Annotated in this window: 56 protein-coding genes, 2 tRNA genes and 5 pseudogenes (1 of these 63 cut by a window edge); 40 read left to right on the forward strand and 23 right to left on the reverse strand. The window is 62.2% G+C overall.

The window, feature by feature from the left end; translation table 11 throughout:
• Both OS889_RS06915 and OS889_RS06920 read left to right on the forward strand, forming a co-directional pair.
• A protein-coding gene (locus OS889_RS06915; RefSeq protein WP_372388482.1) for a Na+/H+ antiporter NhaC family protein crosses the window boundary here: on the forward strand, positions 1-402 show its end. Its footprint begins 1,161 nt before the window's first position; 402 of the gene's 1,563 nt are visible here — the last part of the coding sequence; its start codon lies beyond the left edge, outside the window; its stop codon occupies positions 400-402.
• The gene (locus OS889_RS06920) at positions 399-665 is read left to right on the forward strand and encodes a DUF7513 family protein (RefSeq protein WP_372388484.1); all 267 of its coding nucleotides are present in this window, start codon (positions 399-401) and stop codon (positions 663-665) included. Before OS889_RS06915 ends, OS889_RS06920 begins: the two co-directional genes overlap by 4 nt.
• Positions 666-882: 217 nt before the next feature.
• Here the strand turns inward: OS889_RS06920 and OS889_RS06925 are convergent, their stop codons facing one another.
• Positions 883-1,215, reverse strand: coding sequence for a 30S ribosomal protein S10 (locus OS889_RS06925; RefSeq protein WP_372388486.1), 333 nt, complete (start codon positions 1,213-1,215; stop codon positions 883-885).
• A gap of 223 nt (positions 1,216-1,438) precedes the next feature.
• Between OS889_RS06925 and OS889_RS06930 the strand changes: the two genes are divergently transcribed.
• Both OS889_RS06930 and OS889_RS06935 read left to right on the forward strand, forming a co-directional pair.
• Positions 1,439-1,900, forward strand: a complete 462-nt coding sequence (locus OS889_RS06930) for a bis(5'-nucleosyl)-tetraphosphatase (protein WP_372388488.1) — start codon at positions 1,439-1,441, stop codon at positions 1,898-1,900.
• A 15-nt stretch (positions 1,901-1,915) separates the two neighbouring features.
• Positions 1,916-3,004, forward strand: coding sequence for a DUF5787 family protein (locus OS889_RS06935; RefSeq protein ID WP_372388489.1), 1,089 nt, complete (start codon positions 1,916-1,918; stop codon positions 3,002-3,004).
• 10 nt (positions 3,005-3,014) lie between these two features.
• Here the strand turns inward: OS889_RS06935 and OS889_RS06940 are convergent, their stop codons facing one another.
• Entirely contained in the window at positions 3,015-3,530 is a 516-nt protein-coding gene (locus tag OS889_RS06940; RefSeq protein WP_372388491.1) for a DUF5797 family protein, read from the reverse strand.
• 96 nt (positions 3,531-3,626) lie between these two features.
• Here OS889_RS06940 and OS889_RS06945 point away from each other — a divergent pair, with 96 nt between their 5' ends.
• The 3 genes from OS889_RS06945 (at position 3,627) to OS889_RS06955 (ending at position 4,864) form a co-directional block, all read left to right on the forward strand.
• Positions 3,627-3,950 carry a transcription factor S gene (locus OS889_RS06945; RefSeq protein ID WP_372388493.1) on the forward strand — a complete coding sequence of 108 codons (324 nt, stop codon included), beginning with the start codon at positions 3,627-3,629 and terminating at the stop codon, positions 3,948-3,950.
• Positions 3,951-4,097: 147 nt separating this feature from the next.
• Positions 4,098-4,231 (forward strand) — tRNA-Pro (locus tag OS889_RS06950).
• A gap of 78 nt (positions 4,232-4,309) precedes the next feature.
• Complete coding sequence (locus OS889_RS06955; protein WP_372388494.1) at positions 4,310-4,864, forward strand: DUF6517 family protein; 555 nt, start codon at positions 4,310-4,312, stop codon at positions 4,862-4,864.
• Positions 4,865-4,921: 57 nt separating this feature from the next.
• Here the strand turns inward: OS889_RS06955 and OS889_RS06960 are convergent, their stop codons facing one another.
• From OS889_RS06960 to OS889_RS06970, 3 genes are all read right to left on the reverse strand, one after another.
• Positions 4,922-5,656 carry a methyltransferase domain-containing protein gene (locus OS889_RS06960; protein ID WP_372388495.1) on the reverse strand — a complete coding sequence of 245 codons (735 nt, stop codon included), beginning with the start codon at positions 5,654-5,656 and terminating at the stop codon, positions 4,922-4,924.
• Positions 5,657-5,729: 73 nt separating this feature from the next.
• The gene (locus OS889_RS06965; protein WP_372388496.1) at positions 5,730-6,119 is read right to left on the reverse strand and encodes a nascent polypeptide-associated complex protein; all 390 of its coding nucleotides are present in this window, start codon (positions 6,117-6,119) and stop codon (positions 5,730-5,732) included.
• A gap of 75 nt (positions 6,120-6,194) precedes the next feature.
• Positions 6,195-6,659, reverse strand: a complete 465-nt coding sequence (locus tag OS889_RS06970) for a pyridoxamine 5'-phosphate oxidase family protein (protein ID WP_372388497.1) — start codon at positions 6,657-6,659, stop codon at positions 6,195-6,197.
• A gap of 114 nt (positions 6,660-6,773) precedes the next feature.
• Here OS889_RS06970 and OS889_RS06975 point away from each other — a divergent pair, with 114 nt between their 5' ends.
• From OS889_RS06975 to OS889_RS06995, 5 genes are all read left to right on the forward strand, one after another.
• Entirely contained in the window at positions 6,774-8,450 is a 1,677-nt protein-coding gene (locus OS889_RS06975; RefSeq protein WP_372388498.1) for an acyl-CoA mutase large subunit family protein, read from the forward strand.
• Positions 8,451-8,891 carry a methylmalonyl-CoA epimerase gene (gene mce, locus OS889_RS06980; protein ID WP_372388499.1) on the forward strand — a complete coding sequence of 147 codons (441 nt, stop codon included), beginning with the start codon at positions 8,451-8,453 and terminating at the stop codon, positions 8,889-8,891.
• A gap of 47 nt (positions 8,892-8,938) precedes the next feature.
• Positions 8,939-10,627 carry an o-succinylbenzoate--CoA ligase gene (menE, locus tag OS889_RS06985; protein ID WP_372388500.1) on the forward strand — a complete coding sequence of 563 codons (1,689 nt, stop codon included), beginning with the start codon at positions 8,939-8,941 and terminating at the stop codon, positions 10,625-10,627.
• A gap of 67 nt (positions 10,628-10,694) precedes the next feature.
• Positions 10,695-11,846, forward strand: a complete 1,152-nt coding sequence (locus OS889_RS06990) for an acyl-CoA dehydrogenase family protein (protein WP_372388501.1) — start codon at positions 10,695-10,697, stop codon at positions 11,844-11,846.
• A 117-nt stretch (positions 11,847-11,963) separates the two neighbouring features.
• Positions 11,964-12,164, forward strand: coding sequence for a DUF7835 family putative zinc beta-ribbon protein (locus tag OS889_RS06995; RefSeq protein WP_372388502.1), 201 nt, complete (start codon positions 11,964-11,966; stop codon positions 12,162-12,164).
• Positions 12,165-12,221: 57 nt separating this feature from the next.
• Here the strand turns inward: OS889_RS06995 and qarA are convergent, their stop codons facing one another.
• Positions 12,222-14,108, reverse strand: coding sequence for a QarA family quorum-sensing-associated regulator (gene qarA, locus OS889_RS07000; RefSeq protein WP_372388504.1), 1,887 nt, complete (start codon positions 14,106-14,108; stop codon positions 12,222-12,224).
• A 147-nt stretch (positions 14,109-14,255) separates the two neighbouring features.
• On the opposite strand from qarA, the gene OS889_RS07005 reads away from it, so the two are divergent.
• The 3 genes from OS889_RS07005 (at position 14,256) to OS889_RS07015 (ending at position 16,760) form a co-directional block, all read left to right on the forward strand.
• On the forward strand, positions 14,256-14,423 hold the full coding sequence (locus OS889_RS07005; protein WP_372388505.1) for a DUF7563 family protein: 168 nt from the start codon (positions 14,256-14,258) through the stop codon (positions 14,421-14,423).
• Positions 14,424-14,586: 163 nt separating this feature from the next.
• On the forward strand, positions 14,587-16,341 hold the full coding sequence (locus tag OS889_RS07010) for a DNA mismatch repair protein (RefSeq protein ID WP_372388506.1): 1,755 nt from the start codon (positions 14,587-14,589) through the stop codon (positions 16,339-16,341).
• A 47-nt stretch (positions 16,342-16,388) separates the two neighbouring features.
• Positions 16,389-16,760 carry a hypothetical protein gene (locus OS889_RS07015; protein ID WP_372388508.1) on the forward strand — a complete coding sequence of 124 codons (372 nt, stop codon included), beginning with the start codon at positions 16,389-16,391 and terminating at the stop codon, positions 16,758-16,760.
• A 54-nt stretch (positions 16,761-16,814) separates the two neighbouring features.
• Here the strand turns inward: OS889_RS07015 and OS889_RS07020 are convergent, their stop codons facing one another.
• The 6 genes from OS889_RS07020 to OS889_RS07045 all read right to left on the reverse strand — a co-directional run bounded on the left by OS889_RS07020 (position 16,815) and on the right by OS889_RS07045 (position 23,157).
• Positions 16,815-17,120: a putative quinol monooxygenase gene (locus OS889_RS07020; RefSeq protein ID WP_372388510.1), complete on the reverse strand. Its 306-nt coding sequence runs from the start codon at positions 17,118-17,120 to the stop codon at positions 16,815-16,817.
• Positions 17,121-17,198: 78 nt separating this feature from the next.
• On the reverse strand, positions 17,199-18,083 hold the full coding sequence (locus tag OS889_RS07025; RefSeq protein ID WP_372388512.1) for a CheF family chemotaxis protein: 885 nt from the start codon (positions 18,081-18,083) through the stop codon (positions 17,199-17,201).
• Positions 18,084-18,089: 6 nt separating this feature from the next.
• Positions 18,090-19,076 carry a CheR family methyltransferase gene (locus tag OS889_RS07030; RefSeq protein WP_372388514.1) on the reverse strand — a complete coding sequence of 329 codons (987 nt, stop codon included), beginning with the start codon at positions 19,074-19,076 and terminating at the stop codon, positions 18,090-18,092.
• A complete protein-coding gene (locus OS889_RS07035) occupies positions 19,076-21,646 on the reverse strand; it encodes a chemotaxis protein CheW (protein WP_372388516.1) in 2,571 nt (856 codons plus the stop codon). The genes OS889_RS07030 and OS889_RS07035 overlap by 1 nt, the downstream gene beginning before the upstream one ends.
• 3 nt (positions 21,647-21,649) lie before the next feature.
• The gene (cheB, locus tag OS889_RS07040; protein WP_372388518.1) at positions 21,650-22,999 is read right to left on the reverse strand and encodes a chemotaxis-specific protein-glutamate methyltransferase CheB; all 1,350 of its coding nucleotides are present in this window, start codon (positions 22,997-22,999) and stop codon (positions 21,650-21,652) included.
• Entirely contained in the window at positions 22,996-23,157 is a 162-nt protein-coding gene (locus OS889_RS07045; RefSeq protein WP_372388520.1) for a hypothetical protein, read from the reverse strand. Before OS889_RS07045 ends, cheB begins: the two co-directional genes overlap by 4 nt.
• A gap of 140 nt (positions 23,158-23,297) precedes the next feature.
• Here OS889_RS07045 and OS889_RS07050 point away from each other — a divergent pair, with 140 nt between their 5' ends.
• Positions 23,298-23,786 (forward strand): chemotaxis protein CheW, encoded by a 489-nt coding sequence (locus OS889_RS07050; protein ID WP_372388522.1) that lies wholly within the window; start codon positions 23,298-23,300, stop codon positions 23,784-23,786.
• A 68-nt stretch (positions 23,787-23,854) separates the two neighbouring features.
• On the opposite strand, the gene OS889_RS07055 is transcribed toward OS889_RS07050, so the two are convergent.
• From OS889_RS07055 to OS889_RS07065, 3 genes are all read right to left on the reverse strand, one after another.
• Complete coding sequence (locus OS889_RS07055; protein ID WP_372388524.1) at positions 23,855-25,279, reverse strand: MFS transporter; 1,425 nt, start codon at positions 25,277-25,279, stop codon at positions 23,855-23,857.
• A 61-nt stretch (positions 25,280-25,340) separates the two neighbouring features.
• A complete protein-coding gene (locus tag OS889_RS07060; RefSeq protein WP_372388525.1) occupies positions 25,341-25,649 on the reverse strand; it encodes a hypothetical protein in 309 nt (102 codons plus the stop codon).
• A 43-nt stretch (positions 25,650-25,692) separates the two neighbouring features.
• On the reverse strand, positions 25,693-26,919 hold the full coding sequence (locus OS889_RS07065; RefSeq protein ID WP_372388527.1) for a hypothetical protein: 1,227 nt from the start codon (positions 26,917-26,919) through the stop codon (positions 25,693-25,695).
• Positions 26,920-27,020: 101 nt separating this feature from the next.
• Between OS889_RS07065 and thyA the strand changes: the two genes are divergently transcribed.
• The 8 genes and pseudogenes from thyA to OS889_RS07105 all read left to right on the forward strand — a co-directional run bounded on the left by thyA (position 27,021) and on the right by OS889_RS07105 (position 31,555).
• The gene (gene thyA, locus OS889_RS07070; protein ID WP_372388528.1) at positions 27,021-28,019 is read left to right on the forward strand and encodes a thymidylate synthase; all 999 of its coding nucleotides are present in this window, start codon (positions 27,021-27,023) and stop codon (positions 28,017-28,019) included.
• Positions 28,019-28,588 (forward strand): dihydrofolate reductase, encoded by a 570-nt coding sequence (locus tag OS889_RS07075; RefSeq protein WP_372388530.1) that lies wholly within the window; start codon positions 28,019-28,021, stop codon positions 28,586-28,588. Before thyA ends, OS889_RS07075 begins: the two co-directional genes overlap by 1 nt.
• A 51-nt stretch (positions 28,589-28,639) precedes the next feature.
• The gene (locus OS889_RS07080; RefSeq protein WP_372388531.1) at positions 28,640-28,825 is read left to right on the forward strand and encodes an HVO_2922 family protein; all 186 of its coding nucleotides are present in this window, start codon (positions 28,640-28,642) and stop codon (positions 28,823-28,825) included.
• Between the two features lie 83 nt (positions 28,826-28,908).
• Complete coding sequence (locus tag OS889_RS07085) at positions 28,909-29,661, forward strand: archaeal proteasome endopeptidase complex subunit alpha (RefSeq protein ID WP_372388533.1); 753 nt, start codon at positions 28,909-28,911, stop codon at positions 29,659-29,661.
• Positions 29,662-29,771: 110 nt separating this feature from the next.
• A tRNA-Glu gene (locus OS889_RS07090) sits at positions 29,772-29,846 on the forward strand.
• A 185-nt stretch (positions 29,847-30,031) separates the two neighbouring features.
• A complete protein-coding gene (locus tag OS889_RS07095; protein WP_372388535.1) occupies positions 30,032-30,667 on the forward strand; it encodes an IS6 family transposase in 636 nt (211 codons plus the stop codon).
• A 66-nt stretch (positions 30,668-30,733) separates the two neighbouring features.
• On the forward strand, positions 30,734-30,898 hold the full coding sequence (locus tag OS889_RS07100) for a hypothetical protein (protein WP_372388537.1): 165 nt from the start codon (positions 30,734-30,736) through the stop codon (positions 30,896-30,898).
• A 24-nt stretch (positions 30,899-30,922) separates the two neighbouring features.
• Positions 30,923-31,555, forward strand: a pseudogene (locus tag OS889_RS07105) (IS6 family transposase).
• A 14-nt stretch (positions 31,556-31,569) separates the two neighbouring features.
• Here the strand turns inward: OS889_RS07105 and OS889_RS07110 are convergent.
• A pseudogene (locus OS889_RS07110) lies at positions 31,570-32,358 on the reverse strand (transposase).
• Between the two features lie 212 nt (positions 32,359-32,570).
• On the opposite strand from OS889_RS07110, the gene OS889_RS07115 reads away from it, so the two are divergent.
• Both OS889_RS07115 and aglF read left to right on the forward strand, forming a co-directional pair.
• Positions 32,571-33,470, forward strand: a complete 900-nt coding sequence (locus OS889_RS07115; protein ID WP_372388539.1) for a PGF-CTERM sorting domain-containing protein — start codon at positions 32,571-32,573, stop codon at positions 33,468-33,470.
• Positions 33,471-33,822: 352 nt separating this feature from the next.
• Positions 33,823-34,578, forward strand: a complete 756-nt coding sequence (gene aglF, locus OS889_RS07120; protein ID WP_372388540.1) for a UTP--glucose-1-phosphate uridylyltransferase AglF — start codon at positions 33,823-33,825, stop codon at positions 34,576-34,578.
• An 800-nt stretch (positions 34,579-35,378) separates the two neighbouring features.
• Here aglF and OS889_RS07125 read toward each other — a convergent pair.
• Positions 35,379-36,368 carry a GDP-mannose 4,6-dehydratase gene (locus tag OS889_RS07125; RefSeq protein ID WP_372391580.1) on the reverse strand — a complete coding sequence of 330 codons (990 nt, stop codon included), beginning with the start codon at positions 36,366-36,368 and terminating at the stop codon, positions 35,379-35,381.
• A 253-nt stretch (positions 36,369-36,621) separates the two neighbouring features.
• Here OS889_RS07125 and OS889_RS07130 point away from each other — a divergent pair, with 253 nt between their 5' ends.
• The 4 genes from OS889_RS07130 (at position 36,622) to OS889_RS07145 (ending at position 40,138) form a co-directional block, all read left to right on the forward strand.
• A complete protein-coding gene (locus tag OS889_RS07130; protein ID WP_372388542.1) occupies positions 36,622-37,869 on the forward strand; it encodes a Cdc6/Cdc18 family protein in 1,248 nt (415 codons plus the stop codon).
• Positions 37,870-38,134: 265 nt separating this feature from the next.
• Positions 38,135-39,007, forward strand: coding sequence for a PGF-CTERM sorting domain-containing protein (locus tag OS889_RS07135; protein ID WP_372388544.1), 873 nt, complete (start codon positions 38,135-38,137; stop codon positions 39,005-39,007).
• A gap of 471 nt (positions 39,008-39,478) precedes the next feature.
• Entirely contained in the window at positions 39,479-39,631 is a 153-nt protein-coding gene (locus OS889_RS07140; protein ID WP_372388546.1) for a hypothetical protein, read from the forward strand.
• Between the two features lie 39 nt (positions 39,632-39,670).
• On the forward strand, positions 39,671-40,138 hold the full coding sequence (locus OS889_RS07145) for a hypothetical protein (RefSeq protein WP_372388548.1): 468 nt from the start codon (positions 39,671-39,673) through the stop codon (positions 40,136-40,138).
• On the opposite strand, the gene OS889_RS07150 is transcribed toward OS889_RS07145, so the two are convergent.
• Positions 40,135-40,356, reverse strand: a complete 222-nt coding sequence (locus tag OS889_RS07150; RefSeq protein WP_372388550.1) for a winged helix-turn-helix domain-containing protein — start codon at positions 40,354-40,356, stop codon at positions 40,135-40,137. The genes OS889_RS07145 and OS889_RS07150 overlap by 4 nt on opposite strands.
• A gap of 366 nt (positions 40,357-40,722) precedes the next feature.
• Between OS889_RS07150 and OS889_RS07155 the strand changes: the two genes are divergently transcribed.
• On the forward strand, positions 40,723-41,130 hold the full coding sequence (locus tag OS889_RS07155; RefSeq protein WP_372388552.1) for a DUF8112 family protein: 408 nt from the start codon (positions 40,723-40,725) through the stop codon (positions 41,128-41,130).
• Positions 41,123-41,725 carry a hypothetical protein gene (locus OS889_RS07160; RefSeq protein ID WP_372388553.1) on the forward strand — a complete coding sequence of 201 codons (603 nt, stop codon included), beginning with the start codon at positions 41,123-41,125 and terminating at the stop codon, positions 41,723-41,725. Before OS889_RS07155 ends, OS889_RS07160 begins: the two co-directional genes overlap by 8 nt.
• A gap of 260 nt (positions 41,726-41,985) precedes the next feature.
• Here the strand turns inward: OS889_RS07160 and OS889_RS07165 are convergent, their stop codons facing one another.
• Positions 41,986-43,047 carry a glycosyltransferase family 4 protein gene (locus OS889_RS07165; protein ID WP_372388555.1) on the reverse strand — a complete coding sequence of 354 codons (1,062 nt, stop codon included), beginning with the start codon at positions 43,045-43,047 and terminating at the stop codon, positions 41,986-41,988.
• A 99-nt stretch (positions 43,048-43,146) separates the two neighbouring features.
• Between OS889_RS07165 and OS889_RS07170 the strand changes: the two genes are divergently transcribed.
• The 4 genes from OS889_RS07170 to OS889_RS07185 all read left to right on the forward strand — a co-directional run bounded on the left by OS889_RS07170 (position 43,147) and on the right by OS889_RS07185 (position 47,116).
• Positions 43,147-44,106 (forward strand): glycosyltransferase family 2 protein, encoded by a 960-nt coding sequence (locus OS889_RS07170; protein ID WP_372388557.1) that lies wholly within the window; start codon positions 43,147-43,149, stop codon positions 44,104-44,106.
• 138 nt (positions 44,107-44,244) lie between these two features.
• Entirely contained in the window at positions 44,245-45,078 is an 834-nt protein-coding gene (locus OS889_RS07175; protein WP_372388559.1) for an FkbM family methyltransferase, read from the forward strand.
• Between the two features lie 53 nt (positions 45,079-45,131).
• The gene (locus OS889_RS07180; RefSeq protein ID WP_372388561.1) at positions 45,132-46,217 is read left to right on the forward strand and encodes a glycosyltransferase family 4 protein; all 1,086 of its coding nucleotides are present in this window, start codon (positions 45,132-45,134) and stop codon (positions 46,215-46,217) included.
• Positions 46,218-46,264: 47 nt separating this feature from the next.
• A complete protein-coding gene (locus OS889_RS07185) occupies positions 46,265-47,116 on the forward strand; it encodes a glycosyltransferase family 2 protein (protein WP_372388563.1) in 852 nt (283 codons plus the stop codon).
• A gap of 295 nt (positions 47,117-47,411) precedes the next feature.
• Here the strand turns inward: OS889_RS07185 and OS889_RS07190 are convergent.
• Together OS889_RS07190 and OS889_RS07195 are read right to left on the reverse strand one after the other, a co-directional pair.
• Positions 47,412-47,717: pseudogene (locus OS889_RS07190) on the reverse strand (IS5/IS1182 family transposase); the annotation flags it as partial.
• A 196-nt stretch (positions 47,718-47,913) separates the two neighbouring features.
• Positions 47,914-48,552 carry an IS6 family transposase gene (locus OS889_RS07195; RefSeq protein WP_372388565.1) on the reverse strand — a complete coding sequence of 213 codons (639 nt, stop codon included), beginning with the start codon at positions 48,550-48,552 and terminating at the stop codon, positions 47,914-47,916.
• A gap of 336 nt (positions 48,553-48,888) precedes the next feature.
• Here OS889_RS07195 and OS889_RS07200 point away from each other — a divergent pair, with 336 nt between their 5' ends.
• Positions 48,889-49,848: a glycosyltransferase gene (locus OS889_RS07200; protein WP_372388567.1), complete on the forward strand. Its 960-nt coding sequence runs from the start codon at positions 48,889-48,891 to the stop codon at positions 49,846-49,848.
• Here the strand turns inward: OS889_RS07200 and OS889_RS07205 are convergent, their stop codons facing one another.
• Complete coding sequence (locus OS889_RS07205) at positions 49,849-50,865, reverse strand: glycosyltransferase (RefSeq protein ID WP_372388568.1); 1,017 nt, start codon at positions 50,863-50,865, stop codon at positions 49,849-49,851.
• A gap of 161 nt (positions 50,866-51,026) precedes the next feature.
• On the opposite strand from OS889_RS07205, the pseudogene OS889_RS07210 reads away from it, so the two are divergent.
• From OS889_RS07210 to OS889_RS07220, 3 genes and pseudogenes are all read left to right on the forward strand, one after another.
• Positions 51,027-51,548: pseudogene (locus tag OS889_RS07210) on the forward strand (IS5/IS1182 family transposase); the annotation flags it as partial.
• Between the two features lie 220 nt (positions 51,549-51,768).
• Positions 51,769-52,653, forward strand: a complete 885-nt coding sequence (locus OS889_RS07215) for an IS630 family transposase (RefSeq protein ID WP_372388569.1) — start codon at positions 51,769-51,771, stop codon at positions 52,651-52,653.
• An 85-nt stretch (positions 52,654-52,738) separates the two neighbouring features.
• Positions 52,739-52,994, forward strand: a pseudogene (locus OS889_RS07220) (IS5/IS1182 family transposase); the annotation flags it as partial.
• Between the two features lie 35 nt (positions 52,995-53,029).
• On the opposite strand, the gene OS889_RS07225 reads toward OS889_RS07220, so the two are convergent.
• Positions 53,030-54,817, reverse strand: a complete 1,788-nt coding sequence (locus OS889_RS07225) for an ABC transporter ATP-binding protein (protein WP_372388571.1) — start codon at positions 54,815-54,817, stop codon at positions 53,030-53,032.
• Between the last annotated feature and the right edge of the window lie 416 nt (positions 54,818-55,233).

Below are 55,233 nucleotides of genomic sequence, written 5' to 3' on the forward strand. Positions count from 1 at the left end.
CGGCGCGCCGAGACCACGATGGTCCTCGGGACGGCGCTCGTCAACGCGATGATCACGATCAACACGGCCGCCGAGATCGCCATCGGGCCCTACATCGCGCGGCTCGGCGAGCGCTTCAACATCAACGGCTACCGGCGCGCGAACATCCTCGACGCCAACACCTCGGCGCTCGGCTACATCTTCCCGTGGTCGGGCGGCGTGCTGGTCGGCTATGCGGTCATCCAGGGCCTCCCCAACGAGTACGAGTGGTTCACCCAGTCGATGGTGGTGAACCCCGCCGACGTCGTGCCGTTCGTGTTCCACGGGTGGGTGCTCGTCGCGGTCTTCCTCCTGGCGGCGCTCACCGGCTTCGGGCTCGAATACACCAGCGACCGCGAGGCCGAGGAGGTGGCTCGCGTATGAGCCTCCTGGAGAAGTACACGAAGGGCTGGTCGTTCCGCAGCAACACCCCGTCGTTCGACGAAGGCGACGAGATCTCGGTCTTCGTCACCGGCGTCGAGGACGGCGAGCCGGTCGCCCGCATCGGCGACTCGAAACTCCGCGTGACGGGCGGCTCGCGGAACTTGGTCGACAAGCGCGTGCTCCTCCGCGTGACGGCCTTCGACGACGGCGAGCACGTCGGCGAGGCCGAGTACCTCGAAACCGTCGGCGAGAGCGCGTTCTAGAACCCACCTTTTACTTCCTCGGGTGGCTCGCTTCGCTCGCCACCACTCGTCGTAAAAGCTGGACCAAAACATCCGCGCGAGCGACCGACGGTCGCTCGTCGCTGTCGTCGTTACAGTTTCTTGTTGAGAATACGCGAATCGAGGCTCGTGAGACGTGGCGGGTCTCACGGTGGACCAAAACCCTCGGATTTCTCCTTCTTCGTCGCTCGCCCAGGAATCAATCCCGGAGGTGCCCGAGCGGCTTCTTTTGTTCGACCTCGATCTCGACGTGGAGGCTCTCGGGGAAGTCCATGTGCCCCACCTCGCGGGCGATGTGGTCGTTGCCGTGGATCTCCAGCTTCCGGGAGTAGACGGTGTAGTCCCACGAGGGGAACTCATCGCCCGGCTGGAGCGTCCGGTACTGCGGGACGGCGATCTGTTCCGGCGGGTCGGCGTGGGGGCCCTTACACTCGGCGCCCTTCCGTTCGAGCATCGACTTGAGGTCTTCCACCTGGGATTCCAGTTCGTATCGGTTTCCCGACTGGAATCGGAGTTTCGTGACGAAGGTCATGGCTGGGGTCTCGCTGGGATAGGAGAGACATCGAGGGCGAGCCGTAAAAACACATCCATAGGTGCTGGTGACTCCCGTCTCGTACCGCCGAGCGCCGGCAACGGGGTGAGCGTCCGCGATAAAAAGTGGGAGTCATCATCAAGTGCGGCACGTCGGCGCCTCGGCCCTCGTCTCGGTCGAACGTCCGATAGTCTCTTAACTCCCAACCGGGTTTATGTAGCTAATGACGGTAGAAGCGGTCAGCGCTGGAGCCATCCTCTTCCGCGACACCCGCGGCGAACGGGAGTATTTGCTCCTGAAGAGCCGCCCCGGGGACTGGGAGTTCCCCAAAGGCGGGGTCGAAGGCGAAGAGGAGCTCCAGCAGACGGCGATCAGAGAAGTGAAAGAGGAAGCCGGCATCGAGGACTTCCGTCTCATCGACGGCTTCCGCGAGGAGTACGACTACGTGTTCGAGGCCGGCGGTGACACGATCCACAAGACGGTCCACCTCTTCATCGCGCGCTCGTTCGAGGCGAACGCGGAGCTGTCGAACGAACACCGCGACCTCCAGTGGCGCGACTACGAGCAGGCGATCAACACGATCACCCAGGACGGACCGCGGGAGATCTTCGAGGAGGCCCACGAGTACCTCGACCAGCTCGCCGCCGAGAACGCCGAGGCCGGCGACGGGAAGTACCTCGCGTAGGCGGCGCGTCGAGACGTGGCCCCCGGAACCGCGGAGTTCGGCTTCGAACTCCTGGTCTGTCGGTGGGCGGAGAGCGCCTGGCCGCCCGGCAGTCACGAGGACACCGACGAGAGCGGCGCGGCGAGCCCTCCCGCGCGAGCCCGCGAGGACGCCGTGCTCGTCGCCCGACAGCTCGGCACACAGGAGCGCCGCTGGGACACGGTCGTCCTCGAATGCGACCCGGCCGGGCTGGCGGCCCGCGCGCGGTTCGGCGAGCGCGAGCTGGACTCGGACCTGCTGCACGTCGTCCGCAACGCCCCCGAGGAGTGGGCGTGGTACCGCGACGCCCTGCCGCACCCGGGCTACCCGTGGCGCTACGTCCGGGCGGCCGTCCACCGCGCGGCCGGGCGGGGCGTCGTCGAGAAGCGCCGCCGCGGCAACCGGATCGAGATCCGCCGCGTCGCGCCGTACCCCGACTGGCTCCGCCGGATCGTCGCCATCGAGAACAAGCCCGACCTCGACGCATCGGCGGCGCGGGCGCTCTCGGCGCAACTGGAACACGACGTCGAGACCGGGCTGGCCGACGAGGTCTGGGTGGCGACCGAGGCGACGGGCGATCGGATCGAGCCCGCACTCCTGGAGGACCTCCCGGTCGACGTGGGCATCGTGGCGCTCTCGTTCGACGGGGGCGACGACGCCGCTTCGCCGGCGGGCCCCCACGTCCGGACCGACGCGTCGGTGGAGTGGTACCCGACCGAGGTGACGCCGCCCGACGCCGACCGCGACGAGGAGCGGCGGCGGCGCCGGCTCGAACTCGCCGAGCGCGCCTACGGCCGCGGCTGGCGGTCGTACCACGAGACGATGCGGCCGGACTGCCGGCACTTCGAGCTCCGACGGGTCGGGCGCGCCCTCGTCCCGCACTGCGCGGCCAAAGAGCGATCACAGACCGCCGCCGAGTGCGCCGGGTCGTGCCCCGACTTCGAGCCCGAGCCGCCCGCCTGGCGGACGCGCGGGTGGCCCATCGAGGGCGGTCCCGGGAAGGGAATCAAGCGGCTTCTGGCGGGGCGTCGGGAGTGGATCCGCGATCGGGAGCGAGAACAAGAGCGGACGGACGAACGCGAGTGACGAACGGGCGCTACTCGGTCACTTCGACGTCGACCTCGTCGCGGTCGACGGCCAGACGGAACGTCGGGACCGTCCGGTAGATCACCTCGACGACGCCCTTGCGCCGGAGGCTCTGGAGCGCCTCGCGGACGTCCTCGACGGACGGGTCGACGTCGAAGGCGTCGCGGACGCCGTTGAGGACGCTCACGACGCTCTCGGAGCGCTCGTCGGGGCCGGCGACGACCGCGAACACCTGTGACTCCAGTTCGGGGACGCGGATCACCGAGGGCACGCCGCCGCCCTCCTCGTCGCTCTCGACGCCCGGCTCGACGTCGACCAGCTCCGCCGCCTCGCTCGTCGCCCGGATGAGGCTGTTGTCGTCGCGGTAGTAGTAGTCCTTCAGTTCGTTTTCGAGGTACTGGTGGACCTCGCTGCCGGACTCCAGCCCCCACCGCTCTTGGAGCTCTTTGTTCTTCGTCGGTTGCAACCGTACGACGTCGGCGAGGCGCTCTGTGGCCTCGGCCGAGAGGGCGCTGTCGTCTGTCACGGCCGTCCGTTCGTTCCGGACCGTTAAGACGTTTCGACATCCGCCGCCCCGGGAATCCCGGCCGCTTAAGTCTCTCAAGCGTCTGCGTGCGGGTAAATGGAGTTCTGCGACGAATGCGGTTCGATGATGAAGACCGACGGCGACGTCTGGGTCTGCGGTAGCTGCGGCTACGAGAAGCCCCGTAACACGGCCGACGAGGAGCATATGACCTCGACGGCCGCCCGCGAAGAGAGCGAGGTCGTCGACATGTCCGACGTCGACGACTCCGAGATCGGCCCGACCACCACGGTCGTCTGCCCCGAGTGCGGCAACGACCGCGCGCGCTACGAGATGAAGCAGATCCGGTCCGCAGACGAGTCCGAGACGCGATTTTTCACCTGTACCGAGTGCGGTCACAAGTGGCGCGAGGACGACCACTGATACTGTCAATTATCAGTTATTTGATCTGAGGCCGACTGCACAGCCCCGGCGAGCGGCCGGAACGAATCCCCCATAGGTCGCGGCCATCGTTCCCAGCCAGCGGAAATCTCCACCGCTTGTTCCCCGCGTCGGACGCGACGTCCAACCGGGCACGTAGTTCCAACCGGAAGAACGTCCGTGCGGTCGAAGAGCGGTCGGGGGTCGTGAGTCCGCGCGGCACGTCCCGGCGCGTGAGCCGTCGGCCGTGCGGGAGGCTCTGGGTTCGAGTCCCAGCGTGTCCATCGTCCGGACGAGGCGTTCTACTGCGCTTGGCCGCGCTCACGCCGCGACTTAAGTCGCTCGCCGCCCAACGGCGACCCGTGTCTCCCGACGTCCCACCGCCGGAGCTGTCGGTCCCGGAGGGGTGGCGGCTCGTCGCCGAGGACTTCCGGACGCCGCTGGAGGTGAGCGTCGCCTCGATCGAGACCTCGACGCGGATCTACGAGGACGTCGACCTCCGCGAGCGACTCGCGGACGTGACGGGCGTCGACACCACCTGGCGGTTCGCCTTCGCGAGTCGGCTCCGGATCCGCCCGCGGGCGCCGCCCTCGCGGGCGCTCACCCGACTGGTCACCGACCGGGCCGAATCGAAGTTCGAGGACGTGCTCCGGAACCGCGGCTTCGACGGGATCGACCGCGCTGACTCCCACCGCATCGACGTCGGCGAGGCGACCACGTCGGCGACGCGGTACCGCGCCCGCGTCGGCGTCGGGGGGCTGGACCTGCCGGTGGAGGCGTTCTTCGCCGTCTGGCCCGCCGAACGGGATTACCTCCTCGGCGGCGGGGCCTACCCCCTCTCGCTCCCGGAACCGGAGACGTTCGACGCCGAGCGGGGCCGCGAGGAACTCTTCTCACTAATCCGGTCCATTCGGTGAGCCGATACCGGTGAGCAAGCGGGCGACTGATCCGAAACGAGATGCGTTCTCCCGCCGCTAGCGGCCGTTCCGCGCGAACGTGAGATAGCCCGTGTGGCCCACGCCGGCCGTCGAGGGGCGCGACCCGCGCTCGCCGAAATCCATCTCGCGCTGGATGGTCTCGAGGGTCTCGATGTCGACGAGGCCGGCCTCGCGCGCGGCCCCGACGGCTTCGCGGCTGTTCTCGACGAACGGCGAGTAGACGGCGACGTGGCCGCCGTCGGCGAGCAGGTCGGGCGCGCACCGCACGACCGCGGGGGCGTCGCCAGTGTCCAGCGTGATCGCGTCGAAGGGGCCCTCCTCGGCGACGTCGTCGAGGTGTTCCGTGAGGTCGCCGGTCCGGACGTCGACGCGGTCGTCGACGCCCGCGAGGCGCATATTCTCTCGGGCGACTTCGGCGAACTCGGGGTCGACCTCGTAGGTCGTCACTGCGGCGTGCATCCGCCCGAGGTAGGCCGCGAGGACGCCCGTGCCCGTGCCGGCGTCGAGGACGCGGTCGCCGGCCGCGACGCCCGCGTGCCCCACGATCAGGCCGACGTCGCGGGGCATCATCGGCGCGCCGGTGCGCTCGAAGTGATTGAAGAGGTCCGGCCCGCGCAGGCGGCGGACGACGAACGGCTCGCCGAGGTGCGTTTCGAGCACGTCGCCGGGCTCGACGTCCTCGGGGACCTCCAGGACGCCGAGGTCCGTCTGGAGCTCGTCGCCGGGCGCCCGGAGGTACTCGCGGTCGTCGTGGACGAGGAGGAAACTCATCGTGCGTCTCGCAGGTCGGCGCCGACGTCTCGCCGCGCGGGGCGCGAGAATCCGCGAACGGGTGCGGTCCGCACTATTCCAGTCGGGAGATGGCGGCCGCCAGGTCGCCGTCGGCGGCTTCGAGCGCCTCGCGGGCCGCGTCGCTGTCGACGCCCGCGCGCTCGGCGACGAGTTCGACGTCGTCGGCCGGGATCCCGTCGTCGGATCCGGCCTCCTCGGCGTCGCCCTCGCCCTCGCTTTCGCTTTCGCCGGCCCCGCGCTCGCGGCTCTCGGGCTCGCCGACGACCTGGTAGGTCTGCTGGCCCTGGGCGTCCATCCGGGTGACCTGGGCGTCGGAGAACACGAGCTCCTCGTCGGCCGTCTTGATGACGACCTCCTCGGCGTCGAGCTCGGTGACGTCGATGCCCATCTGTTCCATCATCTGCTTCATCTTCCGGGGGTTCATTCCGCCTCCGCCGAACATAGCTGGCCGAAGCGAGGGCGGCCGGTAGCAAAAACGTGGCGAACCGCGGGCTCTGGGGGCGTTTCGCGTCCCCGTTCACTCGGCGTCGTCCGGCACCCGCTGGAGGCCGGTCGCCTCTTCGATCTCCATCTCGTAGCCGATGATCGAGAGCTGGCGCCTGCCGACGCCCGTGAGGTCCGGCGACCACGCGTTCTCGTCGATCAGCGAGCCGATGTCGCCCCACTCGCCGGTCGACAGCTCCTCGATCGGCCCGAACGCGAGGACGCTCCGCCAGTTCCGGTGGGATTCGATGTCGTAGACGGAGAGACACGCCCGCTCTGTCGTCTCGCTGAACGCGATCTTCCGGCTCTGGGGTCGGAACTGCCAGAAGGCGAAGACCGCCCGACCGGGCTCGTAGCCGAAGGAGATCGGCACCGCGTAGGCCTCGTCGCCGTCGGCCAGCGAGAGGATGCCGGTCCCTTGGGCCTCCAGGTACGCGTCGATCTCCGCGTCGGTCATCTGCCCGCCGCGGACCCGGTCCGGGTCGACTTCGTCGGTCATACCCCGGCGTTTGTGGGCGTCCGTAATGGCCTTGTTCCTTCTGGCGACTCGCGCCGTCCGGCGGCGTCGCGGAGGCGCGGACAGTTTCAATAGCCGGCGGGCGCTGTCTCCGGTATGTTCGACCCCGACGACCTCGCGACGATCCGCGAGGCCAAACGCGAGTGGGAGGCGGAGACGCTCGATCCGACCCTAGAGCGCTTCGGGGAGCGGCGGGAGACCTTCACGACCGACACCGGCGGCCAGGAGCTCGAACGGCTCTACACCCCCGACGACGTCGCCGACCTCGATTACGGGTCGGACCTCGGGTTCCCCGGCGAGACGCCCTACACCCGCGGGGTCTACCCGACGATGCACCGCGGGCGCCTCTGGACGATGCGGCAGTACGCCGGGATGGGCACGGCGAGAGAGACGAACGAGCGCTTCCGCTACCTCATCGATCAGGGCTCGTCGGGGCTGTCGATGGCGTTCGACCTGCCGACCCAGAAGGGCTACGATTCCGACGCGGGGATGGCCGCCGGCGAGGTGGGGAAGGCGGGCGTCGCGATCGACAGCCTCCGGGATATGGAGGTCGTCTTCGACGGCATCCCCCTCGACGAGGTGTCGACGTCGATGACGATCAACGCTCCCGCTGCGGTTCTCTTGGCGATGTACGTCGCGATCGGCGACAAGCAGGGCGTCGACCGCGCGGAACTTCGGGGCACGATCCAGAACGACATCCTCAAGGAGTACATCGCGCGCAACCTCTACATCTACCCGCCGGAGCCGTCGATGCGGCTCATCACCGACGTCTTCGAGTTCTGCGCCGCGGAGGTGCCGAAGTTCAACACCATCTCGATCTCGGGGTACCACATCCGCGAGGCGGGCTCGACCGCGGCCCAGGAGATCGCCTTCACCCTCGGCGACGGGATCGAGTACGTCGAGCGCGCGCTCGACGCCGGCCTCGACGTCGACGACTTCGCCCCCCAGCTCTCCTTTTTCTTCAACGCCCACAACAACATCCTCGAAGAGGTCGCGAAGTTCCGCGCGGCCCGGAGGCTCTGGGCCGAGATAATGGACGAGCGCTTCGGCGCCGAGAACCCCAAGTCCCGACAGTTGAAGTTCCACGCCCAGACCGGCGGTTCGACGCTGACGGCCCAGCAGGTCGAGAACAACGTCGTCCGCGTCGCCTATCAGGCGCTCGCAGCCGTCCTCGGCGGCGCCCAGAGCCTCCACACCAACGGCAAGGACGAGGCGCTGTCGCTGCCGACCGAGCAGTCGGTGCGGACGGCGCTGCGGACCCAGCAGATCCTCGCCCACGAGTCGGGCGTCGCGGACACGATCGACCCCCTCGGCGGGAGCTACGCCGTCGAGTCGCTCACCGACGAGATCGAGGCCGAGGCCCGCGAGATCCTCGACGCGGTCGACGAGCGCGGCGGGATGCTCGCGGCCGTCGAGTCCGGCTGGGTCAAGCGGCAGATCCAGGACGTCGCCTTCGAGCGCCAACAGGAGATCGAATCCGGCGAGCGGATCGTCGTCGGCGTCAACGAGTACCAGGTCGACGAGGAGCCCGAGATCGACATCGAGGAGGTCGACGAGGACGACGAGCGCCGACAGAAAGAACGGCTCCGGGAGGTGAAAGACGACCGCGACGACGAGGCGGTCGAGGCCGCGCTCGACGCGCTCGCCGACGCCGCCGCGGGCGACCGGAATCTGGTCCCGCCGATCGTCGACGCCGTCAAGGCCTACGCCACGGTCGGCGAGATCTCGGACGTCCTCCGCGAGGAGTTCGGCGAGTACCAGCCGGGGTTTTAGATGCCGCGCGCTTTCGATCACCTGGGGATCGCGACCGACGACGGAGCCGACCTCGCGGCGACGTTCGAGGCCGTCTTCGACGCGCCGCTCGTCCACGAGGAGCGCTTCGACGGGATGGTCGTCCGCTTTCTGGAACTGGAGTCGGGCTACTTCGAGGTCCTCGAACCCGAGGAGTCGGGAACGATCGCCCGCTTCCTCGACCGCCACGGCCCCGGAATCCACCACGTCGCGCTCCGGACCGACGACGTCGCGGCCGAACTCGCGCAGGCCCGCGAGACCGGCCTCGACCTGATCGACGAGGAGCCCCGACCGGGCGCGTGGGGCCACGAGGTGGCGTTCCTCCACCCCAAATCGACCGGCGGCGTCCTCGTGGAGTACGTCGAGGTTGGGGGACACGACGGCGACGACGGCGCCAGCGACGACAACGCCGACGCCCGCTGACCGACCAACAGTACAGTTTTGGCGGCCGCTCCCCGAACACGAATCCGATGCGCGATTTTCTCTCTCACCGCGCGCGGATCGAGCCCGACGGCGAGGCGCTCGTGATCGCCGGGAGCGGCGACGGCTACACCTTCGGGAACCTCGACACGCTCGTCGACGACCTCGCGGGACGGCTCGCCGCCGCGGGCGTCGAGCCCGGCGACCACCTCGGCGCCGTCCTCCGATCGCGGCTCGAATACGTCTGTCTGATCCACGCCGCGATGCGGCTCGGGGCCACGCTGGTCCCGATGGGCGACGGCCTCACCGCCCGCGAACTGGCCGGCCAGATCGACGCCGCCGACGTGACGAGCGTCGTCTGCGGCGAGGACACGGAGGCGGCCGTCATCGACGCGGTCTCGCGGATCGAAGGGGCGGAGGCCGGGGCCGACGATTCCGACGAGCCTGCGGCTGACGCCGAGGCCGACACCGATCCGGAACGGGAATCCGAATTCGAGTTCGCGCCCGACTCCGAACCGATCACCGTCCTCGCCGTCGACGACCCCTCGACCGAGCGGGCCGTCGCGCTGTCTGAGACGCCCGCCGAGGAGGTGACGCCCGCCGAGTGGGCGCTCGACGGCACGCAGTTGATCCTCTTTACCTCCGGCACGACGGGCGATCCGAAGGCGGTCCGGCTCACCGTCGAGAACCTCCTAGCCAGCGCGGTCGCGTCGGTCTTCCGGCTCGGGTTCGATCCGACGGACCGCTGGCTCGTGACGCTCTCGCTGCATCATATGGGCGGCATCGCGCCGGTGCTCCGGATGCCCCTGTACGGGATGGCGGTCGTCCTCCGGGAGTCGTTCGCGGCCGGCCCGGCCGTCGACGACATCGACCGCTACGACGTCACCGCGACGTCGCTCGTGCCCACGATGCTCGATCGGATGCTCGACCGGCGGGGGACGCTCCCGGAGTCGCTTCGGGTGGTCCTGCTGGGCGGCGCGCCCGCGTCCGCCGAACTGATCGAGCGGTGTCAGGCCTACTCGGTGCCCGTCCATCCGACCTACGGGATGACAGAGACGGCCTCCCAGATCGCCACCGCGCGGCCCCGGGAGGCCTTCGCGGCGCCGGACTCGGTCGGCCGGCCGCTCCTCTTCACGGAGGTGACGGTCGTCGACGAGGCGGGCGCGTCCCTCCCGCCCGGCGAACCCGGCGAGATCGTCGTCGACGCGCCGACTGTCACGCCCGGCTACTACGGCAACGCCGCGGCCACCGAGGACGCGTTCGGGCCGTTCGGCTTCCACACGGGCGACGTCGGCGTCCGCGACGAGGACGGCTCTCTCACGGTGCTGAACCGCCTCGACGACCGAATCGTCTCCGGCGGCGAGAACGTCGACCCCGGCGAGGTCGTCGAGGTGCTCCGCGGCCACTCCGACGTCGCCGACGCGGCCGTGGTCGGCGTGCCGGACGCCGAGTGGGGCGAGCGGGTCTCGGCGCTCGTCGTCGGCGCGGGCGAGGGCGACCCCGACCGCGCGGACCTGCTCGACTTCGCCCGCGAGCGGCTGGCGGCTTACAAAATCCCGAAGACCGTCGCCTTCGCCGACGCGCTCCCCCGGACCGTTTCCGGAACGATCGACCGCGCGGCCGTCAGAGACCGCCTCTCGCGGGATGACGACGGTCGGGCGCCGGCCGGCAGGGACTCCGCGCCAGACGGCGCGGCCGATTCCGCCGAATCGTCACCTGACGACGACCGCGGCGAGTAACGGTAAACGAGTTTCAAGTTTTTCAAAGTTCCGAGAGTTATTTGCTCGTGGCTTCCCTCTCTGGGCTATGGACCTACTCGACGAGTCGGTCGTGCCGGAGCACGCCCGCGAGGTGAAACGGGAGGCGCGCGAGTTCGCCGACGAGTACATCCGACCGAACGCCGAGGAGTACTTCCGCTCGGGCGAGTACCCCTGGGAGATCCTCGAAGCGGGGATGGACGCGGGACTGGTCGCCCAGGACATCAGCGAGGAGTACGGCGGCAAGGGCTACGACCTCGAAGAAGTGCTCGCGATCAACGAGGAGTTCTACGCCGCCGACGCGGGGATCGCGCTCACGCTGATGCTCGCGTCGTTCGGCTGCGAGATCGTCGAGAAGTACGGCACCGAAGAGCAGAAGGACGAGTACCTCCGCCCGGTCGCCGCCAACGAACAGCTCTCGGGGCTCGCGGTCTCGGAACCCCAGACCGGCTCGGATATGGCCGGGATGACCACCAAAGCGGAAAAGACCGACGAGGGCTGGGTCCTCAACGGCGAGAAGTACTGGGTCGGTAACGCGGTGGAGGCCGACTGGCTGACCGTCTACGCGAAGACGGGCGACGGCGACGACCGCTACGGCAACTACTCGATGTTCATCGTCGAGACCGACACGCCGGGCTACGAGGCCGAACACATCCCCGAGAAGATCGGGATGCGCGCCTCCAAGCAGGGCCACATCGTCTTCGACGACTGTGAGATCCCCGAGGAGAACCTCGTCGGGACCGAGGGCGGCGGCTTCTACGCCCTCGCGGACTTCTTCAACCACGGCCGGGTCGTCGTCGGCGGCCACGGCATCGGCCTCGCCGCCCACGCCATCGAGGAGACCTGGGAGTTCGTCCACGAGCGCGAGGCCTTCGGCCGGACGCTCTCGGAGTTCCAGTCCACCCAGCACATCCTCGCGGACCTGCGGATGGAGTACGAGTCCGCGCGAGCGCTGAACTGGCGGGCCGCCCGGAAAGTCAAAGAGAACGAGGACGCCGGCTTCTGGGCGGCCGCGACGAAGACCAAGTCGACCGAGATGGCCGTGAAGTGCGCCGAGCGCGGGATGCAGCTCCACGGCGGCCGGTCGGTGCTGGAGGAGTACCCGATCTCGCGGATCTACCGCGACGTCCGCATCCCCGTCATCTACGAGGGCGCGAACGAGATCCAGCGGAACCTCATCTACCGGCAGGGCGGCGTCTGATCGGACGGTTCCGAGACCGCCCGCGACACCGGAATCGGGCGCCCGTACCGTGGGCCTAACATTGTAGGGGCCGTTCTCAATGGACTACCGTTCCTTGTCTCGGGTACCGAACAGACGATGTCCAAAAGCCAGCCCACCGTCACCGAGCTCACCGAGTACTGCGACGCCTGCGACGCCCGGACCCCCCACGAGGTCTCGATCGAACTCAAGACCGAGAGCAAAAAGCGGACCAATCGGGCGTTCTCGCGGGAGCCCTACCGCGTGACGAAGTGTCACACCTGCGGCGACGAGCGGAGCCAGCGGATGAACGACGCCTGACTCGGACGCGATTCGACCGAGGCTCAGCCCGCGCGAATCGGCAGATGCGGGCCGAACTCAGTCGTCGCTCCCGGTCGCGCCGTCCCCTGACGCCGTCCGGTCCCCCGCGGTCTCCGCGAAGAACGACTCGATGAGCTTCCGCTCGCCGGCTCGCAGGTGCTCGTGGAACGTCGGCGCCGCGATGCCCAGCGCGTCGGCGACCTCCTCGGCGGTGCTCCCGCGCGGCCACTCGAAGTACCCCGACGCCAGCGCCGTCTCCATCACGTCGCGCTGTCTGTCGGTCAGCTTCTCTTCGAGCTGTTTCCGGAACGCCGAGGGCGACTGCACCTCGGATTCGACCTCCCGCTTTGCCACCACGGTCGTCTCCGGGAACGACTTCTGTACAGCGGCGGTGAGCGCCCTGAGGTCGGACTGCGGCGGCACCCTGACGGCGAGCTCGCCGACGCCGTCGGTCGCGGTGAACGACTCGACGGTCGCGCCCAGCTCCGCGACCGTCACGAGCGCCGAGGCGTCGGTCAGCCGGAGCTCGACGAGCGTTTCGTCGGACTCCTCGGAGATCGTTCGCACGTCCGCGACGGCGTCGAGCGGCGCGATCGCGGACATGATCGAGCCGGCGTCGACGCCCTCGACGGAGAGGTAACAGGAGACGACCCCGTCGTCCGACGGCGTGAGCGCCTCCATCCGGACGGTCGTCCCGAACTCGAGCGAGAGGTCGACGACGACGTCGCGGGTGTCGGTGTGCTCGAAGACCAGTTCGACGGCCGTGTCGCCGTAGAGCAGCTGCTTCGACTCGGCGGCGTTGATGCCGTTGCCGATCGTCTCGCCGACCTCGCCGAGCATCGATCGCTCCTCGTCGGTGATCGCGCCGCGGACGTAGACCACGAGCGCGCCGTAGACCGTATCGCGGTACCGGACGGGCACGACGACCGCCCGCCGCTGGCCCTCGATCGGCTCGGGATCGGCCAGCACGCGCTCGACGTGCGCCTCGGAGACGGGCGCGGTGACGACCTTTCGATCGTCGATCGCGGCCCGGACCGTTCGCGTCGGATCGAACGACCCCTCAGGGTCCGCGGTCGCGGACCCGCCGTCGGGGCTCGCCTCCTGGGCGTCGGCGAGCGGGGCGACGACCGACGCCGCGGTCGCCTGGGGCTCAACGGCGTCGACCGCCTCGTCGTATCGGGCGATCCACGCGCCGTCGTATGGCGCGGACTCGAACGACTCACAGACCGTCTCGGCGATATCCGCGCGCGTCGTCGCGTCCACGAGCGCCTGGTCGATCCGCCGCAGGAAGCCGTTGATCCGGCGGGCGCGTTCGAGCTGGCGCTCGCGCTCGCGGATCTCCGACTCGCGCTCGGCCCTGAGCTCTTGGACCCGCGCCGTCAGGTCGTCGAGCGCGTCGGGGTCGCCGAGCTCGGCGAGGTTCCGGGATTCGAGCACCGCCTCGGTCGACTCCAGCGCGAAGTACTCGCGGACCCGCGCGTCGAACTCCGCGCGGACGAGCAGTTCCTCCACGGTGCCGACGACGTCGTCCTCGCCGACCGGCTTGACGAGGTACTCGTCGAACGGCATGTCGACGATGTCGGTGTCGGGCTCGACCGCGGTCATCATCGCCACCCGGCAGTCGAGGCCGCGGGCGTCGATCTCCGCCAGGACCTCGTCGCCGGAGAGGTCCGGCATCCGCCGGTCGAGGAGCACCACGTCGACCGCCTCGTCGACCGCTTCGAGGGCCTCCTCGCCGCCGTAGGCCAGCCGGACGTCGAAGTCGTCCCGGAGCCAGTACTCGCAGGTGTCCGCGAGGTCCTTGTCGTCGTCGACGACGAGCACGACGGGGTTCGCCTCCGGCGTATCCACGTCGCCGTCGGTGTTCGGCGCTTCGCGAGCGTCGGATTCGGCGGCCGCTGACGCCCCGGTTCGCTCGCTGTCGGCCGACCCGCCCGATGTCATCTACTATCGGGAAGGAATACAGCCACGGATAAATAACTGCCCCTGAAACCGGGAATTCCCTAACAGCATAGGGTGTCGTGTTAGGCCACTTGCACCCCTCGTACCGAGTGGATATGCTCGATCGAACCGTCACCGAGGTGGGCGCCGATGCCTGAATGCCAGAACTGCGAATCCTTCGTCTCGCGGGACTACGTCCGGGTGTTCGCCCCCGAGGGGTTCGAGGACGCCCGCGTCTGTCCGCACTGCGAGGACGCCATCCGCGAGGGGGCCGAGGTCCGCGAGGCGCGCGCCCGCCGGGTGTCGTCGTCGCCGTAGCTCACGGTCCCACACTCCCACACACCCACACTCCGTACCGCCGTCCCCCGGGACGACTGCCCGGAACCGACCCGGACGCGACGCGCTCCGTTTTCTCCCGCGGTCGGCCGGTCCCCCGCGGCCGACCGCCAACCTACAAGGCGCTGCCCGAAGAGGTGCGGGTATGCGACTGGAGGACTACTGGGGCGTCGGCCCGAAGACGAGCGAGCGCCTCCGCGAGTCGATGGGCGTCGAACGCGCCGTCGAGGCCATCGAGAGCGCGGACATCCGCGCGCTCGTCGACGCCGGACTCCCGCGCGGCCGCGCGGTCCGCATCCTCCGCCGGGCCAACGGCGCCGCGGGGATCAAGATGCTCGGGACGCGCGACGCCCGCGACGTCTACGACGACCTGCTCGCGCTCGCCAGCGAGTACGCGCTCACCGCCCACGCCGAAGACCGGATCCGCGTCCTGACGCCGCTCACCGACACCGACGAGCGCGAGGCGCGCCTCGATCGCGTGCTGGCCGCCCGCGACGCGTGGGCCGCCCTCGACGACGGCGACCGCGACGCGATCCGCTCGGCCTTCGACGACTACGACGACGCCGGCGGGACCGACCGCGCGGCCGTCGAGACGGCGCTGAAGCTCCGCGAGGCCGGCCTCCACGGCGGGACGTTCACCGCCCTCGACGACCTCGACGAGGACTCGCTGCGCGCCGCGGCGGGCGCGCTCGGGACCGTCGGCGACGACGGACGCGTCGCGCCCGGCGCGGACGACGAACTCGACCGCCTGCGGGAGCGCCGCGACTCCGTCGCCGACCTGGAGACGAGCGCGCTCGACGTCCTGGAGGCGATCCGCGAGCGCGGCGTCCGGAGCTTCGAGGAGTTCCGCGCGGCGTTCGTCGAGTACGTCGCGGGCGAGGCCGACGTCCGCCGCGGGCGCGTCGAGGCCGCCGTCGCCGAGGACGCCCGCGACGAGGCGGACTTCACCTCGACGTCGCTGCGGGCGCTCCGGGCGGAGCTCGACGAGGCAGTCGACGAGCGGGAGTCGACCGTCGCGGCCGAACTCCGCGGGTCGATCGAGTCCGCGCGCGGGGACGTCGACACCGCGGTCGCGGCGGTCTCGGACATCGCCTTCGAGCTCTCCTTGGGCCGCTTCGCCGCCGAGCACGACCTGACGCGCCCGGCGCTCGTCGAGGACGGCCTCGCGGTCGTGGGCGCGCGCAACCTCACGCTCTCGGGCGAGGTCCAGCCCGTCACCTACGCCGTCGGCGACCACGGCCTGGACGCGATCGACCGCGACGACGACCCGGCGCCGCCGACGGGCGACCGCGTCGCGGTCCTCACCGGCGCGAACTCCGGCGGGAAGACGACGCTCTTGGAGACGCTCGCGCAGGTCGTCCTCCTGTCGGCGATGGGACTGCCGGTCCCCGCAGAGCGCGCCGAGGTCGGGCAGTTCGACACGGTCGTCTTCCACCGCCGGCACGCCAGCTTCAACGCCGGCGTCTTGGAGTCGACGCTGAAGTCGATCGTTCCGCCGCTCTCGACGGGGGAGCGGACGCTGATGCTCGTCGACGAGTTCGAGGCGATCACCGAACCGGGACGCGCCGCCGACCTCCTGAACGGGCTCGTCGACCTGACGGTCGATCAGGACGCCCTGGGCGTCTACGTGACCCACCTCGCCGACGACCTCAGCCCGCTGCCGCCCGAGGCGCGCATCGACGGCATCTTCGCGGAGGGGCTGACCGAGGACCTCCAACTCCGGGTCGACTACCAGCCGCGCTTCGGCACCGTCGGGAAGTCGACGCCGGAGTTCATCGTCTCCCGACTGGTCGCGAACGCCCGCGACCGCGCGGAGCGCCGCGGCTTCGAGGCGCTCGCGGCCGCCGTCGGCGAGGAGGCCGTCCAGCGGACGCTCTCGGACGCGGCCTGGAACGAGTAGGCCCTCGGGCCGAACGCTTTTGCGACAGCCCGTGGTACCGGGTGCCAATGGTCGAGTTCCCCTGGAGTCGCGGCGCCGCGGACGGATCGAGCGGCGGCGACGAGGACCACCCCGAGGCGCTCGTCGCCTGCGCGTTCCAGGACGGAACGCTCGCGGTCTACGCCGACCGCGTCGTCATCGAGCGGGTCGACCGATCCAGGTTCGACGACAAGACGATCCCGATGGGGGAGATCGAGGGCGTCGACCTCGAAAACGGCATCACGATCGGCTACCTCCAGATCGAACAGACCGGGGTACCGGTGGATTCTGGGGGACTCTTCAGCGACCCGGTCAACGAGAACACGCTCCACTTCGGCCGCGGGAGCCGCGACTGCGCGAGCGAGGCGCGCACGGAGATCCTGGCCCACGCGGAGGGGTGATCGCGGCACGGCCACCGCCACGGCGGTCGCTCGGTCGTGGTCGTCCGTCGTCGCTCAGAGTTCGAGTTCGGTCGCCTCGCTCACCTCGAACTGGATCACTTCGGGCTCGCCCGCCAGCAGGTCCGGAAGCGCCGCCTCGAACGCCTGGAAGTGGTCGGTCTCCTCGTGGTGTTCGAGCGCGGCGGCGTCCTCGTACTGCTCGAAGAAGCGGAGCGTGTGCTCGTCTTCGACGTCTCTCGTCGCCCGGTAGTCGATGACGCCGGGCTCCTCGTTGGTCTCGGCGACGAGCGTCTCGGCGTGGTCGAGCGCCTCGTCCATCCGCTCCGGGTCGATCGGGAAGGTCGCGTGAAGTACGATCATCGGTCGGATCCGTCCGCGACGTCGCCGTCCAGCGGTATATGCGCCGGGGATCCAGAAAGATTCGTCGTCGCCGCGGCGTCACATCTCCGCGCCCTGCTCGTCGATCGCATCGGCGGCGATCGACCGGCCGCGGGCGTTGAGCTCGACCTCGTGGCGGATCCGGACCTCGTCGAGGACGTCGTGGTCGATCAGGCGGACGAACAGCTGTTCGACCTGATCGACGTCGATCCCCAGGAACTGCGGGATGTCGAACGGCGAGACGCCGGAGTACAGCGCCATCAGCACCTGTTTGTCCTGCATCGAGAGGTCCAGCGAGGTCTCCGTCTGCTCCTCGCCGATCCTGAGGAGGGATTTCAGGATGCTCACCGCGCGCTCGGGGCCCGAGACGTACGTCTGCACGCTCGTCCCCTCGCTGTCTGAGTGTTCGACCTCGATGACCTCGCGCTGTTCCTCGCGGACGGTCCGCCGCCCCATCTCGATGTCGCCGATGTCGTCGAGGCGGACCTCGACGAACGTCCCCGAGACGGTCGCGATGCTCACAGACTCCTCTTCGACCTTCAGGCGCCCGCCCTCCCACTCGGTGTTCTGGACGACGCCGCCCTCGACCGCGGGGTGGCGGACGAGGAACTTCGTCGAGGAGAGGAGGGCGTCGTAGAGGTCCATCTCGAACTCCTCGAACTCCGCGGGCGCGACGAGGATGACGTTCTCGCCGTCGTCGAACTGCAGGGCGAGGTAATCGGAGACGGTCGCGACGCGCTGATTGACGTCGAACCGGCCGCCGACGCGGTCGATGGCGTCGAGGCGGAACGTCCGCTTGCCGCCGGTCCCCGCGAGGACGATCCGTTTGTTCGAAAGCAGGATCCGCCCGTTCGTCCAACCGGCTTCGTTCCGCTCGCGACCGTCACGGAGCGCCCGCAGGAACTGTCCCCGTGTGTCTGCGATCTTCGTTTCGCCGGGTTGCACGTGTGTTCACCTCCTGGAGGTAGATCGTGACGTCGAGCCGGATCTCGATTGCGAACCGGACCGCGATCCCGAGTTCGACCGCGACGTCGACGACCGAGAGCGAGAGCGGGATCGGGATCCGGACCCGCCGTCGTTGTTGCCGCCGTCGCCGTCGGTCGAGTCCCGGTAGATCCGCAGTCGCTTTTCGACCGGATCGAACCGCTCCCGACAGGACGCGGGCACGGTCTCTGTCATCCCGATCGTGAGGTAGCCGCCGGGCTCGACGGCCGAACTCAGCGTCTCGAACATCGCCTGTTTGGCCTGCTTGTTGATGTAGATGAAGAGGTTCCGGCAGATGACGAGATTGAACGTCTGCGGCGGGCTCTCCTGTACCAGGTCGTGCTTCCGGAACGACACCAGCTCTTTCACCTCGTCGGCGACGCGGTAGGTGTCGCCGTCCCTGGCGACGTACCGGTCGTTCCCGGCCAGCGGCTCCAACTGCTCTTCGAGGTCGTTGGTCTCGGAGGCGTGGTACTCCCCGCGGCGCGCCGCCCGGAGGATCTCGGGCTTGATGTCCGTGCCGAGGATGCTGAGGCGTCCCGCGTCGATCCGGTCGTCGTCGAGCGCGAGCATCGCGACCGAGTAGGCCTCGCGGCCGTCCGAGCAGGCGGCGCTCCAGACGTTCGTCCGACCCGACTGGCTCAGGTCCGCGAGGATCTCCCGCAGCGACTCCCAGACCTCGGGGTTGCGGAAGAAGCTCGTGACGTTGACGCTGAGCGCGTTCAACAGCTCTTCGCGTTCGTCTTCGTCCTCCCGGAGGAGCTCCTGGTAGTCGGCGTAGTCGTCGACGCGCTGGCGACGCATCCGCGCGGAGATCCGCCGGTCGAGGTACGAGCGGTTGTACGAACTCGTCGCGAACGACAGCGACGACTCGACGAACTCCAGCAGCTCGTCGAAGCCCTCGTCGGTATCGTCGTCGTCGCTCCCGCCGCCGAGGTCGATGTCCAGGCCCATCAGTCGGCTGCCCCCTCCGCTCCGGCGCCGGCCTCGGTCTCGGCGTCGTCCTCCGGCGGGGTCCACTGACGGCGCGCCTGCTTGCCCTCCTCCGGAATCGACAGGGAGTTCACATCGAGGATCGGGACGACGTTCCCGTCGCCGACGACGGCCGTGCCGGAGAGCCCCTCGGTGCCCTTGAGCGGGCCCTGGAGCGGCGTGACGACGACCTCCTCCTGCCGGGAGACGCTGTCACAGCGCAGCGCGACCTGCCGGTCGGCGGGACGGATCCGGACGGTCATCCCCTTCTCGCGGCGGCGTCCGTCGATCTCCAGCGCCTCGCGGAGGCGAATCAGCGGGAAGATCCGCTCCTCGTGGACGATCACTTCGGCGCCGTCGACGCGCTGGACGCGCGCCTGCTGGGAGACCTCGTCGATGTACTTGATCGGCACGCCGAACTCGCGGTCGTCGATCCGGACGAAGAGCACCTTGATGATCGCGACCGACACGGGCAGTCGGATCGAGATCCGCGTCCCCTCGCCGAGGTCGCTCTCGACGTTGACCGAGCCGTCGAGGGACTCGACGGTGGTCTTGACGACGTCCATCCCGACGCCGCGGCCGCTGACGTCCGTGATCTCGTCGTTGGTCGAAAAGCCCGGGTGGAAGATGTAGTCGTAGACCTCGCTGTCTGTCATCTCCGCGAGTTCGCTCCGCGGGCGGATGCCCTTCTCTGCGGCCTTGTCGCGGATGACGTCGGCGTCGATGCCGGCGCCGTCGTCCTCGACGGTGATCACGACGGTGTCGTGCTCGCGCCGCGCCCGGAGTTCGACAGAGCCCGTCTGCGGCTTCCCCGCGGCTTCGCGCTCCTCGGGCGGCTCGATGCCGTGGTCGACCGCGTTGCGCAGGACGTGCATCAGCGGATCGGAGATCTCGTCGAGGATCGTCCGGTCGAGTTCGATGTCCTGGCCCTCCACCGAGAAATTGACCCGCTTGTCCTGGTCGCGCGCGAGGTCGCGCACGAGCCGCGGGAACTTGTCGAAGACCTTCTTCAGCGGGATCAGCCGCATGTCCATCACGGTCTCCTGGAGGTTCGAGGAGATCTTGTCCAGCTCGTCGAGGGTGTCCCTGCCCGCGCTGTCGTCGGCGCCGAGCGCCTGGCGGAGCTTGATCCGGCTCGTGACCAGCTGCTCGACGAGGCTGTGGAGCTCGTCCAGTTGGTCGACGTCGACGCGGACGGACTTCACGGCGGAGATCGAGCGGGTCTCCTCCTCTTCTTCCTCTTTTTCCTCCTCCGTCTTTTCCTCGGCGTCGTCTCCGTCTCCGCTTCCGCCTTCATCTCCCGACTTCTCAGAGCCCTCGCCCGACTCAGCCTCGGCTCCGGTATCTGCGTCGGCCGGAGCTGCCGACGCGGACTCGACATCGCTCTGGGACTGGGCCGGTTCGTCGGGGCCGCTGGACGCACCGCCGCTCGATGGCTCGGCCGTCGGTTCGTCCGGCGCCGGATCCGCGGTGCTCGGCTCGGCTCCTTCCGCGGGATCTGCCCCCGAGTCGTCGCCGTCGCTGTCGCCGGACCCGCCGGACGTGTAGGCGTCGACGACCGCGTCGACCGCGGCGGCCGCGTCGTCGGCGTCGACGTCGTCGGTCGGCGTGGCCGTCGAGACGGTCGGCTCGCTGGCCTCACCGGTCCCGCCGGACGCGTCAGTCGGCGCGTCGTCCGGGGTCGCGTCGCCGTCGTGATCGGCGGCTTCGGCGCCCTCGGGCTCGCCCGTGGATTCCGCTTCGGCGCCGTCGTCGACGACGATGCTGACGTCGGTGAGCGTCACCGATTCGACCTTCCAGAGGTCCCACAGCGTCGCTTCGAGGTCCTCGCGGGGCTCGTCGGCGACGAAGACGACGAAGGTCTCGCCGAAGTCGCCGTCCTCGATCCGGTCGAGGCTCGGGTCGGCCCCCACGACGGCGAGGCCCTCCGGGAGGCCCTCGACGAACAGGCCGCCGTCGACGGCCTTCATGTCGCCGACGTTCAGCGCGATCTCGGCGTGGTAGAGCCGATCGGCGTCCGCGACGGCCGGGTCGTCGAGGTCGAGAACGTCGGCCGCCAGTGCGGGCGCGTCGCCGCCGCTCGCGTCGTCTTCGGCGTCTGCGTCCGCCGCGTCGCCGTCGCCCTCTCCGGCCTCGGCTCCGTCGTCGGAACCGCCGGCACCGCCCTCGTCGGCGTTCGGTTCGGCCGCCGCGCGGATCTCGTCGACGAGGTCGCTCGGATCGCGGGTCGACTCGCCGTTCTTCTCGATCTCGTGGAGGATGTCGAGGATCTCGTCCATCCCGTCGAAGACCAGGTCCATCCGCTCGTGGGTGACTTCGATCCGGCCGTTCCGGACCTCGTCGAGGAGGTCCTCGACGGCGTGGGCGACCGTCGCGGCGTTGTCGAACCCCATCGCGCCGAAGTTCCCCTTGAGGGTGTGCGCCTGGCGGAAGATGTCGTCGATCGCTTCCGCGTCCTCGGGGTTCGATTCGAGGTCCAGTAGCGAGTTGTTCAGCTGGGTGATGCTCTCTTCGGACTCGGTGATGAATTCCTGGTACAGTTCGTCGTCCATCTGTCACTCCTCCTCGAAGTATCGCAGTGTGTTCTCGGCGATCCGTTCGGCCGGCGCCACGTCCGCGACGCACCCCGCCTCGATCGCTCGCCGGGGCATCCCGAAGATGGCCGAGGTCTCCTCGTCCTGGGCGATCGTGTGGCCGCCCCCGCCGCTGATCCGCTTGAGGCCGTCCACGCCGTCGCGTCCCATCCCGGTCAGGAGGACCGCACACAGCGGCCCCTCGACGGTCTCGGCGGCCGAGGCCATCGTGACGTCGATGGCGGGTCGGACGCCGTGGATCGGCTCGGTGTCGGTGAGTTCGAGCTTGAGCCGCCCCTTGCGGTCGCTCGTCGTGAGCAGGTGGTGTCCGCCGGGCGCGACCCGCGCCTCGCCGGGCTCGATCCGCTCGCCGGACTCGGCCTCGGTGACCGAGTACGCCGAGCGCCCGTCGAGCCGGCTGGCGAAGCGCGTCGTGAAGCCCTCGGGCATGTGCTGCACGACGAGGATCCGGAGGTTCGCCTCGCGGGGGAGCCCGCCGAGGACGCGCTCGACGACCGCCGGGCCGCCGGTCGACGCGCCCACGACGAGGGTTCCGACGTCGGGGTAGGTCGCCGCCGACGCCGCGGTACCGGCGCCCGACTGCGCGGCGCTCTCAGACGCCGCGTCGCGAGCGGCGTCGGAATCTGCGTCCCCGCCTGCGGCGGTCGATCTGCTCCGTCCCCGCCGCCGCGACGATCCGCCCGGGCCGTCGGTCGACGTCCCCGACGACCGCGACGGCGACTCGGCCGCGTCCGTACTTCGCGTCGATCCCGATCGAGTCCGCGACCCGGAGCGGGTCGCCGATCCCGACCGCGTCGTCTCGGTTGCCCCGCCGGACCGGTCCGACTCGCGCGTCCGACTCCCGGTCGATCCGCGGTCGGAGACCCGGGCGCTCGCCGAGAGGTCGACGCGCGCCGCGGACTCGACCTTCTCGACCAGTTCGCGCTTCACGCGCGGCATCGACGAGGTGACCTCGCCGCCGGGCTTCGTCACGAAGTCGACCGCGCCGCGGTCGAGCGCCTCGAAGGTCACGTCGGCGTCCTCCTCGGCGTGCGCCGAGAGCATCAGGACCGGCGTCGGGTGGTCCTCCATAATCGCCTCGACGGCTTCGAGGCCGTTCATCGCGGGCATCTCGATGTCCATCGTCACGACGTCGGGGTCGTGCTCGCGCACGGCGTCGAGCGCCTCTGACCCGTCCGACGCTTCGCCGACGACGTCGACCCCGCCCTCTTCGAGCAGGCTTCGAATGAGCGTCCGCATGAACCGCGAGTCGTCGACGATGACCGCCCGCGTCGACTGCCCCTCTCGGCCCCGCTCTGAAGCCGTGCTCATCGGTCCTCGCTCCTGTCGTCCGCGCTGCCGGCCACCGTCGGGAACGCCGCCCGCGCGCTGGTGTTCCCTCGCCGGTCGTCTCGCCGGCTGCCGGACGCGCGGCTCGGTCGTCCCGGGATGGGAATCGGGTGGTCCACAGCGTACTCGTACCCGCTCATCTCTACCGGCCATTCCCAACTGGGGGACTTAAGCGCTCGCCGGCGAAAATCAGCCGTGATAATAGCGTGCGTACATTTATTGCCGACCTGTGCGCTCGACTGAGTAACGACCGACGGCCCACGCCGTCGGCGACATCGCTATGTCCCAGGAACAAACCGCGGCGGCGGGTGCCTCAGCCCCTACCGCCACCGACGACGCCGACGCCGATGCCACCGCCCGCAAGATGCAGGTCCTCGAGTTCGAACTCGGGGGCGAGACCTACTGCGTCGACATCGACTACGTCTCGGAGATCGTCGACCGCGGCTCGCTCACCTCGGTTCCGAACGCGCCGAACTACGTCGAGGGCGTGATGGACCTCCGCGGGCGAACGACGTCGATCGTGAACCCGAAGACGCTCCTGAACGTCGAGGACAGGGGCGAGGCCAGCAGAATCGTCATCTTCGACGCCAGCAACTTCCAGGACGACGCCGCGGTCGGCTGGCTCGTCGACGAGGTCGACCAGGTCGTCCGGGTCTCGATGGACGACGTCGAGGACCCGCCGATGGAGCGCGGCGAGTTCATCGAGGGCATCGTCCGCCAGGAGGACGGCCTCGTGGTCTGGATCTCCCCGACCAAGACGGTCAGCTGAGCCCGGCGGACGGCCGGCGCTCGAACACCTGCCTCAGCGTCGGGCCATTATCAATTTCTGAGTCCCGACTACGCCTCGGCGGCGGCGCTCTCGCTCGGAGCCCCGCTCCGGACGAGCCCGATCGCGACGACGACGAGTCCGCCCGCCGCGAGGAACGCCACGAGATAGCCGACGCCCTCGGCGACGGCGCCGCCGAGGACGCTCCCGAGGCCGCCGCCGAAGCTCCCGATCGCCGTGTAGAGCCCCAGCGCCTCGGCCCGGGCCGACTCGGGCGCGAGTCGCGACACGAGCGCGGTCGCGGTCACCGCGATGAACGCCCAGGAGGCTCCGATCGCGAGGAAGAGCGCGCCGACGACGAGCAGTCCGAACGGGGGCGCGACGGCCGCCCCGGCGACGGCGACGATCGGGAACGCGACGACCCGGAAGCCGAGCGCGCCGACCTGGAGCCCGAGCGGGTCGCGCGTCGTCGCCAGCGCCCCGGCGCGGGCGTAGACGGCGGCCGACGCCGCGGAGTTGACGATGAACAGCGCGAACACCTCGTCGGTCGCGTAGCCCGCATCGACAAGGTAGGCCGGCAGCGGCCCGAAGAACGCGGAAAAGCCCGCGAAGAAGATCGTCGCGCCGAGCAGATATCTGAGGAGCGTCCCCGAAAAGCGGCTCCGCAGGCGCGTGAGGACGTTCCCGCCGCCGATGTCGCGGAGCGCCCAGTAGATCCGGACGGGGCCGAACGGGACGCCGCGGGCGCTCCGGACCGAGGTGCCGCCGTTGAGTCGGAGCCGCCGGGCCAGCCGCCGGAACCGCTGTTCTGAGATGGTCGACGCCTCGGGGTAGCGGGCCACCACGAGGAGGAAGCCCCCGACGGTCGCGACGGCGCTGACGACGAAGAACAGCCGCATCGCCGGCAGCGAGGCCAGCCCCAACTGCGGTCCCGCCACCGACGACCAGGCGCCGCCGGCGACGAGGCCGGCCAGCCAGCCGTAGCCCTGGTAGTGGTTCAGCAGGCCGAAGCGCCGCGTCCACTGGTCGGTCCTGAACCCCTCGACGACGATGATGTTCAACACCGGTGCGGCCGCCGCGATGACGAACCACAGCGCGGCGTTGACGACGAGCACCGACCACGGCGACGCGAGGAACGGCAGGAGCAGGAAGACGACCGCGGTGAGGCCGAGCGCGACGAGGATGAACGGCCGGCGGCGTCGCGTCCGCGTCACCAGCCGCCCCCAGAGGATCGCGCCCGGAACGCCCGCGAACGCCGCCGTCGCGGCGATCAGGCTGACGACGAGCGCGCCGGCCCCGAGTTCGATGGCATAGAGCGGCACGAGCAGCGACGCCGCTCCGACCGCGGCGTAGCCGAGCGCCCAGCCGTACAGCCATCCGTCGGCCCCTCGCGGGCGGTCGTCGCCGGCGGTCGGATCGCTGGCGCCGGGGGCCTCTGCCGATCGGTCCGCGCCCTCGCCGTCGCTCGGTCCGTCGCGGTCGCGCTCTCCGCTCACGTCCGCCGCGACGGCAGGGCGACGTATAGTAGTTGACGGTCCGGTCGTTTCGCTTTCGTCCTCATCGTTCGAGACCGACGACCCCGTCCGCGCGGGGGTCGAACCGGAGCACGAAGGCCGGATGCTTGTAGAGGACGGCCCCGCACGCCCGACAGCGCGTGAAGAGCGGCCGCTCTGCGTCCCAGATGTCCGCCCGGCGCACGACGCCCCCGTTCCGGACGCCGTAGCGGGCGCCCGCGGTCCCGACGTGGGCGAACTCGCGGCCGCCGCAGTCCGGACAGGGATCGCTCAATCGGTCCCACTCACCTCGCTCGACGCCGGTGATCGTGACCGATCGACCGCCGGCGACGACGCGGAGTCTCCGTTCCATCGGCGGCTCTGGCTCCGTCTTCGGTTATAATGCTCCGGGCCCGCTACCGCGGACCGACCGGGTGTTCGAGCGCCCACGGGTCCGCCAGCGCGGCGGCCTTGTCGTCGGTGCCGCGGTCGGTGACGAGGCCGACGTGGTAGAGCTGCGCCTTGTACTGGAAGTGGATGCCCGACTTGTAGACGCCGGGGTCGTCGAGCGCCTCCGCTCGGAGCGTTCCGTCCCGTTCGAGCACGGCGTCGCGGCCGCCCTCGGTGAAGAACACCTCGACGGCCAGGGGACGGTTGATCTCGCAGGCCGTCGCCGCGAGGTCGGGCAGCGTCGCCGGGCGGACGCCGTCGGCGTGGAGCCGCTCCAGCGCCTCGACGACGAGCCGGGTCGGTTCGTACCCCATCGCTACGCTCCGGGCGAGCTGTGCCCAGCGGGGCGCGAGCTCCGTGAAGCGCGTCGACTTGCCCGTCCACGCATCGAACTCGGCCAGCGCCGATTCGACGCTCCCGCACTCGGCGCGAGCGAAGCGGACGACCTCGCGGCCGAGGTGCGTGAGCCGATCGACGCCGCGGCCTTCGACTAGTCCGAGGAGGATCGCGCCGCGGCGACCGTCGCCGACGAGCCGGATCACCCGGTCCTCGTAGACGGCTTCGGTGTCTGCGTCGGCCGCGAGCGCGAGCGGGTAGCCGAGGTAGTTCTTCGGGTGATTGACCGGGAAGCTCCCGTCGGTCAGGCGGTGGGTCCGGGCCCGGAACCGGACCGCCTCGACCCCCGTCGAGAACTCCCCGGCGCCGGTCACCCGCGGGGGTTCGAGCACCGTCGCAGCGGCCTCGCTCTCGACGCCGACGACCCCGACGTTCAGTTCGCGCGCGAGCGATCTCGCCGTCTCGGTGACGCTCTCGGCCGGCGCGGCGACGTAACCGAGGTTCACCTCCGAGAGGCGCGAATGCGCCTGTTCGATGCCGCGGGCGACGTCGGCGGGAGCGTGCTCGCGGTGGCCCTTCGCCTCGACGGCGACGACCGGCGCGCTCGCGACCGACGCGTCGAGGACCTCGCCGGCGGGCAGGCCGACCCCGAGCAGGTCGGGCTCGCCCGAGTCGAGCCGGATCGCGTTGAAGGGTCGGAGCCGCTCGCGGACGTCGTCCGGGATCGACCACCCGCCCCACGCCTCGGCCGTGAACTGCGTCTCCGTGACGGCGTACTGGTCGTCGCGGTCGTCGAGGTCGGGATAGAGCGCGTCCTTCGCGGCGGCGAGCACGGCGGGCTCTGCGAGGGTCGCCATCGGGCTCCCGTTCGCGACGCGATCACTTAAGTGTCGGACGGCGCGCCCCGCCGACCCGAACAATCAAGATTGACCGCGCGCCAGGGTAGAACATCCGGACTATGCGCCAGTATCTCGATCTCGTCACCGACGTCCTCGAAGCGGGGGGACACAAGCCGAACCGAACGGGGGTAGACACGATCTCGGCGTTCAGCCGGCACTACCGCGTCGACCTCTCGGAGGGCTTTCCGCTGCTCACGACGAAGGACCTCTCGGGAGCGCGCTGGAACTCCCTGATCCACGAGTTCGTCTGGTACCTCTCCGGCGAGGAGCACATCCGGACGCTCCGCGAGGAGACGGGCATCTGGGACGCCTGGGCCGACGAAGACGGGAACCTGGACACGGCGTACGGGCGCTTCTGGCGGCGCTTTCCGGTTCCTGAAGAGGGCCTGCCCGGCGAGTCGTGGCCCGAGGACGGCCACCGCTGGATGAACGACGAGGGGACCTTCGACCAGATCCAGTACGCCCTGGATATGCTCCGGGAGAACCCCAACTCCCGGCGGATCGTCGTCAACGCCTGGCACCCCGCCAACGCCGCGGTCTCGACGCTCCCGCCGTGTCACTACACCTTCGTCCTCAACGTCCAGGGCGACGAACTGAACGTCCACCTCCACCAGCGCTCCGGCGACGTCGCGCTCGGGATCCCGTTCAACATCGCCGCCTACTCGCTCCTGGCGACGGCGCTCGCCCAGCGGACCGGCTTCGAGCTCGGCGAATTCGCCCACAGCGTCGTCGACGCGCATATCTACTGCGGCGCGGGCGATCGCGGCGCGTGGTACGCCGACAACCTCGGCGAACTCCAGTCGCGGCTGGCCGACGTCGACGAGCGGACCGAGTACCGCGACGTCCGCAGGTGGCTCGAATCGACCGCGCCGCCCGAGGCCGAGGGCGAAGAGCGGTACGACCACGTGCCGGGCCTCCTCGAACAGTGCGCCCGCGAGCCCCGCGAGCGGCCGACGATCGACGTCGCGGACGTCCCGCTCGACGACCTGACCTTCGAGGACGTCGAACTCTCCGGCTACGACCCCGCGCCGGGCATCGAGTTCGCGGTGGCCGAGTGATGGTCGGCGACGACACCGCGGACAGTCATCGCGACGGCGACGCAGACACCGACAGCGACGATGACGACGTCGACGTCGTCTTGATCGCCGCCGTCGCCGCGAACCGCGTGATCGGCCGCGACGGCGAGATGCCGTGGCACCTCCCCGCCGACCTGAAGCACTTCAAGCGGACGACGACGGGCCATCCGGTGATCGTCGGCCGCCGGACCTACGAGACCGTCGTCGAGGCGCTTGGCGAGCCCTTCCCCGGCCGGACGAGCGTCGTCCTCACCTCGCAGTCGCTGGACCTCCCGGCGGGCGCGGTCGTCGCCAATTCGATCGACGAGGCGGTCGAACTGGCCCGCGAGGACGCGGCGGCGCGCGGCGTCGACGCCGTCTACGTCGCGGGCGGCGGCCGCGTCTACGAGCAGTTCCTCCCCCGCGCCGACCGGCTGGTGCTCACCGAACTCCGGGCGTCTCACGACGGCGACACGCGGTTCCCGGCGTGGGACGACGACGAGTGGCGCGAGACCGATCGCGAGGAGCGCGACGGCTTCGCCTTCGTCACCTACGAGCGTATCCGCGACTGAGGGCCGATCCCGTGCGAACATTTACCATCGATCGCTGCGAGGGACGAACGTATGTCGGCGAAATTCGAGCTGTTCGAAGACCGATCGGGACAGTACCGCTGGCGGCTCGTCCACTCGAACGGGAACATCATCGCGGACAGCGGCGAGGGGTACGCCTCGAAGCAGAAGGCAAAGCAGGGCATCGAGAGCGTCAAGAAGAACGCACCGGACGCGGAGGTCGTCGAGGAAGAGCCCTGATCGTTCCCGGAGCGATCCGTCGGTTCCGGTAATATCGTGTGACGCTGGTGGCTTTATCCGTCCCCGGCCCGGAGTAGGGGTAGATGAACCGAAACGACCAGCAGGCGTACGACCGAGGGACGTCGCTCTTCTCCCCGGACGGACGCATCTACCAGGTCGAGTACGCCCGGGAAGCGGTAAAGCGCGGGGCGCCGAGCCTCGGTGTCAGAACGAGCGAGGGCGTTGTCCTCGCGGCCCAGCGCCGGACGAGCTCGCCGCTGATGGAAGGCGAGAGCATCGAGAAACTCCACAAGCTCGATGACTTCCTCGGCGCCGCCTCAGCGGGCCACGTCGCCGACGCCCGCCGCCTGATCGACGACGCGCGGACGGCCGCCCAGCGGAATCGCCTGCGCTACGGCGAGCCGCTCGGCGTGGAGACGCTCACGAAGACGCTCTCCGACGAGATCCAGGAGACGACCCAGGTCGGCGGGACCCGCCCGTTCGGCGCCGCGCTCCTCGTGGCCGGGATGGACGGCGACGACCCGGAGGCGGCACCCCGGCTCTTCCAGACCGACCCCTCCGGCGCGCCCCAGGAGTGGCGCGCGGTCGCCATCGGCTCCGGCCGCGACGACATCCAGGAGTTCCTCGAAGACAACTGGAGCGACGACCTCTCGCTCGACGACGGGATCGCTATCGCCGTTCAGGGCCTCTTCGAGTCCGACGACGAACTCGGCGCCGAGAGCGTGAGCGTCGCGACGATCACGAGCGACGGTTACGAGAGCGTCTCCGAGGACGCGGTCGCGGCCGTCATCGACGAGCACGTCGACGACGAGACGGACGCCGACGACGCCGAGTAAGCCGTCTGCAGTCGTCCGCAGTCGTCGGAATCCGGTACGGCACACCACCGCACGGCGCGGGCAAAACGGAACCGTTTTACACATCCCACCGGTATCTCGGAGTGCGCACCGCTCCGTTGGTGTAGTCCGGCCAATCATCTTGCCCTCTCACGGCAAGGACCAGGGTTCGAATCCCTGACGGAGCACTCCCTTTCCCGCGCTGTCCGGTGGTTTTGGGCTGTGAGCAAGGAGCGAGATCACCAATGCTCCAGACCAAGCAAGAACGGACGATTGGCAGACACCGACGCTGTATTGCGATTAGACCGTCTGCCCCACCAGGCACTGTTCAGATAAGATCGAAAAGTGAGGCGGTCGTAGTTCGTTGGTGCCTATGCAAGAACCCAACCGCCTCACCGGAGGTAGCGACTTTCCAGAGTTAGGTTTTGTGGAGCGAGAGGCGACACCCGAGTCGGCGATGAAGTTGGGTATCCAACTGCATTTGGCGGGATTATCGCTGTCGGATACCGTCTCTGTTCTTGCAAGCCTGGGTGTCGATCGGTGTCGCTCCACCGTTCACAACTGGATTCAGAAGGCAGACCTACAGCCTGCCGAGGGACAGAATCCGAATTACGTCGCGGTTGATGAGACTGTAATTCGAGTGAATGACCAGCGCTACTGGCTGTTTGCGGCGGTCGATCCCGACACGACTCGCCTGCTGCACGTGCGACTATTCCCGACCAGGACCCAAGCGCTGACCGAGATGTTCCTTGCGGAACTCCGCGAGAAACATCTCGTTTCTGACGCGATCTTCCTGGTCGATGGCGCACCCTGGCTGCAGGCGGCCTGCCACCGTCACTCGCTCCGATTCCAACACGTCACTCACGGGAATCGGAACGCCGTCGAACGTGTCTTCAAAGAACTCAAACGCCGAACTGAAGCCTTCGCAAACCACTTCAGACACGCTCGTCCTGAAACCGCAGAAACGTGGCTCCAAGCATTCGCCGTCTGTTTCAATCAACTAATCTGAACAATGCCCCAATCCCTTTCAAAGGATTTATCAGTGGGCGCTGAGCGTCTCACGGGAGCGATTTTGATGACCGGTTTTGAGGACCTGTCGGTGCTTACCGAGGCGTCAGCAGCGTACCTGAACCCGCGGCAGCGACTCGACTACAAAGCCGAACGCGAGGACTGCCTTGAGTGGTTGCTCACGTTCGGAAAGGACCCACAGCCGGTCTGTTTAGTTAAGGATGAAGAGTGAGGCGGGGTGATTTTGTGGTGCTCTATGCCAAAAATCGCCCGCCTCAGCGGATGCACGGACTGGATTGATTTGGATTTTGTGGAGCGCCAGCGGACACCCGAGCGTGCGATGAAACTCGGTATTTAACTGCAGTTAGCGGGGTTGTCGCTCAGGAATACCGTCTCGATTCTCGAAGAGTGGAGTGTCGAGCGCTCGCCGAAGGCGATTCACGATTGGGTGTAGAAGGCCGAGTTACAGCCTACAGCGGGTCGAAACCCGAATCACGTTGCGCTCGACGAGATTGTGATTCGAATCGACGATCAGCAATTCTGGCTGTATGCCGCCGCTGATCCCGACACAAACGATCTCTTGCATCTGCGACTGTTTTCAACGACGACCACGGTTACTGAGATCTTTCTGCGTGAACTGCACCAGAATCACGATGTCGAATCCGCCGTATTTCTGGTCGATGGCGCTCAACACCTCCAAACTGCGCTGGCCAGAACCTCACTCCGATTTCAAACCGAACAGAATGGAAATCGGAACGCCATCGAGCGAATCTTTCGAGAGCTCAAGCGTCGAACCTCCTCGTTCTCGAACTGTTTCAGCCACATTGAGCCGCAAACTGCCGAAAATTGGCTTCAAGCATTTGCCGCCTGGCTCAATGCCCCTAACTAAACACCGCCTAGCGATCATTCCTTGATAGCTTGTTCGAGGTTGTAGACCGCAGTGGTCAAAATCAGTTCACGGAACTGACGGTACCAGGCCCTCGGCCCGACAGCGGATCCGTATCGGCGCTTGATTGTCCAACCGTGTGTTGTGGGCGTGGTCGTAGTGGGCGAACAGACGGTGTTTGATCAGCTGCCAGACACCCTCTGAACGGAGGGTGTTCCGCAGTGATTGATCGTCGTAGCCTTTGTCACCGGCGAGGCTCTCAATTACGCCGGTGTTGGCGCTGTGCTACCCGACGGCCCACCTGTGTGTCGTGGAGCCAGTGTTCTAAACAGTGGAGATCCAGGACGGCACACGAGTCCGTATCGACCAGGACCGTCGTCTTTAGCGTCTGTATGTGGCGATCCGATCGGTCTCTGTAGTGGCTGGATGCCGCTTGCCGATCAAAGAACGTGGCATCCAGGGCGCCGTGTTCACCCGGATCGTAGGTGATCGCAGACCGATCAAGCAGTTGGCGCTAGACACGGGGGTGGGAACCCGCTCAAACGACCGCCACAGCGTTGAGGGTGCCGGGAACTCTGAGCGGACCAACTGCAAGACGGCACGAACGCGATCCATCTCACTCGCCCAATCGACGGTTTCTGCGTAGCTCGCGTCCATATGAACCCGCAAAAAGTGCAACGTAAGATGCTTCCAGCCGGCAACCCGTTGTCAGCCGGGTCGCTCACCACTGCTGTGGGGTTGGCGGCATAGCGCTTTTGAGCTAGCGACGTCGCTTGCTTAACGAAGCCGAAGAGGATCTTAGGCACATTTCCTCTCTCCGCTTCGCTTTCACCATTATAGCGACGCTATCTCGCTGCCGTCTTCGGATTCAATAGAGGAGTGTGGACCATTGAATCAGGCGGCAAATGCTTGGGCCAATGTTCACACTTTCAGGTTGTGCGGGTGCCATAGCAGAATTCACGAGGCGTAGTGGAAAGCAAAATAGTCTCCTATCCCGGAGAAATAAATATCAGTTGATATGAAAATTCGTCAAATACCCCGTGTTGGCATTCTGCTGTGTGTTCTCCTGCTACTGACAGTAACAATCCCTGGCGCGTCGGGAACCGACGGTGGGGACTACGGGATCACCCTCAACGAGTCCGTCGACATTCCGGAGCGGACGCTCGAAACCGACTCGGAGAACTACACCGTCGCGAGCATCGGGCGGTATGTGGAGGGTGAAACGGTCACCGTCCGGACAGACGGCCCGGAGAACACATCGTACGCCGTTCGACTCGTCGACAGTCGGGAACGTTCCCGGATGACCGCATACGTCGCGGGCAACGGCAGTCGGCAGTTCCCGCTGGCCGGATACGAGCCCGGGACGTACGCAGTCGTCATCACGAACGAGAGTGACGCTGACACAGTATACGACGTCAAGCTCCTCGTGGTCTCCGGGTACACGGTGACGCATTTGACCCCGTCCGAGATCGAGCACAATACGACGCTATCTGTCGAGTTCCGTCTACGAAGGGCGAGCGAGGGCGTCGCCGAATCCCCGGAGGAGGTGGAAGTTGCGATTGGGAACGGGTCGATGTCGATTAGGACCGAGGCGACACGGACATTTGGGCTGAATTACACGGCCGAAATCGACACGCGGTCGTTGGCACCGGGCGAGTACCAACTTTACACCGGAGTGCAGCGGAACGATACGGTGTACGGCTACAAGGAGTTCGTTGGCGTCGATACGTACCGGGTGACGGTGGTCGACTCCTCGGCGTCGACGACGACGGAGGCACCACAGCGTGACTCCGACACCGCGGCGACGACCACAATTACGACTACGACGAGCACTGGGACGCCCGGCTTTGGGCCGCTCCCGGCGCTGGTTGCGCTCGGTGGCGTGGTGTTGTTGGCGCGTATGAGACGCGTGCGGTAACGATCCAATTTTTGGTGTCTCAGTTAGTGACGGAGCGCGTTGGATGCGTCTGCTCGTGCCTCGGACGCAGGCTACAACGAATTCCATCCCGAATATACAGACGGCTGTATCGACTCACCCACCTCGGAAACGGTCGAGGTGCTCGCTAAAACGAGTGGTAGTACTGTCACAACCATTCCGACGATCTCGAAAGTCTCGCTTCGGTGGATGTGAGCGTTCATCGACGTCCTGCTGGTTTCATCCGTGGGACCTCCCACTGACGGTAGCTTTTCTGGTCAGCGATCGCCTGTGTGGTCACTCCTGTTGGACGAGTGGAAAGACCTATCTTCCTCTCCTGCAATCGGTTGGATAGATGAAAGCCGTCGTGCTAGCGGCCGGCGAGGGAACCCGCCTCCGGCCGCTCACCGAGGACAAACCCAAGGGGATGGTCGAGGTCAACGGAAAACCCATCCTGACGCACTGCTTCGAGCAGTTGGTCGAGTTGGGGGCCGACGAGCTCGTCGTGGTCGTGGGGTATCTGAAGCAGCGGATCATCGACCACTACGGCGACGAGTTCGCGGGCGTCCCGATCACCTACACACACCAGCGCGAGCAGAAAGGGCTGGCACACGCGCTGTTGAGTGTCGAGGAGCACATCGACGACGACTTTATGTTGATGCTCGGGGACAACATCTTCCGGGCGAACCTGGCGGACGTGGTGCGCCGGCAGCGCGAGGACAGGGCCGATGCGGCGTTCCTGGTCGAAGAGGTGCCGTGGGACGAGGCGTCGCGATATGGAGTGTGTGACACGAACAAGTACGGCGAGATCACCGACGTCGTGGAGAAACCCGAGGATCCGCCCTCGAATCTGGTGATGACGGGCTTCTATACGTTCACACCGGCGATCTTCCACGCGTGTCATCTGGTCCAGCCGTCGAACCGCGGTGAGTACGAGATTTCGGAGGCGATCGATCTGCTGATCCAGAGTGGGCGGACGATCGACGCGATCGGCCTCGAGGGCTGGCGAATCGACGTCGGATATCCCGAGGATCGTGACGAAGCCGAAGCACGGTTACAGGACGAGGCCGGGCGGTCCGAGGCGGTTGCAGAATCGGCCGGCGACAGCTGATCGGGGCGCGCCTCGGAGATCACCCACCGGGAGTCAGATACGGGGAGACCGCTCCAGACACTCCGTCCGCCCAGTCGTCGAGTCGGTTTTCCCTTTACAGACGGTCGATCCGGTCAAGCACCATCGGGTGATCGCATCAACACCTTATGACCGATGGTTCCCGCCCACCGAAAGCAGCCACCGCACGGCCCGTCGCACCCCGAGGGCGGTCAACGCCACGAGATAGACGACGAGGAGTCCACCGACACCGAGGAGGCCCTGGACTGACGGGGTGGGGTGGCTGTTCTGTTCGCGTGCGGTAGCACCGGAGGCTGGAGCATTCACGTGCTCGGGCTGGTTGGGGGGCGACTGTGGAGGGGACGGCTGCGGGGCCATACGTCGCAGTTCGGACCAGGCCGTAAGGAATACCTCGAAGAGACAAACTACAATTTAAGTTTGTGTTCGGCGGGGAGGGGGTGACAGCGAGGGGCGCCACCGTGGTCCGGTACGGCCGCGCCTTTGGGGAAGGACTGGCCTCCGACCGACAGCACCCGGGTACGTAGGCGCTCGGCAGGTCTGCCGTGATTCGCTCGGTACCTGCCCTGTGGTCCCAGCACGGGGGGCGATCGTTGGTGCCTGGCTAGTCTGTCGTCGGGTGGGCCCAGCGATTCGAAGCCGGGCCCGGCGGTGGGGCCCTCCCGGCTCGGGGCCCCAAGGCCGACTCACACACAATGGGTGCTAACGCGAGAACGTGCCGTATCGTCGCGGTCCGATTCGATGGAAGCCCCCACTTCAACCACTCTCACCCCGACTGCGTCCGCTCAGGAGGCTAACACGAGCGGTTCGTACCACTCCCGGTTCTGCCGATACCACGCGATGAACTTCGAGACGCCCTCCCGGATCGAATGCGTTGGGTTATAGGCGAGCAACGCCTGGGCTTTCGCCGTGTCGGCGTGGGTGTGATCCGCATCCGCGTCGTACCGCTCGGCGAACTCCAACGCCAACTCGGGGGCGAGTTGATCCCGAATTTCTTCGGCGAGCGTCCGGATCGCGATCCGATCCGTCGAGCCGATGTTGACGGCTTCGCCGTCGGCCGCGTCCGTTTCGAGGAGGGCGCGGTTCGCCGCGATCACATCGTCGATATAGGTGAAATCCCGCGTCTGGGAGCCATCACCGTAGACGACCGGTGGCTGGCCGTTGCAACACCGGGAGACGAAGTTCGAGATGGCCATATTCGGTCGCATCCGCGGGCCATACACCGTGAAATACCGGAGGGCGACCGTCGGTAGCCCATAGACCTCGTGGTAGGCACACGCGTACCGTTCGGCCGCGAGTTTAGAGGCCCCGTACGGCGAGACCGGCAGTGTCGGATCAGTTTCGGAAAAGGGGAGGTACTCCTCGCGGCCGCCGTAGACCGACGACGACGACGCCATCACGAACCGCTCGAGGTCGGTGTCGCGGGCCGCATCCAAGAGGTTGAGCGTACCATCGGCGTTCACCGTGTGGTATTCGCGCGGGGCTTCGATACTCGAGCGGACCCCCGCCTTTCCGGCTTGGTGATAGACATAGTCGGCGTCGGCGACGAGCTCGGCGACGAGCTCGGCATCGCGGATATCACCGTTGATGAACTCGTAGTCGACGCCCTCGCGGGTGGCCACCTCGCGGTGGCGTTCGCGGGTGTGCTCCTTGATCCGGAGATCATAGAAGGGATCCATCGCGTCCAGCACGGTCACGTCGTAGCCGTCTTCGAGGAAGGCTTCCGCAAGGTGGCCGCCGATGAACCCGGCGCCGCCGGTGACGAGAATGTGCATACTATTGCTGGGAGGGAGGTCGTTGAAAAACCTCGGATTTGACACACTGTGGGGGCAGCGATTGGGACGGGTGTTCGAAGCGGCGATGTCAGGGCCCGGCGATCGCGTGTGCACCCGGCGAGGAGATACGGTGCGGGCGTAGGTTGGTGGCGACACGCGTTGCCACGACCGACGCGGGCGCGAGCAGGGAGGTTCTGGAAACACACACTCGTAGTTCCGCTGGAACTATCCGAAACAAAGCCCTTCGGAGGGTATGACCGATTACGACGACCTGTTCGCCGAGACGGCCGCCTCGGACAGTCTCTTTGTCGACAAGCGGGCGCTCGATCCACTGCGCGAGCCCGACGAGATCGTGGCTCGCAGCGAGCAACAACAGCAGGTGGCGCGCTTGCTCAATGGGGTCCACGAGGGCTATCTCCCGACGACGGTCTCGATCTATGGCCCGCCGGGGACTGGGAAAACCGTGACGACCCGCCGGGTCTGTGGTGAGTTTGCCGCGCGGACGGAGACGTTTGCGGTCGAGTATGTGAATCTCAAGGAATGTCGGTCGCTGTTCAGTGCAGCTAACGAGATCCACCTCGAGTTGACGGGCACGAAGCGGGGCGCCTACGAGGGGTTGGATGGGGTCTTCGAAGGCATCTGGGAGGCGCTGGAGGCCTATCCCGAGTGGACGGTCCTCATCCTGGATGAGATCGATCACATCCAACACGACTCGAACTACGATCCCAACGACTTCTTCTATCGGCTGTTGCGCGGGGAGGGGAAACTGAAGCGAGACTTGAACCTCTCGGTATTCTTGGTGAGCAACGAATTGCTGGAAGTCGATCTCCGCTTGGACAGTCGGGTCAAAAGCGCGATGGACGGTGAGGAAGTATTTTTCCCGCCGTATGGCGTCGCGTTGTTGGAACGGATTCTGCGACCGCGGATCGAGCAGGCGTTCCGGGACGGGGCGGTCCCGGATGCTGTCTTCGAATATGGCGTGCGGGAGGCGGCTCGCCGGTGGGGCGACGTCCGGAAGGCGTTGCGGTTGTTCCGGCAGGCCGGCGAGACCGCGACCGAACGGGGGCTCGAGGCAGTGACGCGGGAGTGTCTCGATGCGACTATCGAGACGACTGGGAAGGAGGCCGTGACCGAGAAGCTGTTGGCGCTGCCGTTCAATCACTTCCTGGTGTTGACCGGGGTGACCGGCTGGACCGAACGGCCGAGCGGCGAGATCAAACAGCCGGTGACCACGAGCGAGGTTGTCGCGTCCCTCCACCAGCAGAACTTGGCCGAGGAGTTTCTGTTGAGCGAGCGGGCCGTCCGGGAGTTGGTGACCGATCTCGAGACGATGGGGCTTGTCGACACCTGGGTCGACTCCCGCGGCCGCGAGGGGCGGGTCAAACAGATCGAGACGTCGTTCGATCCCCAGTGGGTTCGCGATGTGTTGGAACGGTATGTCGCCGAGACGGAGCAGGTCGACCCCGAGTCGGTACTCGCCGATCCGGACGTGGGGTCGTAGTCGATCGGGATGTGTGGGGCCTGTCGCTGGAAAAATACCGGCAGGGAATGTAATGAGGGCACCTGGAGAGACTGAGCTGCGAGGCTCCAGTCGTGGACACGCCGAGCAGGAACCGTGCTCTCTGAGCGGGGAACTCACTATATCTGCCGCGGAACTGCCGGCGACTCGCGATAATGTATCTTTCCGACGTGGAGCCGCGACCGTCCTGTCCGGCGTCCGGAATGATTAATGAGCTGGCACGTCAGCCACCACGCGTGGTCGCCTAATGTCTCGGCTCCGCAGTCTGGGGTGTGTCTGTTTCATCCTGTTATTGACGCTTTCGGCCGTCTCGGCCGCGGATAGTGACGCCTATGGCGTGTCGGTTTCCCAGTCCGTTGATATCCCTGATCGGACCCTCGAGACCGACTCGGGCAACTACACGATCAGCGCCATCGGCCAGTACGCCGAGGGCGAGACGGTGACCGTCTCGACGACGGGGCCGGCGAACACCTCGTATGCCGTCCGGCTCGTCGATAGCCAGGAGCGCTCGCTGGTGACCGCCTATGTCGAGGGCACCGGCACGCGGGAGTTCACGCTCGATCGGTACGTGCCGGGCACGTATGCGATCATCATCACGGCCGAAGACAGCGCCGAGGAGATCTATGCGGTCGAGATTTTCGTGCTATCTGGGTACCGGGTCATCCATTCGACGCCCCGTGCGGTCGAACACAATACGACCCTTACAGTCGAGTTCCGCCTTGAGGAAGTGAGCGATGCGGTTGCCGGACCGCCGGCGAACGTGAGAGTCGCATTGGGCAACGCCTCGACGTCGCTGACGACCACTGCGCGGCGGACCGCGGGGCTCACATATACGGCCGAGATCGACACCCAGTCGTTGGCGCCCGGGGAGTATCGGCTCTATACCGGTGTGCAACGGAACACGACCGTCTATGGGTATGCCGAACTCGTCGGGGTAGATACGTATGCGGTGACGGTTACGGAGCCCTCGACTCCGACGGCGACGACAACGGCGACGGCGTCATCCCAAAGCGAGACCCAAGAGACAACGAGTGCGTCGACGCCCGGGGTCGGGGTGGTGGTCGCGCTTGCGGCCCTGCTCAGTGGTGTCGGTCTGCTGTCTGTCGGGCGGCGACAGTGAGGGATATCGGCGGGGCCTAGCCCAGCTGGAACACCGACGTATTGCAGGTCTGCGGGCACCCACACTCGAGGCCCGAAAATTGTCGGACTGCTGGCTGTGGCAGTGGGTGCGGCTCGACGGGGTGTCTCCCCAGGCCCCTCTGATGTATCGAGTGCTTCCGTTGAACGCCAACGCGTCACAGTGACTTAAGTCTCGGTCGCATCTCAGGTTTCAGTAATGTCGACCCCCGCCCGACGAGCGAACGAGACGAGATTCGCGGGCTCCTCGCCGACAACATCCGGGCGCTCGACGAGCGGATTCAACAGTCACGGACGGAGGGGCTCTCCGCGGAAACCGAACAGCTCCAACTCAAACGGCTCCGCACGTTGGCCCAGTTGGCGCGTCAATACCGGTTGTTGGTCGCGACGCTGATGTCGGCGAGATGGAAGCCGATGTTGACCTGCTGCGAGGGGTTCTCTCGAAGGACTGACAATGACGAAACAGCGACTCGAATCCGAAATCGACGAACTCAGCGACGAACTCTTGGGGGAGCTCGATCCGACCGACCGCGTCGGATTGATGCTGCGTGCCGAAGCGGGGGGCCGCGAAGCGTGGATCGATCGGCTTCGGCGGACCTGCCCCTAGGACACCTACGAGACCTACGACGTCGCATACACAAATCGGATGCAGCTCGCGCTCGTGTGGGCCTACGAGGCCCTATACGAGCTCCGGATCGTGTTGGAGCGCTATCGGCGTGCCGTACTGCAGCGCCAGTATGAACAGGCGATTTCGCTCGTCCCGGCCGAGGAGTTGGATTCGTTCGCAGAAGAGCTGCCGCCGGAGGCTGCGGCTGCCGAGCCGATCGAGTGGGTCGCACGGATGGCACGCGACTACTACGGCTGTGAGCAGTTTGCCGAAGAGGTCCTCGGGATATCGTTGGCTGAGTGGGTCGGCGGGGTGTCCGGAGGAGAAGCCGTCATCAAGGAGGCGGCCGAGGTGCTCGAACTGTATGCCTCAGCCCTCGATATCGGTGAGGGTGGTGCGAACGGCTCGGCAGACGTTATCGAAGTCGCGGCGGATGCCGAGGAGCTATTTGCCACGCTTCAGGAGGAATGGCGACAGGTGGACGGGCCGCGTTTTGTGATGGATTAGGGGGCACTTCCGTCTCGAGGGTCTTCGATGAGTTCGTAGAGTCCGCCGCCGAGCTGTCTGACGTATCCGTGTTCGACTAATCGCATCAATCGATTTCGAATATTACCCTTCGAGTAACCAGTTTCTTGCGAAATATATGCCGCAGTACACCTTCCTTTAGTTAGATATGAGAGGATCTCACGATCCGTTGGGTTGAGTTGATCAGGATCTAGAGTCATTACTCTGGATTTATTTTTAAACGAAAAAAGTGTGATGTACGGGCAGTCCAGAGTCAAAACGAATTGGATAAACGAATCGTAATAATTAACACGACGCAGGTATATGTGCAAGGCAGGAAGCGCGGTCTACAGGTCAGTAAATGGCCGGGTGGTGGTGCACCCAACCGTGCTTCTCCGGAGATGAGAAGCAATGAGTACTACGAACGCGACGCTAGAAGAATATACCGACCAGCCATTGGGCTGCGACAACGATTGGTGTAACGGGCCGACGAGCGAGACGCTGCCGTGCTTCGATTGTTATGATCGAAGCCGGGAGTACCTCATCTCAACGAGTGAGGCAGCAGACACGGTCACGGAGGACAGTCGATGATCGGCGAGCACGGGCACTCGTGGGATCGCCCGAAGCCCGACCACGATCGCCGACAGGACGCAGCTGTGACGACGCCTCGACAATTACTCACCGGCCTCGGGATCGGATTGGCCACGCTGGAGGTCCACTGTACGGGCTGCAACTGCCGAATGGGCGAAGGCGAGATGGTCTGGGTGTACGCCTACCGAGCTGCTGAGGATCCCGAGTGGACGATCACGCGGTGTTTCTGTGCGGCCTGTACGGATCGGCGGATCGAGACGCCCACGCTGGGGACGAGTGAAGTGCTCGCGGCGGCCCGGCTCAACGTCCGCTCGGTGGTGGACGAACAGCGCCACGAGCTCTGTTTGACCCACGTCGAGCCGTGTGCGTTCAGTCCGCTGATGGAGGGATATTCCTGTGAGTGAGGCTCGTTCGGGTGCCGATAGTGAACGGGCTGATATCGAAGAACGACTTACGGTTGTCGAACAACGGCTTGAGGCACTCCAACGGGAGGTCCAGACTGCGACGAACCGCGATATTCCACTCCTGAAGGGCACCAACCGAGCGATTATGGCGGCCGAAATCGAGACCATCGACGAGTTGCCCGCTGCGGGGCGGGCGTTCGGCCAGCAACTCGTGGAACGCGGTGAGCGCTTGTCCAATGTGGAAGCACATATTGAGGTGTTGAACCAATCGGCGGATCCCTCGACGAAAGCCGAGAAGGTCGCGACGGTGCTTGCTTTCGCAGCGAACAAAGCAGGGGACGACGGCAAGGTTGCCGTCACGCCGGCAGAGATTCGTGGTTGTACCGGTGTGTCACGGCGGTACGCCTACGATCTCGTGGAGGCGATTGCGGCGGATGTTGCAGGGGTCCAACTCCGGGAGTCCCAACAGGTCACGACTTGGAACGGTACCAAACACAAGCAGAAGGCACTGCTCGTCGACTGTGAACAAGTTCACGGGCTGGAGGAGGCTGTGAACTCCTTCACCACGGAGGAGGGTGGTAGCGAGGGTCGGTAACGCGTCGCGGTCGTAGAAACGCGGGTCGGATGGCTTCCAATAGTATTCGATTCACATCGTGTGCTATTGGAACCAACTAGGCAAGAGACGTGGGCACGGCATTTGTATTCCATAATCGCTGTACAAAACGCACTTGAGTACTCACCAACGTTCCGTAAATGTGTGGTGAACTACTTCATTCGATGTACCATCGAGTTTGTGATCCTGGTCGTCAGTTGGTGATCAGCTTATGTTTCGATAAGCTGCGAATAATTCTCCTCTTATTGTCGGACGACATCGAGATATTGCCCGGCGACAGCTCGCCACGTCGGGAGTGAGACGGTGGACCGCTCATCGCGTAGTGTCTCGATAGCCGTCGCAATTTCTGCCGTGTCATCGGCGACGAGCGATCCGGTTGCGTCGTACGTCTTTAGGAGGTGTCGATGCGAGGGGATATCCGAGAGAACGACGGGGAGACCAAAGGAGAGCGCTTCGGCCGTCGCGACCGGCATCCCTTCGTAGGCCGATAGACTGGCGAACACGTCGGCATCCGCGAACCACCGCCACTTCTCCTCGTCGCTGACGTATCCGAGCGTACGCAGCCGCTCGGAGGCGTGGGCCTCGACGGCCTCCCGACGTGGCCCGTCGCCGGCCATCACGACGTAGGTGTCGTCGCGTTCGTCCGTGACGGTCCGCATCAGCTCGGCGAATCGGACGGGTCGCTTCTGGTTGGTGAGGCTCCCGATGTTGAACACGACGGTGGCGTCTTCGGGGATATCGTATTCATCCCGTATCGGATCAAAAGTCTGGTCGGTCGGCGTGAAGATCCCGTTCGGGACGTACGTCGCCCGGTCGACGCCGAACGGTTCGATTTCCTCGTTCAGGTGTGGCGAGACGACGGTGTAGTGCGGGCCGGCGGCGTCAAGGGAGGCGAGCTTGCGGTGGAATCGGGCTTCGGCGGTTTTCGTGAGCCAGTAGTACGGCAGTAGGCGTTTGGGATAGATGCCCTCGCGGACGAGTTCGTACTCGCGGCCGAGCGTGGTATGGACCGTCGCGACGACCTTGTTCCAGAACGCCTCATCGGTCGTGGGGAGTGCGGGCGCGATCGGCTGGTGAGTCCAAATGAGGTCGTAGTCATCGTGGTTGGCAGCGATGGCTTTGAGCGTGCGGTACCACCAGACGGCGATGCCGGGGACGCCGACCGTGATGGGGCCGAGGCGGGCGGCGGCTCCTTTGGCGAGAACGTATTCGACCTTGTGGCCCATTTGTTCCCATTCCTCGCCGACGCGTTCTGCCATCTCGCGGATGCCGAGGCGGTGGGGAGTGACGACGAGGCAGTTCATATGATTACGAGAGGGATACTTCCTTGTTCCCACTGTCCGGTAGATTAGTGCTTCGACTGAAAGTCAAATGATAAGATGGTGGCTGTTGTGAGATCCGGTATGCCGAGTCTGTCTGTGGTGATTCCGACCTACAACCGATCCAGATTTCTCGATGGAGCTATCGAAACGGCAGTCAACCAGACGTATACGGATCTCGAAGTCCTTGTCGTGGACGACGGCTCCGAAAAGGAGTATGCAACAGAGATCGTCGAGCAGTATCCGACCAACGTCCAGTGTATCGTTCACGACGAGAATCGGGGCCTATCAGCAGCGCGCAACACCGGGATCGCCAACGCGGACGGGGAATACATCGCGTTCCTAGACGACGACGATCGGTGGCACGAAGCCAAACTAGAAAAGCAGGTGAAGACCTTGGAAGCTTCCCCGGAGGCCGGACTCGCGACGTGTCGCCTCGCCTCGATCGACGGCGACGGGAACTTGCTGCGCTGTGACGGGGATGTCGTAGACGGTGATATCTCGGACGAGATCTACACCCGGAACCTCATCGGGACGCCTTCGCGAGTGATGGTTCGTCGGGAGGCTCTCCCAGGGAAGGGACCCTTCGATGAGGACCTCCCGACGAAGCAGGACTGGGACTTCTACATTCGGCTCTGTCAGGAGTGGCGCGTCGTGGGTGTCGGTGATATCCTCTGTTTTCGGACGCGCCACGGCGGGATGGCAAGCGATCCGGCAGACGCCGAAGACGACAATAATCGGGTGATCGAGAAGCATCGTGACGAGATCGAACGGCGAGGACTGGAGTCGGAAACGATGGCGAACTACAACGAGAAGGTCGGCGTGACGTATTTACTCGATGGACAGGTCCGTTCGGCCAGAGAATTTTTATGGAGAGCATTTTCTGAGAAGCCATCGAATACGAGGCTAGCGCTGGTAGGCCTTAGTTTGGCTCCGATCGGTTTTTTTGAGCGTGCTCTGAGGACGAAGCGGTGTTACGAGCGAATAAGTAGAGATTGTGAATCAGAGATTGATTGGGGAAGAGTCAATGGAATAACTAAATAAGCGCTGTGAATAATATATTCATAGACTCTTGCACTAATTTTTGTTTAACTTACAAGCTGTGAAACTGAATCGAGTTTGTAGAATGACAATAGACAACTTACCTGACAATTTATATAGACGGAGACAGGATAAATCATTATGTTACACTCTCTTGCAAAGCGAGTATATCATAGCCATCTATATTCATTACTTGAAGACATCGGTGTTAGCGATTCCTTTGCAGATGTGTACTGGCGAATCCAGTTCGCGTTTTCTGAGGATGTTGTAACTCGAACAGTAAATGATATCTCTGCATCTTTCTATACTAAAACAAGATCAGAATTCACCCGGTTTCGAGACCCCACTCTCAACGGAGAGATTAAGGTTCTTGAAGAGATTCTAGAGAGTTTAAATACGGATGACGTGTTTTATGATATTGGAGCGAACGTTGGTCTACACGCTTGTTTTGCGTCCAAGATTATTAATTCAGGCTCTGTCGTCGCGATTGAACCACACTCAAAGAGTGCACAAAGACTGAATGAAAATATTGGATTGAATAATGAAAGCGTGATTATACGAGAAGTAGGTTTTTCATCAGAAAATACATCCGCGAAGCTTGTCATACCAACAGACCAAGCCGGAAGTGTCGGAGATGTCCGGCCTGAATCTGGTAATCATAGGGAAAAACATCCCGAGATCCAGCTGGTTCGGGGCGATGATAAAATAATAGATGATAATCTTCCGGTTCCAGATGTATTGAAGATTGATGTCGATGGGGGTGAATACGACGTGTTAGCAGGACTGAGACGAACAATTGAATCGGGAGGATGTCAAACAATATTCTGTGAAATTCATCCAGGCGCACTAAAAGATTATAATACAACCGAATCGGATGTATTGTCGTTGCTTCAGGATTGGAAATACTCAATTACCAAGATGGAGATATCTCATAACTCACGTATAGACGAATATTACATCCGGGCAGATAAGTAATCTGTGATTTTAATACAGAAATGGATATAGCATTTGTAAACCGTGCACTTGGGATGCGCAGAGGGGGCGGTGAAATATGGGATATAGAAATGTCAAGGGCTTTAAATAAGATGGGTCATAATATTACCCTATATACTGGCAAACCTCTCAGTGGAGATATTTCCAAACCATCTGATTTGCCAACCATAAAAGTTACATCACCGTTTCTTTACGACCTCGGCTATGCTGCCCCCATTGGTGTGGGCGGATTAATTACCGATATTGATCGGCAGTTGTTTATTACTCAACTGAGGAGGCATCTTGCTGATAATTATGATATTGTTCAAATCAATGGATGTCCAGAAACGCTCCGAATTAGGAATTCGGTAGAATGTCCTATGACGATCAAATTAAATGGTCCTCCCCACTCTTTATTTTACGACTACATACATCCTACCAAATCCTCCTATTCCTGGTTAAATCAAGCAGATGGGATAGTAACGAACCAAATTACCGCCAAAAAAATCCGGGCCGAAACAGATATTAATCCAACAGTTTTGCCCCCCGGTGTTGACACGAATCGGTTTACGCCAAAAGAGAATTCAACTGAAAGACCAAACCCATCAATTCTTTGGGTTGGACGGTATGTCCCTGTGAAAAATTTATCTGAATTGTTAGATGGGTTCAATAACTTACGAGAGCGGGGAATTAATGCAGAGTTGGTTTTAGTCGGTGAAGGCCCATTACAGAGTAAAATAAAAAAGAGAGCAAAGTCGTACGATCTTAAGGATTCAATACGATTTGAAGGATATATTCCGAATAATAAGCTTCCTACATATTACAGTGAAGCCGATATTTTCGCTCTTTCTTCTCATCACGAAAGTTTTGGGATGGTTTTGTTAGAAGCTATGGCATGTGGAACACCTGTTGTAGCACCACGGATTGACTATATCCCTGAGATCGTGACCGACGGACAAGCCGGTTTACTATATGAGCCAGGGTCTCCCGGCGATTTGAGTGACAAACTGAGACAGCTATTAGAAGATCCTAAACGAAGGAATGAGATGAGTCAATATGCGCGTAAAACTGTAACCTCTCAATTCAAGTGGGAACAGCAAGCTAAGAAATTACTTGATTATTATGAGAGAATTATACAGTAGATGGACCAAATAATAGAGTTTATTAATATCGTGAAAGATCACATATTATGGTAACGTATTCCATTGCAATCTGCAATTACAATATGGGAGAAACAATCGAGGAGTCATTAAGAAGTATATTGAATGCGGTAGATGATCGTTTCGAGGTTGTCGTGGTCGACGGTGGATCGACAGACGATAGTATAGATATTCTACGAAAAATTAATCAAGAATATGAGTGTCTTAGATTCATCTCATTGCCCCAGAGCAAAACTCGTAAATTAGGAAGGGATCGTGATATATCTATTAGGTATTCTAACGGAAAATATGTTTTATTGCATATTGATTGTGATGACAAATATGATGAGCGCATTGTTGATTTGGCAGAAGCTTATAAACAGATGGATGAAAAGATTGACTTTCGATTCGGATTAACTGGAGGTCACGTGACAATTGCACGACGCGATTTTCTCCTTGATATCGGATCTTACCGAAATATTTCCGCTGCAGAGGATCTGGATTTATGGCGTCGAATGATGGCTGTTGATGGTTATATTAATCTGAAATGCGAGGTGCTGTATAACAAGATTGGATATAATAAAAGTTATGCAGAATTATTGAAAAGAATACTAGATATGCGTGTTTCTGAATTCCAAACAGGTATGAGTTATAGGAGCTTTGTTAGAACAAGAATTTCGGAAAAAACAATATATAAGACACTCATTGCGATAGCTATAGCGACAATAGCCTATCCAATTGCTATGACAAAGCCGAGTTTCAAGAAGCCAAGCGGTGGCTTTCACAGATATGAGAAATATATGAGATACAGGTCTAAACACACGAGGGCACCAGAAGAGATAGAAAAAAAGTATAATATTGACATAGATTGGGGGAATATTAAGGAAGACTCCCAAGATTAAACGATAGTGCTGGAACGGGAGAGAATCGATTGCCGTCGCGGTCATTGTCTCAATATGGTTGAGACAGCCAACGCAAAACAACTGATTGCCGTTCGTCGTTGCTACCATCAACTACAAACGTAGAGACAATCCGGGAAGTACGATCATTCCGTGTAACAAGAGTTCTATGACATCTTCGTTAAGGATTAGGGAAGATCGGCGTTGCCTCTACTGGTCGACCCGGCAGTGTCTTATCGCGATCGGACTAATCAATGAGATATTCTCAGACGGTGTTGGCGGTAGTAAATCATTAGTTGATTGTACAGACGTAGCTGTAATGGTTCTTCGACCGTTGGATCGGGCCTTTCGACGCATATTGATCGGCAGATCTCATCCTCATATCGGTTAATCAATGCAGTAAGTCAAGTCAAGCAGGCCGCGACAGGCGGCCTGCTAAACGAATCGGTCAAAGACTTCGTTAACGATGTGTTCGAGGTTGTGAGAAAGCGATCGACTACCACGTCAACGGCGGTCGATCGAAGTCACAGCTCAACCAGACAATCGTGTTTCGAGGCTCTCGTTTAACGGGAAGAATGCCGTAGATGTCTTTGTAGTAACAGTGAGAAAGGCATCAACTTTGGCGATTCACAGGGCGCTACCTGCCGTGAATCAGGCCGTCCCGCGGCGAGTCGCTAGAGGGTATTCGGATGTTCTCCGCCGAGGAAGGGACGAAGTTCGATGACGAAGTTAAGCCAGTTATTGGGGTATGGTTGAAGACTTCTCCGAGCAACTAGGGAAGTCTGGAGCGATGCCTCGTGTTAAGTTTGGCATTGATTGCACCAGACGGCGAAGGCTTGGAGCCACGATTCTGCGGTTGGTGGCTCCACGTTGCTGAACGTATTTGAGAACGAAGAGGTTCGTCGTTTTACCTCTCTAAATACACGTTCGACGGCATTCCGATTTCTATGACGTCTCATCTGAAATCGGAGCCCAAGCCGTTCCAGCGCAGCTTTGAGGTGATGCGCTCCATCGACGAGGAACGTTGCCTGCTCGACCTGCTGTTTGTCGCGGAGTTCGCAGAAAAACAGCAGGGTGAGTTGCGTGGTCCTGGTCTGAAACAGCCTGACGTGGAGGAATTCGTTCGTGTCTGGATCGGCAGCGGCGTACAGCCAGTGGCGCTGATCATTAATCCGAATCACCGTCTCGTCGACCGCAATCTGATTCGGGGCTTTGTCGCCCGCTGGCTGTAGATCGGCCTTCTGGACCCAGTTGTGAATAGCGGTTCGACTTCGTTCGACACCTAATTTTTCAAGTCGCTGTTTGGTATTCGAAAGCGATAAGCCAGCAAGATGGGGCTGAATACCCACTTCAATCGCGTGCCGGGGTGTCCGCTCTCGCTGCACAAATTCCAAGTCAATCCACTCGATACCACCGCCGAGGCGGTCGAATTCGGTCATAGATCATCCGAACCAACGGCCGCCTCATTCCTAACTTAACACGAGGGGAGCGATGAATAACCACTTATTATCAACTGGAACACGACCACCGACCGACATTCATGAGGAGAGATTCGTGTTAGAAGAGGACGTTCACACCAACCAGACGGAGCGTCTCTGGTCACTGTTGGAAATCCAGAAGTTCTGCGGTCTGTCGAAGCAGGGCTTGGAGCAGGGAGATCGCACCACGGATCCTGCGATCATTACACCTTGTCGGGTTATATGCTCATTGATTGCCTCACCTCTCAATGTTTCTCGTTAGTCTGTATAAGAAGTGCTTACGTAACCATTAAATAGTTGAAAGAGGCTATCAGTCATCAATTCACAACACAAAATATGAGTCAAAATAAGACGTCTGGAGATCTCGGTTTTTTATATATTGCTATGGGAAACGATTATTTCAGGGAAGCCGAGAAATCAGCCGAAACTCTTCAAGATGAAATGCAAGACTTTCCCATCACACTAATAACAGATAAAAAAGAATGTCATTCGGAACATTTTGACTCAATAAATGTCGTTGAGGATGTTAGCTACTCTTTCGGTGATGTTGTGAATTATATTGATCAGTCTCCCTATGATAAAACAGTATATCTAGATACAGATATTTATATACAAAGTGATATTTCAGAGGTATTTAATATGCTGGAGGAATGTGACATAGCAGCTAGTGTAGCTGAGAATAAATGGCATATGCAGCACTATGATCTTGAACATCCAGTAAAAGGAGTTCCCGAAGCTTTTCCTTGGTTCAATGGAGGAGTAATTGCGTTCACTAAAAATAAACGGACTAGTCGATTCTTTGACCTTTGGAGATCTGAATATCGTCAAGATGTTCAAAATGGTATAATTCATAATATGCCATCTCTCAGATGTGCTTTATATTTCAGTAACATACAATTGGCACCACTTCCGCGCCGGTATAACTGTCTAGTTCGAGCGGCGAATAAAACAACGGGACAAATCAAAGTGTTTCACGGCCGTCTTGAAGCATTTGATGCTCTGGGTGCATCGAAAGAGGCAGATATCCAAATAGCAACAAAAGTGTTGAATAACACAACGGATCCTCGCATCTACATTCCTTTAACTGACGGATCATTTGAAATAATCGATGAAACTCCAGTGTCTATTAGAACACGGTATCAATCATCAAACTTAATATACCGATTAATTGGTTCCATCCAACAGCACGGAATTAAAAATACTCTTCAGACAATATATAATAAATCCCTTGGTTATCTTAATAATTTTTATAACTGATTACGATATGTAATTCTGATATATCTTTTTAGCTAACTTAACTGTGGAGACGGGAAACCAAGAACATAAATATAATATATAATAACTCACCATATTAGGACTTCCTCTAATACCCGATTTACAAAACGTTCTAGCTAAACTCGGATGTTTGTTACTTATTAAAAAGGCAATTATTCGCAATCTAATCTCTTGTGAAGAGTTCAGTTCTATAGCTTTTCGGAACCTTGACTTAGCTTTTTCAACTTCACCTAAATCAATATGTGCTCTACCAATATCGTAGTGTCGTTTCCCAACAGCTTTATTTGATAACACATCTCTGTGCTTTTCGATTATCCGTTGTGTCCCTTCGATTATTATTCGGTTATCTTTGCTTACTTGATTTTCGCTATCATTATGTCTCATATAGAGTGGATCACTTGTCGCAAATAAATCGTATTTTGATAATATTTGTAAGACAAAGTCCAAATCAGTTTGTTTTATAATACTTGTATCGTGATAACCGATACTATTCAAAATATCACTTCGAAAAGTTAATCCCGTACAACTCCAGAGGCCGTGACCCTCTACCGAAAGATCGCTAACTGACACTTTCCCATAGTTAACACCCGTACTAGTGGTTCCATCAATTCGATCATCATAATTATCAGCCATTACTCCTCCTATGGTGTCAGGCTGTCCGTTTAAAATTTCTACTACTGTTGCCAAATAATTTGGTAGAAATTCATCATCTGAATCTAAATAAGAGATCAAATCGCCCGATGATTGTTTCAATCCAGTATTTCGAGCAACATTTTGGCCCTTGTTCGTATCGTGCTTGACTAGAGTTAAATTACACTTATTCTTGTAACTTGAGACGACCTCTGGGGTTGAGTCGGTAGATCCGTCATCTACTACAATAATCTCAAAATTTTTATACGTTTGGTTTAGCACACTGTCGATTGCGCGACCAATAACATCAGCTCTGTTGTAGACTGGTATGACAACACTAACACCTGGTATATCTATATTTGTATCCATATTTCAGTTACTTAATACTCCTAAGCCATTTTGATTCAAGTGACTGCTGACTATTCACTGATATTGATTTTAGCTCAATCAATACCTCTACTAATTAGTTCTGTTTGAGATTTTCATAGAACAGTTACCACATCAGAAAGTAGGGTGAATGCTGGGGTAACATAAGTTCAACGGCCCTGCAGAATGATCCTTCGGTAGAGACGTTCCTCAATGTCGTGGAGACGGAGACGCTATGGGTTATTTGAGACCTTTCCTTCAGTTCCTGGTAGATTCGGTCTGTGCGCCCCGTCTTCACCGGGGCGAACACAAGACTAAGAGGCACCAGAGATGATGCATAGATTCCACCATTACTGATACACCAAGATATCTACGGCATTCGTCCGGATGAACAAAATCATCGGAACATTATTGTCTGGTTGAGCTGTGACTTCGATCGACCGCCGTTGACGTGGTAGTCGATCGCTTTCTCACAACCTCGAACACATCGTTGACGAAGTCTTTGACCGGGCCTCCGGCGCGGTCTGGTCAACCTGACTTACTGTTGATTCAACCGGGTGAGGACGATACCCGCCAATCAAGACGCTTCGAAGTGCTCCGATCCAACGGCTGAAGAGTACTACCATGGCTAAGGCTGCACGATCGTTTCTACCGGACAAAGGATCCCGATTGCAGCAAATTTCACTTAGAGTATGCAAGTGCCAGAAGAGACGGCGAGTGCGTCACGTAGTACGTAAGGGAAGTTATGGAACAGGCGTGCGAAGGGTACTATAAGTGGCGATCGTCAGAAAGATGTCGTTCGACATCTCAGCGAAGAGGACCTCAATCGATTGCTGGCGGAGGTAGACGACCCGAAGGTCGTCCCCCGTCCCGCCTTCGTGAAAAAACCTCTACGAGGGCGATACGATGGAAGAAGCCGCTAGGCGCGTCGGCAAGTCCAAAGCAACCGGGAGTCGCTGGCTCCAGCGGTGGAACGAAGATCGTCTCGGACAGCTCACGCCGAACTTCGGGGACGGACGTCCTCCGAAGCTCGGCGAGGATGAGCAAGACGAACTACTCGAACTCCCCCGCAACGGTCAGCCGTGGAAAAACCAGGAAATCCAGCACCTTCTCAACGAGGAGTTCGACGTCGAGTACCATCCAGTCTACCTCAGCGAACTCCTCGACAACCTCGGTCTCTCCTACTCAATTCACGGACAAAGCGCCCCTCGCGTCCAGAAGATGCCGAAGAGATTCTTGACGAACCACTCCGACGACCCGCACAACAAACGCGACGGTGATGACGAGGAAGGGTGGGTCGTTGACGATGACATCTGCAATGACGGCGGCACCGTTCTCGGCTTCTTCGATACGTCACATCCCAAGCCGTGGGACAATTCTCACCGGGTGTGGTACGTCGATGATCCACACATCGAACGACCGCTGGTTCACGTCCACGAACCAGCGGTCGGATTCTACGCCCTTGACGGTGAGAATGTCGTTACCTTCACCGAAGATCAGACGAAAAAGCGGATCTGTAACTGTCTCGAACGGATCCGCGAGCAGAATTCCCGCAAGCGGATTCTGCTCGTCTTGGACAATTATGTGGCGCACACGTGCGAGTATACGCCCAAGCGTGCCCACCAACTTGGCATCCATCTCGTGTTATTACCGGTTGGATCGCCCAATCTCAATCCCATCGAACAGGTCTGGAAACAGCTGAATGGGAAGCATCGCCGCTCATCGACGAGAGCGCGGAACTCAGCCGTGCTCTCGTCGATGACCTTTTTAAACAACTCACCTCCAAGCTGAGTTTTGCCCGATCTTGGATCGACGAGTTCCTCGGCAATCGCTTGCAGTTCTTATCTTAATCACTACGTGACGCACTCGCCGTCGAATGTGGATGGTCGGCGACAGCGCATACAACACACTCGACTGGTACGATCACCTGCTAGCCGCCGGGGTCGTGCCAGTCGCTCCGTACAACGAGCGAAACACAGACGAGCCGAAAGATATCGAGTAAAGGGTGAAGACCGCATCAACGAACGGCGTCCACGCACGAGCGCAGGTGTTCCTTGCGCTGTGCCTTCGCCTCGTCGTCGCGATTAACTACGAATGCGGAGACAATCCAGAGCACGATCATCGCGGTGTGAGAAGAGTCCTGTGACACCCTCTCCGTTCATCAGAGCTACGTCTGAATCGCATACAATTCCGCGTATTTACCACCTTTATCGACCAGTTCCTGGTGTGTTCCTGTTTCAGTAATTTCTCCTTGCTCAATCGTATAGATACAGTCAGCACCTTGTACAGTAGAAAGTCGATGTGCGATTGCTATAATAATACGGTCGTCGTCAAGTTCCTCAATAGCAGCGTGAATTTGCTGTTCGAGGTTTGAATCAAGGTCACTCGTCGCTTCGTCAAGAATAAGAACATCGCTGTCAGCTAGGAGGGCTCGCGCGAGTGCGACGCGTTGTCTTTGGCCCCCGGAAAGTTTGACTCCGTCATCTCCCAAGACAGTGTCGAAACCGTCTGGAAGATCGGGGAGGAACTCAGTCACTTTCGCGATTTCGGCAACATCTCGTACCTCCGACTTCTGGACTACCGCACCCATCGTAATATTGTACCAAAGTGTATCGTTGAAAATGAAGGGGTCCTGGCGAACCATCGCGATTTTTTTTCTCCAATCACGGACGTCAAATTCACCGACAGGAATCCCGTTTGCAAGGATCTCTCCGGAGTCAGGGTCATACATACGCGCAAGGAGCGAAACAATAGTTGATTTGCCTGCCCCCGACTGACCGACGAATCCGACGAACTCACCTCTGTGAGCCTCAAACGAGATGCTATTTAAGACCTGTTCGTCGTCTGTATATGAAAATGACACATCCTCAAAAGCAATCGACGTAATTGTGTCAGGTACCAAATGATCTTTCTGTCGGTCTTCCTTCCTTTCACGGAGGTGTTCTATAAATTGCTGTGTCCGTACAAGATGAGGGAGATTTCCGTTAATGTTATAGAATCTTGAGTTCATATTACTGACTCTGGGTGCAAGTCTGAACATAGCGAACAGGAATACACCAAGCGTGGCGATTGGGAGAGAAAGAACGCTGATCGCAACATAAAGCAGACCGAACAGCATTAACGCTACCAAGAGTTGATAAAAGCTCGTAATCGCGGCTTCATTTCTATTTAGACTAATACCTGAATCGGTATAAGTGTCGACTGATTTCCGGAATTCCGAATAAATATCATCAACCACCCCGAATAATTTGACTTCTCGTATTCCTTGTGTTCCTGCCTGTGTTTTCTGTTGGATGCGTTCGTTGGCGTTTGCAACTCGATCACCGACCGCATACCCCGGTTCAAGTATATTTTGAACGAAGTATGATATGCCGCCCAATAATACCGCTCCAGAAATAGTTAGCCAAGGAGCTACAATCAGGGCAACTGAGACATACATCAAACTGAGAAGGATCTGTTGTAACAGTTTTACGATGCCATTGATAACTCTCCCGGCATACCGTGTTTGAGTAATAATCGCATTGAGAATCTCATCGGAGCCTTTGTCATCATAATATGAAATTTGAGCTTCAAGTGCGGCCTCGAAAGATCGTGTTTTCATATTTCTTTCATAATCCTTACTCAGAATCACTGCCAACCACTTAGCACCGAATGTCGAGGAGTACCGAATAATCATTACTCCTGATAAACCGAGTATTAAGTATTCCAAAGTGAAAGGTACTCCAAGAAAAGAGTAGAGTGCAAAAAAGAACCCAGCGATTCCAGCCGGGTTGTCACTCGGGATACCACCTTCCTGTGCTGCTTCGATAATAGGCAACAAAAAAGTCAAGCCAATAGCCTCAAGAAGCGTCGCGAACACGCTGAAGACCACGATAAAGGCCGTGAAGCCTGGTCGGTATTGTGCGACCTTGGATAGAGCCACTAATTTATCCTTACGAGTTATATTTTCATTCATCCATAAACGTCGTTAGGTGGTACACATCTTATAATTGGCGCCAGGAACGAAAAGTGCCAGTCGCAATCAAGATCATATTGATAGTGAATCGTATTCGATGCTCAGTTAAGCAGCAAGGCGATTGATGCTGAGTAGCGAATCAGCGTGGAGGCGGAACGCGATGCGGAGCTCAACCCCGACGAATTCCGCATCATAACATAGCGTCCCGAGCGTATAAGTACTCATAAAGCTGCAGCATCAGATGCGGTCGAAATCGTTCCTGGTTCGGATGACTGGTGCTCCACATCAGGTTTCTGTCCCAGATTGTCTTGAGATGCCGCTCAACGGGGGCATCGTGTAACTTAGTCCAAAATTCCAGGCATCAAGCGACACAAGTTGCTGAGGCATCCCGACGAATGCAGGTTGTTTAGTCACAA

Origin of the sequence: Halobellus sp. MBLA0158, from assembly GCF_041477585.1 — an archaeon.
Lineage (GTDB): Archaea > Halobacteriota > Halobacteria > Halobacteriales > Haloferacaceae > Haloquadratum > Haloquadratum rubicundus.

What these genes read in the sequence shown, in the direction of transcription:
- OS889_RS06945 (WP_372388493.1), top strand. Translation starts at nt 3,627, where the DNA reads ATGGAGTTCTGCGACGAATGCGGTTCGATGATGAAGACCGACGGCGAC.
- thyA (WP_372388528.1), top strand. Translation starts at nt 27,021, where the DNA reads ATGCGCCAGTATCTCGATCTCGTCACCGACGTCCTCGAAGCGGGGGGA.
- OS889_RS07140 (WP_372388546.1), top strand. Translation starts at nt 39,479, where the DNA reads ATGACGAAACAGCGACTCGAATCCGAAATCGACGAACTCAGCGACGAA.
- OS889_RS07050 (WP_372388522.1), top strand. Translation starts at nt 23,298, where the DNA reads ATGTCCCAGGAACAAACCGCGGCGGCGGGTGCCTCAGCCCCTACCGCC.
- OS889_RS07005 (WP_372388505.1), top strand. Translation starts at nt 14,256, where the DNA reads ATGCCTGAATGCCAGAACTGCGAATCCTTCGTCTCGCGGGACTACGTC.
- OS889_RS07155 (WP_372388552.1), top strand. Translation starts at nt 40,723, where the DNA reads ATGATCGGCGAGCACGGGCACTCGTGGGATCGCCCGAAGCCCGACCAC.
- OS889_RS06920 (WP_372388484.1), top strand. Translation starts at nt 399, where the DNA reads ATGAGCCTCCTGGAGAAGTACACGAAGGGCTGGTCGTTCCGCAGCAAC.
- OS889_RS07185 (WP_372388563.1), top strand. Translation starts at nt 46,265, where the DNA reads ATGGTAACGTATTCCATTGCAATCTGCAATTACAATATGGGAGAAACA.
- OS889_RS07215 (WP_372388569.1), top strand. Translation starts at nt 51,769, where the DNA reads ATGGAAGAAGCCGCTAGGCGCGTCGGCAAGTCCAAAGCAACCGGGAGT.
- OS889_RS07100 (WP_372388537.1), top strand. Translation starts at nt 30,734, where the DNA reads ATGACCGGTTTTGAGGACCTGTCGGTGCTTACCGAGGCGTCAGCAGCG.
- OS889_RS07115 (WP_372388539.1), top strand. Translation starts at nt 32,571, where the DNA reads ATGAAAATTCGTCAAATACCCCGTGTTGGCATTCTGCTGTGTGTTCTC.
- OS889_RS07010 (WP_372388506.1), top strand. Translation starts at nt 14,587, where the DNA reads ATGCGACTGGAGGACTACTGGGGCGTCGGCCCGAAGACGAGCGAGCGC.
- OS889_RS07095 (WP_372388535.1), top strand. Translation starts at nt 30,032, where the DNA reads ATGCAAGAACCCAACCGCCTCACCGGAGGTAGCGACTTTCCAGAGTTA.
- OS889_RS07085 (WP_372388533.1), top strand. Translation starts at nt 28,909, where the DNA reads ATGAACCGAAACGACCAGCAGGCGTACGACCGAGGGACGTCGCTCTTC.
- OS889_RS07045 (WP_372388520.1), bottom strand. Translation starts at nt 23,157, where the DNA reads ATGAGCGGGTACGAGTACGCTGTGGACCACCCGATTCCCATCCCGGGA.
- mce (WP_372388499.1), top strand. Translation starts at nt 8,451, where the DNA reads ATGCCGCGCGCTTTCGATCACCTGGGGATCGCGACCGACGACGGAGCC.
- OS889_RS07225 (WP_372388571.1), bottom strand. Translation starts at nt 54,817, where the DNA reads ATGAATGAAAATATAACTCGTAAGGATAAATTAGTGGCTCTATCCAAG.
- OS889_RS07165 (WP_372388555.1), bottom strand. Translation starts at nt 43,047, where the DNA reads ATGAACTGCCTCGTCGTCACTCCCCACCGCCTCGGCATCCGCGAGATG.
- OS889_RS06930 (WP_372388488.1), top strand. Translation starts at nt 1,439, where the DNA reads ATGACGGTAGAAGCGGTCAGCGCTGGAGCCATCCTCTTCCGCGACACC.
- OS889_RS07035 (WP_372388516.1), bottom strand. Translation starts at nt 21,646, where the DNA reads ATGGACGACGAACTGTACCAGGAATTCATCACCGAGTCCGAAGAGAGC.
- OS889_RS07175 (WP_372388559.1), top strand. Translation starts at nt 44,245, where the DNA reads ATGTTACACTCTCTTGCAAAGCGAGTATATCATAGCCATCTATATTCA.
- OS889_RS06995 (WP_372388502.1), top strand. Translation starts at nt 11,964, where the DNA reads ATGTCCAAAAGCCAGCCCACCGTCACCGAGCTCACCGAGTACTGCGAC.
- OS889_RS06975 (WP_372388498.1), top strand. Translation starts at nt 6,774, where the DNA reads ATGTTCGACCCCGACGACCTCGCGACGATCCGCGAGGCCAAACGCGAG.
- OS889_RS07170 (WP_372388557.1), top strand. Translation starts at nt 43,147, where the DNA reads ATGCCGAGTCTGTCTGTGGTGATTCCGACCTACAACCGATCCAGATTT.
- OS889_RS07060 (WP_372388525.1), bottom strand. Translation starts at nt 25,649, where the DNA reads ATGGAACGGAGACTCCGCGTCGTCGCCGGCGGTCGATCGGTCACGATC.
- OS889_RS07130 (WP_372388542.1), top strand. Translation starts at nt 36,622, where the DNA reads ATGACCGATTACGACGACCTGTTCGCCGAGACGGCCGCCTCGGACAGT.
- OS889_RS07145 (WP_372388548.1), top strand. Translation starts at nt 39,671, where the DNA reads ATGCAGCTCGCGCTCGTGTGGGCCTACGAGGCCCTATACGAGCTCCGG.
- OS889_RS07180 (WP_372388561.1), top strand. Translation starts at nt 45,132, where the DNA reads ATGCGCAGAGGGGGCGGTGAAATATGGGATATAGAAATGTCAAGGGCT.
- OS889_RS07015 (WP_372388508.1), top strand. Translation starts at nt 16,389, where the DNA reads ATGGTCGAGTTCCCCTGGAGTCGCGGCGCCGCGGACGGATCGAGCGGC.
- cheB (WP_372388518.1), bottom strand. Translation starts at nt 22,999, where the DNA reads ATGAGCACGGCTTCAGAGCGGGGCCGAGAGGGGCAGTCGACGCGGGCG.
- qarA (WP_372388504.1), bottom strand. Translation starts at nt 14,108, where the DNA reads ATGACATCGGGCGGGTCGGCCGACAGCGAGCGAACCGGGGCGTCAGCG.
- OS889_RS06990 (WP_372388501.1), top strand. Translation starts at nt 10,695, where the DNA reads ATGGACCTACTCGACGAGTCGGTCGTGCCGGAGCACGCCCGCGAGGTG.
- OS889_RS07135 (WP_372388544.1), top strand. Translation starts at nt 38,135, where the DNA reads ATGTCTCGGCTCCGCAGTCTGGGGTGTGTCTGTTTCATCCTGTTATTG.
- OS889_RS07075 (WP_372388530.1), top strand. Translation starts at nt 28,019, where the DNA reads ATGGTCGGCGACGACACCGCGGACAGTCATCGCGACGGCGACGCAGAC.
- OS889_RS07020 (WP_372388510.1), bottom strand. Translation starts at nt 17,120, where the DNA reads ATGATCGTACTTCACGCGACCTTCCCGATCGACCCGGAGCGGATGGAC.
- OS889_RS07125 (WP_372391580.1), bottom strand. Translation starts at nt 36,368, where the DNA reads ATGCACATTCTCGTCACCGGCGGCGCCGGGTTCATCGGCGGCCACCTT.
- aglF (WP_372388540.1), top strand. Translation starts at nt 33,823, where the DNA reads ATGAAAGCCGTCGTGCTAGCGGCCGGCGAGGGAACCCGCCTCCGGCCG.
- OS889_RS07205 (WP_372388568.1), bottom strand. Translation starts at nt 50,865, where the DNA reads ATGGATACAAATATAGATATACCAGGTGTTAGTGTTGTCATACCAGTC.
- OS889_RS06960 (WP_372388495.1), bottom strand. Translation starts at nt 5,656, where the DNA reads ATGAGTTTCCTCCTCGTCCACGACGACCGCGAGTACCTCCGGGCGCCC.
- OS889_RS07150 (WP_372388550.1), bottom strand. Translation starts at nt 40,356, where the DNA reads ATGACTCTAGATCCTGATCAACTCAACCCAACGGATCGTGAGATCCTC.
- OS889_RS06925 (WP_372388486.1), bottom strand. Translation starts at nt 1,215, where the DNA reads ATGACCTTCGTCACGAAACTCCGATTCCAGTCGGGAAACCGATACGAA.
- OS889_RS07030 (WP_372388514.1), bottom strand. Translation starts at nt 19,076, where the DNA reads ATGGGCCTGGACATCGACCTCGGCGGCGGGAGCGACGACGACGATACC.
- OS889_RS07080 (WP_372388531.1), top strand. Translation starts at nt 28,640, where the DNA reads ATGTCGGCGAAATTCGAGCTGTTCGAAGACCGATCGGGACAGTACCGC.
- OS889_RS07195 (WP_372388565.1), bottom strand. Translation starts at nt 48,552, where the DNA reads ATGACCGAATTCGACCGCCTCGGCGGTGGTATCGAGTGGATTGACTTG.
- menE (WP_372388500.1), top strand. Translation starts at nt 8,939, where the DNA reads ATGCGCGATTTTCTCTCTCACCGCGCGCGGATCGAGCCCGACGGCGAG.
- OS889_RS06970 (WP_372388497.1), bottom strand. Translation starts at nt 6,659, where the DNA reads ATGACCGACGAAGTCGACCCGGACCGGGTCCGCGGCGGGCAGATGACC.
- OS889_RS06965 (WP_372388496.1), bottom strand. Translation starts at nt 6,119, where the DNA reads ATGTTCGGCGGAGGCGGAATGAACCCCCGGAAGATGAAGCAGATGATG.
- OS889_RS07065 (WP_372388527.1), bottom strand. Translation starts at nt 26,919, where the DNA reads ATGGCGACCCTCGCAGAGCCCGCCGTGCTCGCCGCCGCGAAGGACGCG.